Origin of the sequence: Pseudarthrobacter sp. J1738, assembly GCF_050490315.1 — a bacterium.
In the GTDB taxonomy this organism is placed as follows: Bacteria; Actinomycetota; Actinomycetes; order Actinomycetales; family Micrococcaceae; genus JBNPEO01.
On the sequence record NZ_JBNPEO010000004.1, the window covers coordinates 22,199 to 79,067 of the forward strand.

Sequence of the window (56,869 nt, forward strand, 5' to 3'; positions counted from 1 at the left end):
TGGGGGAAGCACCAGGTGTTCTTTTCCCCCCCCCCCCCCCCCTCTCCCCCCCCCCCCCCCCCCCCCCCCCCCCACGCCCCGTGATCCGCAGCGTCCGGCAGAGGCAATATTGGACAGTATCGCCGGGCTTGCCGGCGTGTACTGTGATGCTTTCCCGGAGCACCATATCGAAGCCATGGGGCTGATTGTCCCTGGCTTAGTGGACGCCGAAGCGGGCATAGGAATTTACTCGGCTAATTTGGGCTGGCGGGATTTCCCTTTTGGTCAAGAAGCTGAAGCCCGCTTGGGTGTCCCGGTCGCTTTTGGCCATGACGTGGGAACTGCAGGTTACGCGGAACTTGAGTTCGGTGGCGCCAAGGACCACCGTGACGTGGTCATTTTGGTGGTTGGAACCGGTATTGCAGCCGCAGTTTTTGCTGCCGGCGAGCCCGTGAGCGCTGGCGGCTTCGCAGGTGAACTCGGCCATGCTTTGGTGCCGAACCCTGACGGTGCCGGAACGGTGATCTTGGAATCAGTAGGTAGCGCTGGCGGAATTGCCCGCCGTTACGAAGGCTATTCTGGCCGCGCCGTCTCAGGGGCTCGCGAAGTCAGCTCCCTAGCCATGGACGGGGACCCGCTCGCGATTCGGGTATGGAGTCAGGCAGTAGATGCTTTGGCGTTCAGCATTTCGCAATGTGTCTCGATTATGGGCACAGAAGCAGTAGTTATTGGTGGCGGGCTCGCAGAAGCTGGAGATGCCCTGTTGGAGCCGCTGCGCGTGCGAGTAGACGAACTTCTTAGCTTCCACCGCCGCCCGCAGATTCTGCCCGCAGTATTAGGCCAGGACGCTGGGATCCTAGGTTCTGCTCTGCGCGCCCGCGAACTCCTTGCCCGCCGCGCAGAGGGAAAACTGGAACAGGAAACGCTCGCGGAAGAAGAGGTTTCCCCATGAGTGCAAGCGTGAGCATCAAGGGCGGTGCCGGTGATTCAAGCGCAGCTGCCAAGCGTGAACCACGCGTTGTGACGGTAACGCCCAACCCCGCCGTGGATACCACTTATCAAGTTGCAGCCATTGTTCGGGGGGCCAGTCACCGCGTTCCGGGGCCGCTGGTGCATGCAGGCGGTAAAGGCCTGAACGTGGCCCGCGTGGCCCATCAACTTGGCTTCCCAGTTCTTGCGATTGCCCCAGTTGGCGGAATCGCTGGTGCAGAGTTTTCAGAAGAGCTCAGCGCCAGTACGGTCCCACATCAGCTCATTCCGGTGGCAGCATCCACACGTCGAAGTATCGCCTTGGTCGATGCGAATGATGGCGAGACCAGCATTTTTAATGAGGCCGGTAATCCCCTGACTGTGGACGAATGGCAAAAGCTAGCCGCCGCCGTCGTAGATTCCCTTAGCGACGAAATTCACCCGGCTGGAGTCCTTGTAGGCTCGGGAAGTCTTCCCTCCGGGGCGCCAGCTGACTTCTACCCGGCACTTGTTGCCTTGGGGCACAATGCCGGAGTACCGGTGATTGTAGATACCTCAGGGCCAGGTATTCTCGCCGCAGCCCGGGCTGGTGCGGACCTACTGAAACCAAATCACCACGAACTCATCGAAGCGATGGGTCTCGAGGACCTTCCCTCGGCCGCGTGGGAACTCATCAAACTAGGCGCACGGATGGTGTTAGTCAGTGCAGGGGCAGAAGGAATGATGGCCTTCAGCGCTGAACACCCTGGAAAGTACTGGACGGCACGTTTGCCAGAGCCGCTCAGTGGTAATCCCACGGGGGCGGGCGATGCCGCAGTCTCAGCGACCGCCGTCGCGCTCGCCCAAGGAGTACGTGATCCGGCCGAAATTCTTCGCCGCGCCACCAGCTGGTCTGCTGCGGCAGTGCTGATGCCCGGCGCTGGTGAGATCTCAGCACGCTTCAGAGAGCTTGAAAAACTTTTGATCCTGACCGAAAAGGAATCGCAATGACTTTAGTAAACACTCGCGAACTGATGGACCAGGCTGCCGCCGCGGGAGTCGGTCAGGGCGCATTCAACGTGATCCACCTCGAAACTATTGAGGGACTTGTTTCTGGCGCCGAGCAGGCCGGACTTCCAGTGATTTTGCAAATTTCGGAGAACTGCGCCAAATACCACGGTGGTATAGAACCGCTTGCTGCTGCCACCCTAGCAATCGCTCGCCAATCCACCGCGCCGGTAGCAGTTCACCTAGACCATGCCGAGGATGAGCAGCTGGCGCTGCAGGCAGTGGACTTGGGATTCGGCTCCATCATGTACGACGGCGCCCACCTGGAATATTCAGAAAATGTTGCAGCCACGCAGCGTGTAGTTAAGTACGCCCATGCGGCGGGTGTGTACGTGGAAGCTGAACTTGGCAAAGTGGGCGGAAAAGACGGTGCCCACGCCCCGGGCGTTTTAACTGACCCGGATGAAGCAGTCAGCTTTGTTGCTGCCACCGGCGTTGATGCTCTTGCCGTGGCTGTAGGTTCCTCCCACGCCATGACCGAGCGGAGTGCTGCGCTGAACCTGGAGCGCATTGCTGCCTTAAAGGCAGCCCTTGACGTGCCCTTGGTGCTGCATGGATCATCAGGTGTCTCAGATGCAAACATCGTTGCGGCCATTGCCGCTGGAATGACTAAGATCAATGTGTCCACACACTTCAACGGGTTTTTCACCAGGGCAGTCCGTGAATATTTGGATGCCAACCCCACAGTGGTGGATTCACGAAAGTACTTGAGCGCCGGCCGCAGGGCATTGGTGCCTGAAGTTGCACGCTTGCTTGCACTCTTCGCCGGCCACGCCGGGTAAAGTCGGGTCACCGCTACTATGGCGGCCCCTTGAAAGGACACGATGAACCGCACTGAACGGCTGACAGCCATCTTGGATCTACTCGCGGAGAGCGGGCAGATCGAGGTGGAAGACATTGTCACGCAGTTGGCTGTTTCACCTGCCACCGCGCGTCGTGATCTTGACAGCCTGGCCAAGCAGCGGTTGCTGCAGCGCACGCGTGGTGGTGCCACCACCGGGTCAGTGTCCTATGACCTGCCTGGCAGGTACAACCGCGACGATCATGCCGTGCTGAAACACCAGATTGCTATGGCTGCTTCTGCTCTGATCGAACCAGGCTCCGTGATTGGCCTCAGTGGTGGCACCACCAGCACAGCATTGGCTCAAGTCATTGCCACGCGGGACGATCTCAACGCGCCTGCCAACCGGCCCACACTGACCGTGGTCACTAACGCCATTAACATTGCCGCGCAGCTGGCAGTGAGGCCAAATATCAAGATTATGGTCACTGGTGGAATTTTGAACCCCCGCTCCTATGAGCTGGTGGGCCCATATACGGACACCATTATGCAAAAGGTCGCTTTGGACATCGCGTTTATTGGCGTCAACGGGATCGATCCCGAGCTTGGCCCCACCATCAACGATGAAGGCGAAGCGATGGTCAATACCGAGATGGCCCGACGCGCTGGAAGTTCATACGTTTTGGCCGATTCTTCAAAGATTGGCCAGCGTGCTTTTGCCACGATGGGCGGTTACCAGCTGCGGAACCTCATCACTGATTCTGGCATCAGCGCCGATTCACGTGCAGCCTTTGAAGCACAAGGGATTCGCGTCATCGTTGCGGACAGCGTCGGATAGCTCAAAACAGCATGGGTGGAGCGTTGAGCACCGTTGCGGTTTCTTCGCGGTTGACCCACTGGGTAAAGGGACGGTCTAGCTTGTACTTTCCGTCAGCGCGGTGAAGCGTCCGAATTTCGGCATTCTCTGGGTTGTTCAGCGATTCAAAGTATTCAACCGACCAGTGAAACCAGCGCATACAAAACAAGCGCATGGTTAATCCGTGTGTGACAAACAGTGCGTTGGGGGCGTAGTTCTCTTTGGACCAGTGCCGGTACAGGGTTTCCATAAACGAGGAAATGCGGTCGTACACGTCGGAGCCGGATTCTCCTTCGCGGAAGCGGTAGAAGAAGTGTCCGTAGGCGTTGCGAAGTTCTTTTTGGTCTGCAATATCCCCGGCGATCTGGAAATTAGCCCAGTCTTGTTCGCGCAGCCTGGGCTCTTCAATCACTCGCTCCGCCAAAGAACCGAGGTTGAGGGCTTCCAGTGTTTGGTAGGCACGCAAGTAGGGCGAGACGTAAACACAGACTGGCTGCCCATCTAATTGACGCCGGATTTTCTCGCCGGCTTCTTTGGCTTGTTGTACGCCTAGCTCGGTCAGTGGGATGCGGTAATCCGGCACCCTGTTATAGATGGTGGTGTCCACATTGGCCGCCGATTGACCGTGACGGACCATAATGATTTGCTGTGGAGCGCTCATAGTCCCCAAGCATATCCACGTGGACGGGCAACTCAGAGTTGGTTCACAGGAAAGTTGGAGCATCACCATGGGTTATTCACGGCAAGATAGTGAAATGCTTACCCCTGCGCGCAAAAGACTGCGGCTTGAAATCCTGATTGTGCTTGGGCTTTCGTTGGGGCAATCAGCGGTCTATTCGGTAGTGCAGTTGGCTGACAAGATGAGCCAAGGCCCGCTGAGTCAGTCGACGTCTACACTCAATGCCTCGAGGAATAACCGCGAGTTCTTTGACGCTCTATACCAACTTTTGGACATTGGTTTCTCGCTGGTGCCGGTGTTGTTGGTGATCTACTTTTTAGCAGGGGAGGGGCCGGGTGCCTTAGCTCGGCTTGGGCTAAAGCGAGGTTCTCTGGGCTCGCTGGTCAAAGACGTATTGACTGGTCTGGTCTTGGCCGCGGTGTTGGGTGCCGGAACTCTGGCACTGTACGCCGCTGGCCGAGCAGCTGGAATTACGACGGCGATTATCCCCTCCGCCTTGGACGCTCACTGGTGGACGGTGCCGGTTTTGATCCTCTCCGCGGTGCGCCACTCAATTCTCGAAGAAGTTATTGTAGTGGGCTATTTGTTGGCCCGCTGGGAGAAATTGGGCTGGCGGGTTCCGGCAGCCATCATTGTTAGCTCGCTGTTGCGCGGTAGCTACCACCTGTATCAAGGGTTCGGACCGTTTATTGGCAACGTGGTGATGGGTTTGCTCTTCGCGTGGTTGTACTCGCGTCAGCGCAGATTGGTTCCGCTCTTGGTGGCGCACGCGCTCCTGGATATTGCTGCCTTTGTAGGTTTCAGCCTCTTTGGCAAAGCAATCGGCCTAGGCTAACGCGGAACGCTAACTCAGGCCGATCGATTTTATGCTTGCAGAAGTGTGAAGCCTAGATGGTGACAGCTCCGTTGGGAGTGTTGAAGGTGACGGACATAATGCCAGGTGTGCCGTGCGGTGCTACCCACTCAACGGCTACATCTTCTAGAGGCTGTTCTACTGGCTCACCCAACCATTCGGTAACGCGCTCAGCTGAGCCCGCGATAGTCAGTTTGGACATCGCGATTTCGCTGTTGTAGACGTTGGAAGGGTGCAGTTGCGGGTCACCCTCCCACTTGAGCATGTAGGGGACCTGCGGGTCTGCAATCAGACCGAGGATGCCAATCTGGTGCCACATCAATTCGCGGCCGTCAGGGAATTTGCGGTTGCCCGGGACTGCTGCTCTGCCAAGTCGCTGTTCAAAGGGGGAGAGGTCCTCGACTTCCACACACCATCCCATCCAGCCACCGCCGGCAGCGGAACGGGCGCGCACAGCTTGTCCAAACGGGGCTTTGTCCGAAGCGGGGTGGTCTAGGACCTCCACCACTTCAAGATAGGTGTGCCCAGAGAGGGGAATGATCATGTTACGAGTACCGAAGCGGGGATGCACTCCGCCACGGACTGCATCTACACCTAAGGCGGCGGAGATTCGTTCGGTAGTGGCCGTGAGGCCGTCGGTTTCACAAGCGTAAGAGACGTGATCCATGCGCATGCCATTCATCTTGGCACTTTGTGATGGAGGTCTCAGCTAAGGCTCACCTAAGCGTTATGGGATGTCCCTACATTCTGTGTGGTCGCAGTCATCTTCGTCATATTTGTCACACGCACTGGAGACTGCAGCTCGCGGGGCCTACTCTATAAAAAGGTCATGAGTGCCAGCGCTAAACCCCGGTTTGCTGGCCGGCAACCCTCTTCTAGCGGTGGGGTGCCCCGGGTGAAGACCAGGTTTCGCGGCAACGGGTCGCGGAGCAAGCGCGGTCCGTTCGCCTCAGTCTCGGCTAGAGGTCTCGGTCCTTAACCTGAGGAACGAACATGTCGAATTCATGGTCCTTTGAAACCCGTCAGATCCATGTTGGTCAGGAACCAGATGTCGCTACCGGCGCCCGGGCACTGCCGATTTATCAGACAACTTCTTTTGTTTTTCCTAGTGCCGAGAGTGCAGCCAATCGTTTCTCGTTGAGCGAGCTAGCCCCCATCTACACCCGCATTGGTAACCCCACGCAGGATGCGGTTGAGCAGCGAATCGCTAGCTTGGAAGGCGGCATTGGGGCGCTCCTTCTGAGCTCGGGCCAGGCTGCTGCAACTTTGGCAATCCTCAACGTTGCCGAGGCTGGCGATCACATTGTGGCGAGCCCCAGCCTCTACGGCGGAACGTACAATTTGCTGGCGCACACACTCAAAAAGTTCGGTGTGGAGGCCACCTTTGTGAAGGACCCGGACAATCTTGACCAGTGGCGTGCGGCTGTCAAACCGAACACCAAATTATTCTTCGGTGAGGTAGTTTCTAACCCGCGCCAAGATGTACTGGACCTTGAAGGTATCTCCGCTTTGGCACATGAGATCGGCGTTCCGCTGATTGTGGACAACACTCTGGCCACCCCCTACCTGATTCGTCCCATCGAATGGGGAGCAGACGTCGTCGTTCATTCGGCAACCAAATATTTGGGTGGCCACGGCAGCGCAATTGCTGGTGTGATTGTGGATTCGGGAAAGTTTGATTTCGCTGCTTATCCGGACCGTTTCCCTAATTTCAACACCCCAGACCCCAGCTACAACGGGCTGGTTTATGCACGGGATCTTGGCAAGGATGGCGCCCTCGGGGCCAACCTATCCTTCATCCTTAAAGCTCGAGTTCAACTCTTGCGGGACCTCGGCGCAGCAGTGTCACCATTCAACGCATTCCTCATTGCTCAGGGACTTGAAACGCTGAGCTTGCGCGTGGAACGCCACGTGGAGAACGCGGTCAAAACGGCCCAATGGCTTGAGGCTCGCGACGATGTAGTCTCTGTGGCTTACGCCGGTCTCGAGTCCAGCCCGTGGTTTGCCCGCGGTCGCAAATACGGCCCTCGTGGAACAGGTGCAGTGGTCTCGTTCGAATTGCCCGGTGGTGTTGAGGCTGGAAAGCGATTTGTGGACGCTTTAGAACTGCACTCGCATGTTGCCAACATCGGCGACGTCCGCTCCTTGGTGATTCATCCCGCCTCCACCACTCACAGCCAGCTCACACCGGAACAGCAAGCGGTTGCCGGTGTAACACCCGGTCTGGTCCGACTCTCCGTGGGAATCGAGCACATCGATGACATTCTTGCCGACCTCGACGCCGGCTTCCGCGCTGCCAAAGGCAACTAGCCAAGAACGGAGGTTGCCTTCAATGACTCTTATTGCTCCGGCTCCCGAACGTACGGCTCCCTTGCCTCCCCGCGACGGCTTTGTGGCTCGGCACAGTGTTGGTGCGATTGAACTCGAAGCTGGAGGTTACCTTCCTGAGGTCACACTGGCTTACGAAACATGGGGCGCGCTCAACGCTGACGCCTCCAATGCTGTTCTGATCGAGCACGCACTGACCGGGAGCACTCATGTTGCCCGTGGTGAGAGCAACGAATCAGGTTGGTGGGATGACCTGGTTGGTCCAGGGGCGCCGGTGGACACTAACAAGTATTTTGTGGTGGCCATCAACGTCCTGGGTGGTTGTTACGGAACCACTGGGCCGTCATCGGTGGCCGATGATGGTGCTCCTTGGGGTTCTCGGTTCCCCTTTGTCACGCTGCGAGACGCAGCAGTGGTTGAAGCGCGGTTAGCCGATGCCCTCGGGATTCGCCGCTGGCATACAGTCGCTGGTGGGTCTATGGGCGGGGCACGGGCGCTGGAGTGGGCAACAAGTTTCCCGGAGCGCGTGGAGCGTTGTGTGGTTATTGCCTGCGGCGCTGCAAGCACCGCGGAGCAGATCGCCTTTGCGCAGGCGCAAACCTTGGCAATTCGTCAGGATCCAGCGTTCGACGACGGCAATTACTATGCGGGACCCGCGCCTGAAGCTGGGCTCGCTTTGGCCCGCCGAATTGCGCACATCACCTACCGTTCGGAATCCGAACTCGAGTTCCGTTTTGGCCGCAAGCCGCAAGTGAATGAGGAGCCCTTGCGCGCCGCTTGCGTAGCTGATCGAGGACGCTACCAGGTGGAAAGCTACCTTGACCACCAAGGCAACAAGCTGGTGCAGCGCTTTGATGCCAATAGCTATATTGTTCTGACCGAAGCGTTGATGAGTCACGACGTCACGCGGGGGAGGGGTACCCTCAAGGCAGCCCTGGGCGAGGTTTCGAGTGCCTTTTTTGTTGCAGCAGTGGACTCTGATCGTTTGTATTTTCCGCGTCAGTCAGCAGAGCTGGCCGAAGCCTTGCCACACAAAGTGGAGGTACACACCATCAAAGCTGAAATTGGGCACGACGGATTCTTGACGCACATTGCCCAACTATCTGAACCGTTGCGGAAGTTCTTGGCCTAAGAGCCCAAACGCGCCTTAACCTCGCATAATCTCCGCGCGCTGAGCCATGTAATCCTCCATGGCAATTTTGCCGTCACTGAATTGGGCATCCAGTTCAGCTAAGCGGCGTGCCCGGAATCCACCGGCTGATGCGGTCCCAGCCTCATTCGGTGTGCTCGCCACGGGCGGCTGGTTGTTTACCGGCTGGCCATAAGACTGTTGGCCGTACGAATCCTGGTCTGGCAGTGGGCTCATATACCCCTGGTTGTAGCTTTGCTGCGTGCCTTGCCCATTGGGGCTAGTGGGGTGTGGAGGCCGATTGGTGTTGGGGAAGCTCGGCGGCAAATTCTGCGGCCGCTGAGCGCCCTGACTCTTGCGGATGGTGCGCATCACTAAAGGCACCACCCACGAAAGAATGATGACCCAAAAAATCCAACTCACGTGGCTCCCCTTAGTGACCTGACAATATCAGTGGCTTGACAGCATCGTGTGGCCATAAATTTGGTTGAGCTTCAAGGCTACGCCAAGCTCGGAGGGCACTGTGGAAGGTCCTAGTCTGTCTCGACGGCTGGTTCTCCACAGCCCAGCGGAGCGCCGCTGCCAAACACCGGTGCAAATACCGGCCGCTTGGCTGAGATCCCGTCACCTGAAGACTGGTGCCGGAGCCTGCGGACAACCCACGGCATGAAGTGTTGGCGTGCCCACACCAAGTCGTTGGTGCGAGCGGTTCGCCAGCTCTGAGCTGGAAGTGGCTTGGGGGAAAGTGGCTCGAGGCTGTGTTCTATGTTGAGCGAATCAAGCACCATGGCAGCAATGGTGTGGTGCCCTAAGGGGGAGAAATGCAGCCGGTCTTCTGCCCACATTTGAGGGTCCGCAAGTTGGCGCAAAGACCACATGTCAGCAACAACGGCGTCGTGACGATGAGCCACGGTCCGCAAGTTCTCGTTGTAGATGGCAACTTTGCCGCGGAGCCGGCCAAGTACTGTGGAGCCGGTGTCGGGGCCGTTAAACAAAATGACCGTTGCGCCGTTCATGGTAAGGATCTGAACTGCTGAGTCGAGCTTTTCGGCCAGTACGTCCGGGTCTCCGCCAGGGCGCAGTAGATCGTTCCCGCCTGCGGAGATGGAAACTAGGTCCGGTTTAAGGGCTAATGCGGGCGCAAGCTGTTGGTCAACAATTTGCTGAAGGAGCCGGCCGCGAATAGCCAAGTTGGCGTACGCAAAGTCTTCCTGATCTCGGCTTAACTCTTCCGCCACACGGTCGGCCCACCCACGGAAACCACCGGGAACTCCAGGCTCAGGGTCGCCAATGCCTTCGGTAAAGGAATCACCCAGGGCTACGTAGCGGCTCCATGGGTGACGTACTTCGGGTTTAGTGGTGGGCGGTTGTTGGGTGTTGGCGTCAGTCACATGCTCAATCCTGCCCCTTGGACGCATGGCTACGCTACCGTAGCTTTCATTCTGGGCGGTGAAAGTTAGGTCTAGAACTAGTTTCATTGAAGCTTCAAGTGTTGCCATGTAGGATGTTATGTATGACTGAGAGCCACAACTTTCCCGAAGCCACCGTCGTCTGGTCTGTCCCCGAAGAAGAGCGCTCTGGCCGCCCGCTGCTCCTGATGCTCCATGGCTACGGTGCCAATGAGGCGGACCTAGCGGGTTTGGCAGACATGCTGCCGGAAGAATTTGTGGTGGCGTCCCTCCGCGCGCCGCTCAGCGTCGGCGGCGGTTACAGTTGGTTCCCGCTCACCGCATCCATCGACTATTCCCTCGATGCAGTGAAGGCCGGAACGGACTACGTCTTCGAGTGGCTGGATCAGGTCAAGGGACAATTCAGCTCAGTGACGCTGCTTGGTTTCTCCATGGGAATGGCCATGGCAACCTCACTCTTACGTCACCGGCCCGCTGACTTTGCCGCCGTCGTCGGACTGTCTGGATTCACGGTTGAAGCGAGCGGGGACCCCTACTTTAAGGATGACGAACTCAACGGTACTGTGCCGTTGTTCTGGGGTCGGGACCAGCAAGATCCAGTGATCGGTGCTGAGCGGATCGAGAGCACCATGGCTTGGGTTCGGAAGCATGTGAAGCTGACCAAGGTGCTTTATTCAGGAATGTGGCACGGTATCAACCAACAAGAAATTGGTCACGTTGGCGAATTTTTGACGCACGAGGTTTTGACCACAAGATAGACCGCCACAAACGCGGTCAAAGCGGCACCTAAGATCGAGCGACGATTCGCACCGTGGCGCCGTTGACCGTCACAGTGTCGCCATCGTGTAATTGACGGCCACGACGGTCTTCGATCTCGCCGTTGACCTTTACCAAGCCGTTCTTGATCACCTCAGCGGCTTCGACACCATCCTCTGCGAGATTGGCAAGCTTGAGTAATTGCCCCAGACGAATCATGTCGTCACGGATTTCTACGGATTCAATCTCAGCGGAACTCATAGGATCAATCATGCCTGACGTAGGCTGGTCACGATGACTTCACGAACCCAGATACCGGTTACTTTAGGCCTGCCGCTTGCCATTGTGGCTGGCCTTGCGGTGCCCGTGCAGGGACGCATTAATGGTGCCTTGGGCCAGCGGCTTCACGATGGCTTGGCCGCAGCGGTGGTGTCCTTTACTACAGGGCTGATCGTTATGATCGTGGTTTCCCTAGTGGAACCTTCCGCGAAAGCTGGTGCAAAGCGCATCATTCCAGCGCTGAAAGCCCGCTCCTTCCCACCCCTATACGCGATGGCTGGTGCTATCGGTGGCTTTTTTGTAGTCTCGCAGTCCTTTACCGTGGGGCTGATTGGAATTGCGCTGTTTACTGTTGCAGTGGTGACCGGACAATCGCTGAGCGGATTGATCGTTGACCGGTTGGGCATTGGGCCAGCCGGGCGCAGATCCATCACCGTGATGCGTGTACTGGGCACCCTGCTGATGATCGCATCGGTGATATTTGCCGTCTCGCCTAGGTTAGGTTCCAACCACGGCGTGGGTGCGCTGGTTCTACCAATGCTTTTTGCCTTGTCCGCCGGATTTTTGATGAGCTTCCAACAGGCCATGAACGGTACGGCGACATTGCACTACGGCACTCCGCTGGCCGCAACTCTGGTGAACTTTATTGCCGGGACAGTGGTCTTGTGGATTATCTGGGGCGTCAAGGTAGCAGTGAGCGGTGTAGGCGCAGGACTGCCCTCTGAATGGTGGTACTACCTTGGTGGCCCCATGGGCTGCATCTTTATCGCGCTCAGCGCCACACTGGTACGTAGTATCGGAGTGCTGCTCACCGGACTAGGAATGATCGCTGGACAGCTCATTGGATCCCTGTTCCTTGACCTCACTTTCCCCAGCCCCGGAACCGTGATCACCCTAGCCACGGTTGCTGGCACCATATTGACTCTCATTGCCATGGTGGTGGCTACCTTGCCGTGGCCCCGGGGTGCTCTCTCCAAGAGGTTGTGATGGCAAAAACACTTTTCGTTGGCAGCTACACCGAAAATGCTCAAGGAGCGGGTGTTACATCATGGGCCGTGGACGCCGCCGGCCACCTAATTGAACAGCGCGCGGCTTCCACCGGTGTCCGGAACCCTTCCTACCTGGTGTGGCAGCAAGAGCGTTTGTTCGCCGTGGAAGAGCTCGAAGAGGGGGCTGTAGTTGAGTTAGATCCGATCACTCTCGAGGTCATCACCAGAGTCTCGAGCGGCGGCAGTTCTCCCTGTCATCTGGCGCCGTGTACCTGGAACGCCGGTGTAGAGGGCGAGTTGCCGGCGCAGGGCTTGATCGTCAGCAATTATTCCTCCGGGACGGTTGCCCTGTTGAATATCACAGAGGCTCTCACCGGCCCGCTGGATACCGTGGTGCAACACGGCGGTGGCCCGGTGCGGGATAGGCAAGAGGGCCCGCATGCTCATTCGAGCCAGCAAACACCGTGGGGGAGTGTGCTCGTGGCTGACCTGGGCCGGGATTCTATTGACGAGTACACCCTTCACAATTCGCGGCTGATCCATTCCGGGTCCATCACTTTGCCACCTGGGACGGGCCCACGGCACATGCGTCTGCTTGGAAATACGCTGCTGGTAGTGGGAGAACTGGACGCCATGATTCACGTCCTTGACCACAACGGCCTCAGTTGGCACTGGCGTGGGGCCAGCCAGCTGTTTGACGTAGAGAACCAAACGCTCGCCATGACGGATGGTCTATACCCTTCTGAGATCCTGAGCCTCCCGCATGTAAGCCGGGCGCTTGTGGCCGTTCGCGGACGCAACAGTATTGCCGTCGTCGAGGTTCCCGAAAGGCCTGTGATGCCGTTCCTAACGGCGGAGGTTTCCACGGCGGGCGACTGGCCTAGGCACATGGCGCTCGCAGGCCCCGGAGCGAGTGTGCTGTATGTGGCCAATGAACGTAGCCACAACATTGAACTGTTCGTGATGAATGAGGCCGGAGACCTCACCGTGGAGCCAGTGCAGAGCATTGCGGTGGGATCACCGAGTTGCGTGCTGCCGGTAGGCTAGATGAGTGCGTCCTTTTGGGACGCTGACAAGCAATTACACCCAGCGGACCGCACCCAGCGGCCCCGTTCACATTGGAGTTCCCATGGCAGCAAAATCCACTCTGGACCAGGTCATTTCCCTCGCTAAACGGCGCGGATTCGTCTTTCAGGCCGGTGAAATTTACGGTGGATCACGCTCCGCATGGGACTACGGCCCCTTGGGCGCTGAACTCAAAGAGAACATCAAACGCCAGTGGTGGCAGTCCATGGTCCGCGGACGCGAAGACGTTGTGGGCTTGGACTCCTCGGTAATTTTGCCCCGCCAGGTCTGGGAAGCTTCAGGCCACGTAGAGGTGTTCTCTGATCCTCTGGTTGAGTGCTTGTCTTGCCACAAGCGTTACCGGGCAGACCACCTCGAAGAAGAGTACGAGGAAAAGAAGGGCCGTCCTGCAGAAAACGGTCTCAAGGACATTGCGTGCGCTAACTGTGGAACCCGCGGTGAATGGACCGAGCCGCAAGAATTCTCCGGTTTGCTCAAAACCTACCTGGGCCCCGTTGCCAACGAAGAGGGCCTGATGTACCTGCGCCCCGAAACGGCGCAGGGCATTTTTGTGAACTTTGCCAACGTGTTGACCACTTCGCGCAAAAAGCCGCCGTTCGGTATTGGCCAGATCGGCAAGTCCTTCCGCAACGAAATCACGCCCGGAAACTTCATCTTCCGCACGCGCGAATTCGAACAGATGGAAATGGAATTCTTTGTTGAGCCTGGCACCGATGAAGAGTGGCACCAGTACTGGATGAAAGAGCGTATGTCCTGGTACACCTCCTTGGGTATCAAGCCGGAAAACCTGCGCTTTTTTGAACACCCCAAGGAAAAGCTCAGCCACTACTCCAAGGGCACCACTGACATCGAATACCGCTTCGGATTCCAGGGTTCCGAGTGGGGGGAGCTCGAGGGTGTTGCAAACCGCACCGACTTTGACCTCTCCACACACGCCAAGGCTTCCGGTACGGATCTGAGCTACTTCAACCAGGCAACCAACGAGCGTTACACGCCGTATGTGATTGAGCCTGCCGCTGGCTTGACCCGTTCCTTTATGGCGTTTTTGCTGGATGCTTACACCGAGGACGAGGCACCTAACTCCAAGGGCGGTGTAGACAAACGCACCGTGCTGAAGCTGGATCCGCGTTTGGCTCCGATCAAGGCTGCAGTGTTGCCGTTGAGCCGCAATGAAGACTTGTCTCCCAAGGCTAAGGACCTCGCCGCTCAGCTGCGCAAGACCTGGAACATCGACTTTGACGACGCCGGTGCCATTGGCCGCCGCTACCGCCGCCAGGACGAGGTGGGCACCCCGTTCTGCATCACCGTGGACTTTGAAACCCTCGAAGACCAGGCAGTGACCATCCGTGAGCGTGACACCATGAGCCAAGAGCGTGTTGCCTTGGACAAGGTGGAGGGCTACCTTGCGGCTCGGCTGATCGGCGCGTAGTTCATGGCTATTGAATACCGCCCTTGGCGCGAGAACGACGATCTTGCCCTGCTGGAACTGTGGGGCGGGCCAGAAACCGAACAAGCTCGCCAGTTCCGTTCTGCCTTGGCGCCGTCCAACACCAGCACTGAGGCTGATCAGTGGCGGGTTTGTATTGTGGCCGAGGACGTTATTGACGGCGTAGGCATCCCAGTTGCCGCCGGTGTGGTGTATCAAAGTTCGCTTCACCCCGAGCGGCTGTGGACCTACATCGAGGTAGCCAAGGACCACCGCGGAAACGGAATTGCTTCAACACTTTTGGTGATGCTGCGCCGCGAGGCGGAGCGATCGCCAAGTGGTGTGAGCAAGCTGCGTTCAAAAGTGGAACCGGGAACACCCGGTGCCGCGTTCGCAGCTTCTGCGGGCCTGAGCCCTATCCAGCGAAGCCGCCTTGTGGTGGTGGCGCCGGGCAGCCTGAAGTTGCCGGTCTTTGACAACACCCCTGAAGGCACTTCGCCCGGTGGCGAGGATGCTGGTAGCGACGTGGTGATGGATCTGGCCACAGGCTCGGTTGAACTCAGTGACGTGGTGGGCCGTTACTACACGGCCGTCCACCATTGGGATAACCCGGGCACGCTCAGCATTGGCCAGGTCCAAAAATTGTTCCTGGACGATCTCACTGGCGCTCACGGAGCAGTGGTGTTGCGGGCCAAGCCAGAATCGGCCTTTGGCACCGGTGTTGCGCCGAGCCGCAAGGGCCGAATTCGTGCCTTTGTGATCAGCTATGCAGCCCCCGTTGCCGGGGCCGACGACGGTGCTGACGCCCGCTCGGGTGCCGACTACCCGACTGACGTCTTTTTGGGCCATGAGCCGGGGCTCGAAGCCAGCGACGCAGCTGAAGCTGTGCGTGACCTGCTCTCCCTGATTGCGTACCAGCACCCCGTGGTTCTGGAACTGGACGATTCGATGACAGCCCTGACTGCCGCCGTCGAACCTCTTTTGGAAAGCGGTGGTGCACGCCTCGCTGGTGCCGAAACGCTCGTAGTGAGCGATTCCTAGGCCGCACGCGCAGCTCGGGGAATTGGATAGTTATGGGTCACAGTCATGGGCACCTTTCCGCTTCTGGAGAGGGCAAAGCTTCGGCTGTGCTCTCTCCAGAGGTGGCCACCACCCGACGGCGCGCCCGATGGATCTTGAGTTCCATCTTGGTGCCCTTGGGTCTTCTCACGGTGCTGGCGATGGTGATGTTATGGCCCAGTAATAGTCGCCAAGATTTATCGCTCAGTTCGCCTTATGCCGCCGCGCCTGGTGTGAGCTTTGATACCGGGACCATTGTTGAAGCGCAAGAATCGGGCTGTAACCCTTCAAATGCCAGTTCCCCAACAGCGGGCTCTGGGGAACAGGCCGCTGGTAGTTCGTGCCTGTGGGCCATCACTCGCCCTGATCATGGCGGCTCCAACGTCAAAGTAGCTATCAACCCGGACGTAGCTAAGTCCCACGCCGTCCAGGCCGGAGACTCCATTCGTTACCTGAACCTCAGCGGTGTTCAGGGAGCTGTTCAGGGAGACACTCAGAGTGGTGGCGAAGGCGCATCGGCCCAGTCCAGTGCTCCGCTGTACGTGTTTGTGGAGTTTGTGCGCACCGTGCCGATCACCATTTTGGCGGTTGTATATGCGGCAGTAGTGATTCTTGTGGCGCGCTGGCGGGGACTACGGGCGCTTATCGGTTTAGCTGGCGCCTATGTGGTTCTCACAGCCTTCATTTTGCCAGGTCTTGTTGAGGGCAAACCTCCGCTTTTGCTGGCCCTCGTTGGTTCCACGGTGATTATGATCGGGGTCCTCTACTTTGCCCATGGGTTCTCCGCCAGAACGTCCACGGCGCTGCTAGGAACCATGTTTGGTTTGGTGATCACCGCTTTGCTTGCCGCGTGGGCTACTGATGCAGCAAACCTGGTGGGTGTGGGCAACCACGATGCCGCAACCCTAGTGAATATCTCGCCCAACATTTCCATTTCGGGGATTATCTTATGTGGGCTCATCATCTCGGGCTTGGGGGTGCTTAACGATGTCACCATCACTCAGTCTTCTGCGGTGTGGGAGTTGCACGAACTGGCCCCACACACCTCGGCACGCCAGCTGTTCTCTGCGGCGATGCGGATCGGCCGCGACCACATCGCCTCCACGGTGTACACCATCGCATTTGCCTACGCAGGGGCGGCTCTGCCTGTTTTGATGATTGTGATGCTCTACGACCGTCCGCTCGTTGAAACACTCACTAGCGCAGAACTATCCGAAGAAGTGATCCGAACCCTTGTGGGATCAATCGGGCTCGTTTTGGCCATCCCTGTCACCACCGCGATTGCGGTTCTGGTGGTCAAAGCCACTGGTCTTCGCGGCTCCAAACGGCGCAGCCCTGGGCGCCGGTCAGCGGCCGCCGGGAACACGCCGTCGTACGATTTGCCCTGATTTGAGAGAATTGTCAGGTGACTATTGCAGCAACCCCTCCCTCCCGCAAGCTTGAACTACCCCCACTCAAGCTTGGACCCATCACCGTTGACACACCCGTGGTCCTCGCGCCGATGGCCGGTATCACTAACACCGCTTTTCGCAGGCTGTGCCGCGAATACGGCGGTGGTCTTTACGTTGCAGAGATGGTGACCTCACGGGCGCTGGTTGAACGCACCCCGGAATCCTTACGGATCATTTCGCACGACGACGACGAAGACGTCCGTTCCGTACAGCTGTACGGTGTGGACCCGGTCACCGTAGGTCAAGCAGTGCGGATGCTCGTTGAAGAGGACCGTGCGGATCATATTGATTTGAATTTTGGTTGCCCCGTTCCCAAGGTCACTCGCCGTGGTGGCGGCGCCGCCCTGCCGTGGAAGATAGATCTGTTCACCTCCATTGTTCAGACAGCCGTGCGTGAAGCCTCCGCCGGCAACGTCCCGCTAACCATCAAAATGCGCAAGGGCATCGACGACGATCACCTCACGTACTTGGAAGCCGGTCGGATCGCTCGCGACGCCGGTGTGGCAGCAGTTGCGCTTCACGGCCGTACAGCTTCGCAGTACTACTCGGGCAAAGCAGACTGGTCAGCCATTGCACGCTTGCGCGAAGCGCTCCCAGACGTTCCGGTTCTAGGAAATGGTGACATCTGGTCAGCCGAAGATGCTGAGCGAATGGTGCGCGAAACCGGTGTTGACGGTGTGGTGATTGGCCGCGGCTGCCAAGGCCGCCCGTGGCTCTTTGGCGATTTGATGGCCGCATTTGAGGGTAGCGAAACCCGTCACCGTCCGGGACTGCGCGAGGTCGCAGCAAGTGTGTACCGCCACGCTGAGCTGCTGATTGACACCTTCGAGGACGAGGGCAAGGCGCTGCGCGACATTCGCAAACACATGGCCTGGTACTTCAAGGGATATGTGGTGGGCGGTGAACTGCGCGCCAAACTGGCTACAGTACCCACTCTGGAAGTATTGCGGGAACTCCTTGATCAGCTGGACTTAGATTCCCCCTACCCAGGTGTGGATGCCGAAGGCCCACGTGGTCGGGCGGGAAGCCCTAAAAAGACGTCTCTGCCCTATGGCTGGTTGGACAACCGGAGTATGGACGAGGCACAAACCCACGAGATTGCCGCTGCAGAGTTGGACGTTTCAGGCGGCTAATTTTTGTTCTTAGCCACGGCTAGTGGATGGTTGGGCACTGTGGCCGGGCGAGTTCATCACGCTGACTACACTGGAAGGGTGACTGGCACTAACGAATCTCCCCGAACCGCAGGCCATGGACCCGTTGTGGTGCCAGGCTACACGCCAGCTGATTCGGAACGTTGGGTAGCTGAACCGGGCAAAAACAACTACCGCTCTGACTTTGAACGGGACCGCGCCCGGGTGCTGCATTCATCAGCCCTGCGACGTCTCGGCGCCAAAACTCAGGTGGTGGCCCCGGACACTGATGACTTTGTCCGCACCCGGCTCACTCACAGTTTGGAAGTGGCTCAGGTAGGCCGCGAATTGGGCCGCGCATTGGGCTGTGACCCTGACGTGGTGGACACAGCGTGCCTCGCTCACGATCTGGGCCACCCGCCCTTTGGCCACAACGGTGAGTCAGCGCTTAATGATGCTGCGCACGCAATTGGTGGATTTGAAGGAAACGCGCAGACGCTGCGCCTATTGACCCGGCTCGAACCCAAAGTTCTGGCCGTGGACGGCAGCCCTGCTGGATTGAACCTGACCCGCGCGAGTCTGGATGCCTCATGCAAGTATCCGTGGGCCGTTGCCGACGCACCGATGATCGACGGACGGCGGACCGGTAAGTTCGGCGCCTATGTTGATGACTTGCCCATCTTCGAATGGTTGCGCCAAGGTGCCCCTGCTGGCCAATCATGTGTTGAAGCACAAGTGATGGATTTGGCCGATGACATCTCATACTCAGTCCATGACGTGGAAGACGCCATTGTGGCCGGACATTTCCAACTCGGGTGGATGAATAACCCGGATCACCGTGCTCGTGTGGTGGGCTACACCCGCCAGTGGTACCTACCCCATGCAGAACCTGCCGCAGTTGATGCAGCGTTAGCGCGTCTGGAAGCTGGTAAACCGTGGGTCCGTGAAGCCGACGGCAGCCGAAAGTCCATGGCGGCGCTCAAGGACATGACCAGCCAGCTCATTGGCCGGTTCTGCCAGAGCGCGCTTGCAGCAACCCGAGCGGTTTACGGCCCGGAGAACCTGACCCGATACTCCGCACAGCTGATTGTTCCGGAAGAAACAGTCACTGAAATCGCAGTGATGAAGGGGCTGGCCACCACCTTTGTGATGACTACTGACCACCGGCAACCGATCTACGAACGCCAGCGCGAAGTGCTTCACGCGCTTGTCACGGCACTCAACGCCACCGGCGACCGTCACCTTGAACCGATGTTCGCCGCTGACTGGAGAGCCGCCGCCGATGATGCGGCCCGCTTGCGAGTAGTCATAGACCAAGTAGCGTCACTGACCGATGGTTCCGCATTGGCCATGTATGAGCGCTTGGTGGGGAGCCTGCCGTCACTGTGGTGATCGTTGTACAACACTGCCGTTTTGCGAATACAGTACGGGGCTCAAAGAGCTCCGAGATGAGGATGAGACTGTGGCTGGCCTAATCAAACGAGAAGACATTGATGAGGTCCGTCAACGCACCGATATCAAAGAGGTTGTTGACGGTTACGTCACCCTCAAGGGCGCCGGAATTGGGTCCTACAAAGGCTTGTGTCCCTTCCATGATGAGCGCTCGCCGTCGTTCCATATCCGCCCGCAAGTGGGTACGTATCACTGTTTTGGTTGTGGGGAGAGCGGCGACGTTATCTCTTTTGTTCAGAAGATGGACCACACCTCGTTCAGCGAGACGGTAGAAAAGCTTGCGGCCAGGATTGGCTTTGAACTCCACTACGAGGACGGCGGAAGTGGCCCGCGCCGGGAAGACGTGGGCAAGCGCCAGCGACTGCTCGACGCGCACAAAATCGCTGCAGAATTCTTCCGGGATCAATTGCTGACCGTAGAAGGTGCAGAGGGGCGCAAATTCCTCCAGGGCCGTGGTTTCTCGCGTGAGGCCGCGGATCAGTTTGGGGTGGGGTATGCGCCACAGGGCTGGGACGGGCTGCTCAAACACCTCCGCGGCCGGGGATTTACGGACGCTGAATTGAAGCTTACGGGGATGTTCTCCACGGGCGGGAACAGCAGCCAGGAACGTCTTTATGACCGCTTCCGGGGACGGCTTATGTGGCCAATCCGGGACATCGCAGGGGACACCATCGGATTCGGTGCCCGCAAACTTTACGAAACTGACCAAGGCCCCAAGTACCTCAACACCCCGGAGACCTCGCTCTACAAAAAATCCCAGGTTTTGTACGGGATCGACCTCGCAAAACGCTCCATTTCCAAGGAACGCCAACTTGTGGTGGTGGAAGGTTATACGGATGTAATGGCCTGTCATTTGGCCGGTGTGCAGACTGCGGTGGCCACGTGCGGTACCGCCTTTGGCGCTGACCACATCAAGGTGGCCCGGCGCTTATTGTCCGACGACGGCACTGGCGGTGAAGTGATCTTCACCTTTGACGGGGACGCCGCCGGTCAAAAAGCAGCCTTACGGGCCTTCGAAGAAGACCAACGTTTTGTGGCTCAAACTTATGTTGCCGTTGAACCAACAGGGGCTGATCCTTGCGATCTGCGCCAACAACGTGGGGATTCTGCTGTCCGTGAGCTGATTGCGAGCCGCCGGCCTCTGTTTGAGTTTGCCATTCGAGTCTCACTGAAGCGTCATGACCTCAACACGGTTGAAGGGCGCGTAGCCGCCTTGCGGGAAGCTGCACCAGTGCTTGCGCAGATTCGTGACGCTGCCATCCGGCCCGGCTATGTGCGGGAGCTCGCAGGTTGGCTGGGAATGCCCGTGGAGGACGTCAGCCGTGCCGTGGGCGGTGCAGCCAAACGTGGCGCCGCTTCTGGCCAGAGCGTGTCTCGGTCAAGCGGTTCTCTGTCAAGTGGTTCTGCGTCAAGTGGTTCTGACGGGGCGGATATAGTCTCTGGCGGTCTGGGTGTGGCGCGTCCAGACCCTCGGGATCCAGTCGCCGCTATGGAACGGCAGGCTCTTGAAGTGGCGTTGCAACAACCGGCTGTGCTGGATGAGAGCTCGTGGGAGATGTTTTCTCAGGCACGATTCTCTGCCCCGGCATACTTGGCTGTGCACGAAGCCATCCGTGCGGTGGGAATCGGCCGAGCTGTAGATCCTGTGGCGTGGGTGGAAGCCGTGCGCCAAGAGGTGCCTGAACCGTTGCGTGCCTTGGTTTCGGAGCTGGCTGTGGCCCTCATCCCGGCCAGTAGTGAGCAAGCACTGACCAAGTATTGCCAAGACATTTTGGCAAGATTATTTGAACTGCAGATCACACGGGTCAAAGCAGAGAAAATGGGGGAGTTGCAGCGATTGGACTCTACAAGCGATCCCGCTAAGTTCCAGCAGCTCAACCGTGAGTTGATGGAACTGGAGATGCGTCGCCGAGCGTTGCGGGCTGATAACTAGCCTTGAGCGATTGGCACTGGGCGATTGGCATGGTCGATTTAGTATCTGGGGCCGAAACTTGCTAAGCTTGTACACGCTTCATTCCTCCTTAGCTCAATTGGCAGAGCATTCGACTGTTAATCGAAGGGTTGCTGGTTCAAGTCCAGCAGGAGGAGCCATTGATCCCCGTTTCGGACTCCGGAACGGGGATTTTTTGTGCCCTAGAGCACCTTTAGGAAGCGCGAAGGTGGCCCCAACGCGGCCGATTTCGCATCCGGGTGAAACCTTTGCTAATGTCGTAGTCGCTTCATTCCTCCTTAGCTCAATTGGCAGAGCATTCGACTGTTAATCGAAGGGTTGCTGGTTCAAGTCCAGCAGGAGGAGCGCTGGCCGTAGATGCCAAACAAAAGCCCGCAGCAGTTCACACTGCTGCGGGCTTTTGTTTTGCCTCGTGAACCCCTGAAGCCTGAGAGGGTTATAGAGGACCGTTGAAGAGCCTCAGTACCTCATTGAGGAGCTCAGCGCTTCCACGGGCCGGGATTGACGCGGTACAAGGCAGCGGCTCCGATGAGAGCGCCGAAGATGATTCCCAACGCACCCGCTCCGACGTACCTGCCAATGAAGTATCCGGCGATCGCGCCGGCAACAGCGCCCACAAAGAGTCCGCGGCCGTTGCGGTGAGGTTTTTTGCTGGGTCTGTTTTTGTTTTCCATAAGGCTCTCGGATCGCTAGTGGATGGAAGCTCTAGTGGATGGAAGGTACGGTCCGAGGCCGGACCACCAGCCAGAAGGCTGCGATGGCCACGCCCAGACACGCAGCTTGAACAAATCCCATCGGGGCAGCCGAATTGGTGCCCAGGAGTCCCACAACGGGGGAGATGACTCCAGCCATCAGAAAGGTGCTGGCGCCCAGCAATGAGGCTGCTGTTCCGGCTCGCGCACCGTGGTTGGCCAAGGCCAGAACTTGAATACAGGGAAAGGTGAATCCTGTGCACAGGATGTAGAACCACAGGGGGATCATCACTCCCCACAGTCCGGCACCGAGCAAGGCGAGGAACGCGATCAGTAGGCTCATCAACAGCATGCCGGCGGTGGAGAAGGCCATAATCCACTGGGGTGGTACTCGCTTGATCAGCCGCGAACTGGTCTGCACACCAATCACGATTCCAATTGAGTTGATGCCAAATAGCAGACCATACTGTTGCGGGCTAAATTCGAAGACACCTTGGAACAAAAATGGTGAAGCGGATAGATAGGTGAACAGGCCAGCGAAGTTCATTCCACCCACGATCAGCAGCCCCACAAATATCCTGTCTTTAAACAGTGCCGCGTAGCGTTGCATCGCTGACTCGCCGTGCAAGCCGCGCTTCTCGGCTGGCAGTGTTTCAACCACTAGGAAAATCGCGGCAACCATCACGACGGCGGCGTACCCGGCCAGGACGTAGAAGATCCCTGGCCAGCTCATTACCAAAAGAAGTTGCGAGCCGATCACCGGGGCCAGAATGGGCGCCAAACCGTTCACGAGCGCCATGCGGGAAAACATCCGCACCATGGCGTAGCCGGAGAACAAGTCTCGGACCATGGCCATGGCCACCACGCCGCCACCGGCAGCGCCGATGCCCATCAGTACTCGGAAAATGCCAAGCATGGTGATATCGGTGGAGAGCGCAGCTCCAAGGGACGCCAAAATGTGCAACCCTGTCGCCATGATCAGCGGTCCTCGGCGCCCCACTTTGTCGCTGAAGGGGCCAACAATTAGCTGTCCTAAAGCGAAGCCCACAGTAGTACCAGTCAGCGTTAGTTGTACTTGCGCGGCCGTAACGCCCAGATCGCTCTCGAGCGCCGGGAATGCAGGCAGATATAGATCAATGGTGAAGGGCCCTAAAGCAGTCAAGGCACCTAGTAGGAGGATATAGAGGAGTTTTTGTCTTCGGCTGAGCGCGTCGCCGGGTTGCGTAGGGGGGTTCACCGTGGAAGTCACAGATCAATCCTAGTTGCGAGCATTGGTATTTATTCAGGCCGCCGGACAGTCTTCAATTTCCGTTGACAAGAAGCCAAAGGCTACTCAATGGTAATTTTGTTCAGTGGTGGGATCGGTTGTGCCCAAAAGGGTGACTGATTCTGCGCCGGGCAGCCAAATCCCTTGGTTGCTTTGAAATGAAGAGCGAAGCCAAAGCGAGGCGATACAAATGAGTGCCCGTCACAGCAGCAACTCCGCGCAGGGAATCCGTATATCGGCGATCCCGCAGGTTGTCCGGTCTGTAGTTCAGTTGGCTCCACGCCAACTGGGTGACGAGATTGAACTGGCTAAGACTGAACTCAAGGGTAAAGGCAAAAAGCTGGGATCGGCCGGGGTATTCATCGGCGTGGCTCTGGTTTTTGCGTGCCTGTTAGTGATCGCTTTGGTAGTGGCCGCAATTCTTGGCCTCGCTACCATCATGCCCCCGTGGTTGGCTGCACTCATCGTTGCGGCGGCATTCATTGTGATTGCCGGCATTGGGGCACTTGTTGGTGTCAGTAAATTCAAGCGCATCCTTCCTCTTGTCCCACAAGATGCCATCCGTGGACTCAAGCATGACCTAGGGATTGCCAAAGAAGGCTCGCAGTTTGATGCAGCGATCTTGGACCCGGAGTCTGAGCAGGCTAAAGCGGCTAAGAAGGCCAGCGAAGAAGCTAAGGCCAAAGCTAAAGAAGAGAAAGCTGCTGCAAAAGAAGCTGCCCACCCTGGCGAAGCAGACCAACCGCACGCTTCCCAGCGTGAACTGATGAATCGCCTGGACCTGCGCCGTAAACACCTCACTGCGCTGCGTGATGACTTGAATCGTCAGATGGACCCCAAGGCCCAGGTGCGTCATTTTGTAGCCAACGCTAAAGAGCGTGTTAATGGTGCCCGCGCTTCCGCCCGGGAGCAGTTTTCACGTCTAGTAGACGCCGTTCCAGAATCGGAACAGGAAAAACTGCGCGCGCGTTGGAAGCCCATAGCTGTGGCAATCGCGGCAAGTGCCGCCGTCGTTGTTTTGCTGCGAAAGCTAAATCAACGCTAATCCCAAACGCTATCCACAGTGCGGAAGTGCTGAGTGTTATCAACGGGAACTAAACACGAACACCACGGTGGAACTCTTGGAGAGGGGGAGCATGCGGTTTATTGGTGCTGGTACACGTCCTGGCGTGGAGCAAGTAGACCATAACCGTGTGCTCACTGTCCCCAACCTCCTGACGGTTCTGCGCTTTTTAGGTGTTCCGTTATTTGTCTGGCTGGTTCTTGGGCAAAAAGAATATGGGCTGGCGGTTTGGGTACTGGCCATTATGGGGAGCACTGATTGGATCGACGGGTACGTAGCCCGGCGCTTTGACCAGACCTCCAAACTGGGACGAATCCTAGACCCGGCGGCTGATCGCTTAGCCCTGATTTCTGTGGCCGTGACCTTGGTGCTGGCCGGTGTTGTGCAGTGGTGGTATTTGGCTGCTTTGTTGGTCCCGGACGTTATTTTGGCGTCAGCCTCATTCCTGTATTTCCGGAACCATCCGGACCTGCCAGTCAGCGTGATTGGCAAAGTGCGGACCGCTTTATTGCTGTTGGGAACGCCGCTGCTGGTGCTTTCGAAGCTCCCGATTCCCGGGTCCACGGTTTACTTTGTGGTGGCGTGGATTCTTCTCGCCTTGGGGTTGCTGGGGCACTGGATTGCTGCGGTTAATTACTTTCGCGCAATTGTTGCCAAGGGACGGCCGGTTCGTGCGGCTCGTACTGCTGGAGGCCACGGAGGCCAAAGCACTGGTAGTCAAACCACTAACGACGGCGGTGCCGCCCAATGATGTGGGTCGCGGTCCTTTTGGCGATCTTAGGCGCATTCTGTCTGGCGATCGGCGCTCAACGCCAGGGCAGCGCCGTCAAGGCGGATACCGGCGGGCTCTCTCTGGGATCGGCCGGGTTCCTTCGTCTCCTCCGGAACCCGCGATGGCTTTTTGGGCTGCTGTTGTTGGGTCTGGGAACTGCGATGAATGCAATTGCCCTCGTTTCGGCACCATTGACGGTTATCCAGCCGATTGGCGCTATTGCGCTGGTGATCACCACGGTGGTCAACGCAAAGGACCAAGGAATTAAGCTCAACCGAGCAACCGTGGTGGCGATTTCTTCTTGCGTCGCGGGGTCGGCGTTTTTTGTGCTGCTTGCTGTGAATGCCACTGAAGAAAATCATCATGTGGCACCGAGCGAAGAACTGACCATTGTGTTGTTACTGGCCCTAGCAGTGGGTGTGTTCGGTTCCCTGGCCCTGATGTTCAAACACCGGATGAGCGCCTTTGTGTACATCCTTGGGGCAGGTGTTCTCTTCGGTTTTGTGGCAGTGTTGACCCGCATCATTGGCAAGCACTTGCTTGATCCCAATGGCCAGTTTTTGCTCAACGTTCCGATCTATTCCTTGGTTGCCATTGCCGCGGCCGGAGCGCTGGGCTCGTGGTTTGTTCAGAGCGCCTACTCGGGTGGACCACCGGATCTGGTGATCGCTGGCTTGACCGTGATTGACCCCATTGTTGGTATTGCACTTGGCATCACCATCTTGGGAGAGCTTCGTCCCGATGTCCACGCCGTGCTGGCGATTGCCATGGCTGGGGCCGCTTCCCTTGCTATCGTGGGAGTGATCGCCCTTTCCCGTCACCACCCAGAGGTGACCAAGCGCAAGAAAGATGCCAAGAAGGCTGCTGCGAAGGCGGCTTAAGGCACCAACTACAGGAGTTATCCACGTGACGCTGCCCGACAACCAGAAGCCACTTACGATTCTGATTGCCGCGGAAACTTATCCTCCGCATCTGAACGGCGCCGCCCAGTTCGGCTACCGCTTGGCAAAAGGAATGACCGCCCGCGGGCATAACGTTCATGTTCTGGCTTGTAGCTACAAAGCAGGCAAGAGCTTTACCGAGTTCCGTGAGGAAGGCACCGTCCATCGGCTCCACTCCCACGGTGTTTTCACTCACGAGTACTTCCGCATCTGCCTCCCTTGGGAAATCAAGAAGGAAATCTCCTTGCTGTTCGACCGCGTCCAGCCAGATGTGGTGCACGTACAGAGCCACTACATGGTGGGCGAACACGTCCTTTACGAGGCAGTGAAGCGCGGTATCCGGGTGGTGGCAACGAACCACTTTATGCCGGAGAACCTGAACCCCTTCTTGCCGTTCCCGCAGTGGTTCAAGGACATTGTGGGCAAGGTTTCGTGGAAGGACATGGGCAAGGTGATGGGCAAGGCCGACGTGGTCACCACCCCCACACCGTTGGCTGCAAAGGCCATGCACCAGCACGCGTTTTTGCGTGAAGTGTTGCCGTTGTCCAACGGTATTGACTCGGCCGCCTACGAGCTGGCTCCGGGCGAAGTGATTGAGCCGCATGAGTTCCCCACGGTGCTCTTTGCAGGCCGGTTGGCCGAGGAGAAGCACATTGACGTATTAATTAAGGCCGTGGCTAAAACCCCGCCAGCGCTGAACGTGCACCTTGAAATTGTTGGCGGCGGAGAGCAACGTCCGGCACTCGAGGCCCTCGTAGCCGAGCTGGGCCTTCAAGACCGCGTTCGGTTCCTGGGCTTGGCCAGCGACGAAGATCTCCGCGAGGCATACATCAAGGCCGACCTGTTCTGCATGCCGGGTACGGCAGAACTGCAGTCCTTGGTGACCTTGGAGGCGATGTCGGCCTCAACCCCGGTGGTGCTGGCCAACGCCATGGCGTTGCCGCACTTGGCGAACGACGGCGTTAACGGTTACCTTTTCACCCCCGGCGACTCGGATGACTTGGCCTCGAAGATCACTAAGGTCTTCGAGCAGTCAGATGAAGACATCAAAGCCATGGGTGCTGCCAGCCGCAAGATGGTGGAGCCGCACAGCATCGAAGGCACGCTGCAAACCTTCGAGGATCTGTACCGCGGAGCAACCTTCAGAGACAAACAAGTCTGAAGTCACAGCCTGAGCCTTTGCTCGTGAGCGCTGCTGGTTTCACAAGCACAGTGTGGTTCGGGCTAGACTATCGGGAGTGTTTTGCCGCCTCTGGCGGCCACTTGGGGCCATAGCTCAGCTGGTTAGAGCGCGGGACTCATAATCCTAAGGTCCTCGGTTCAAGTCCGAGTGGCCCTACAACATAGGAACCCCCTCGAATCTCTGGATTCGAGGGGGTTCCTAAGTTTAACGCTGGCCGCATACTTTACTTTTGCCTGCCCGCTTGATGGTGCACTTGCCGAAACATGGGAGTGGAACATTAGACGGGGTGCTGAGAGTAGCGGCGTCGATCCTCATTGAAGGAAGAGGGAAATTGGAGTAGGTTACTGATCAGTAACATCGCGTGTTTTTAGCGCAACCTTTTGACAGCCCCAATGGAGGAGCTCCCATGGCCAAAGCAGAGATCGACATCAACAACCTCCCGTATGCTGACGGCGACTTCTACGGATTTGAGCAGTTGCTCACGGACAAGGAACGGAACCGCTTGGCCGAAGTGCGCGAATTCCTGAACAAGGAAATCAAGCCCATCGCTGTGGACTGCTGGAACCGCGGAGAATTCCCTCACGAGATCATCCCTAAAATCGCTGAGATGGATCTGATGAGCCCGGTTCGTCGTCAGGGATACTCAAACGTCTTCGCCGGTATGGTGCACGCAGAGTTCACCCGTGCAGACGCATCCCTTGCCACCTTTATGGGCGTTCACGACGGCCTGTTCACTGGTTCCATCGAAGCCCTCGCGTCCAAGGAACAGCAAGAGGAGTGGCTGCCTGATATCTACGCGTTGAAGAAGATCGGCGCCTTTGGTCTCACAGAACCTCTCGGTGGATCGGACGTCGCAGGTGGAACACGTACCACCGCTACACGCGATGGCGACAACTGGATCCTCAACGGTGCCAAGCGCTGGATTGGCAACGCCACGTTCTCCGATTGGGTTGTTATCTACGCTCGCGATGTCGCTGACAACCAGGTCAAGGCGTTCCTCGTTGATACCAAACTTCCCGGCTACAAAGCCACCAAGATCGAAAACAAGATCTCCCTGCGCACTGTCCAGAACGCCGATATCGTCCTTGATAACGTTGTGGTCCCGGATAGCTTTAAGCTGGCTGGCGGCAACAGCTTCCGCGACACCAACAAGGTCCTCAAAGTCACTCGTCTGGCTGTCGCTTGGCAGGCCGTTGGCCTTCAAATGGCGGCGTTCGACGTCGCACGTCGCTACGCCGTTGAACGTGAGCAATTTGGCCGCCCACTCGCATCCTTCCAGCTGGTTCAGGATCAGCTGGTCAAGATTCTGGGCAACACCGTCAGCTCCACCGGAATGATGGTTCGCCTAGCTCAACTCGAAGATGCGGGCCAAGCCAAAGACGAGCAGTCCGCTCTGGCTAAGGCCTTCACCACGGCACGTATGCGCGAAAGCGTTGCCATGGGCCGCAGCCTCTTGGGTGGCAACGGCATAGTCACCGACTACGAGATGGCCAAGATCTTCGCCGACGCAGAGGCCGTCTACTCCTACGAGGGAACCTACGAGATCAACACCCTCGTAACAGGGCGCGCCATCACCGGCGTATCCGCCATTGTTTAAGAGATTCGCCTAAAGGTTTAGCGAGAGCGTCTTAACTCTTCAGCGCCTCTTGGTGTTGTGGCCCGGGCCTAGCCCAAGGGCAGCAACACTGAGGGGCGCTGATCCACAATAAAAGACATGGGGTCCTGATAAACGTCGTCTTGGCGTACACCCCAATGAACGCACAGAGTCAGAGCGCAATGCCCTGTATTTACCGTGCCGATCAGCTGCCCTTTTGAAACTGCTGAACCCACGGCAAGGCTGCTCTCCACCGGTTCAAAGCTACTGCGCAAGCCGCCCCCGTGATCAATGGTGATGACCGGGCGGTCCACCACCGTCCCACGGAAAGTCACAACGCCAGCCTCAGGGGCGTAAACGGAATCTTGCTCTGCCCGCAGATCAACACCGCGATGTCCGGCCATCCACGGTTTGGGGGGTGGATCGAAGGCGCGTAGGACTTTGCTCTGCGGCTTCGCCGGCGCTGGCCGCAAAGGGAACTCCCAATGCCCCCGGGCAGCAATAGGGCCACCAGCCGTAGGACTATCACGACTAGGACTAAGCGCAATCGCCGTCGTTCTCTGATTCTCAACATTTATATGTTCCGAACTTGGGGCTGCACTGGCGGCAGGTGACGCCAAGAGAACAAGACTCAGAACAGTGGTGACTAACTGCTTCATCTCTCCACTGTGGGCTTTTGATGTCCGTTGTGGGGAAGCGGGAAAGGCTATGTGGATAACTTCGCCAAATTGGCCACTTGTTGAGCAATGGTTCCGCACTGAGAAGGCTAGAAAGCCAATAATTTTAGCGTCAGGAGACCTCGTGCCCCTGTAGTACAATTGTGAGTGCAGTTTGCCATGCCTTGAAGCATCCAAAAACTCCCCGGAATTTTCTCTGGGGTTTTGTGTGCCCAGAGGCAGTCAGGCTGACTACGCGTATCCGTGCTTTTCCTCCGGCTAATCCTAGCGGCAGGGAATCGTTGAGCTTGCGGTCTGAGGAAACTTGGATGAGCGCAACGATGGATACCAGGAACGTTTCCCGCCGTGGGAAGCGTTGAATAACCGTCAACTATGGCAGGGTAAGAGGTCCTCGAAGGCCTCTCATGATTCATGACCTGCCGGAAGGAGCGTCGGCATGCCCGTCGTAACTATGCGCCAGCTGCTTGACAGCGGCGTCCACTTTGGACACCAGACCCGTCGTTGGAACCCGAAGATGAAGCGATTCATCTTCACGGAGCGCAACGGCATCTACATCATCGACTTGCAGCAGTCGCTGTCCTACATCGACCGCGCTTACGAGTTCGTTAAGGCCACTGTTGCCCACGGCGGAACCGTATTGTTCGTTGGTACCAAGAAGCAGGCTCAGGAAGCAATTGCTGAGCAGGCAACTCGCGTTGGCCAGCCGTACGTGAACCAGCGTTGGCTCGGCGGTATGCTGACCAACTTCCAGACCGTTTCCAAGCGCATCCAGCGTATGAAGGAACTCGAAGAGATCAACTTCGACGACGTTGCTTCTTCGGGTCACACCAAGAAGGAGCTCTTGCTCCTCAAGCGTGAACTCACCAAGCTTGAGACCAACCTCGGCGGTATCCGCAACTTGACCAAGGCTCCGTCCTTGCTCTGGGTTGTAGACACCAAGAAGGAACACCTCGCTGTTGACGAAGCCAAGAAGCTGAACATCCCCGTTGTTGCCATCTTGGACACCAACTGCGATCCCGACGAAGTTGATTTCCCGATCCCGGGTAACGACGACGCCATCCGCTCCGTGAACTTGTTGACCCGCGTTGTTGCCGATGCTGTTGCCGAGGGTTTGATTGCTCGCAACAACCGCGCAACCGGTAACACCGAGACTGCAGAAGAGCCCCTCGCTGAGTGGGAGCGCGAGCTCCTCGAAGGTAAGGCTGAAGAAGCAAAGGCTGAAGAAGCCCCCGCTGCTGACGCTGCTGCCGAGGCTCCTGCCGCTGACGCTGCTGAAGCTGACAAGTAAATCTCGATTTTCCCGCACTTCGGTGTGGGTCGACTAACAGGGTGGCTGCTCGGTTCCCGGGCTGCCGCCCTGTTAGTGGCGTAAACCACCAAATCTCTAGACACAGGAGTTCCCATGGCGAACTACACTGCTGCTGACATCAAGGCCCTGCGCGAGCGCACGGGTGCCGGAATGATGGACGTCAAGAAGGCTCTTGACGAGGCAAATGGCGATGCTGAAAAGGCAATCGAACTCATCCGCATCAAGGGTCTGAAGGGCGCTACCAAGCGCGAAGGCCGCTCCACCGCTGAAGGCCTCGTTGCCGCAAAGGTAGTGGGCAACGTTGGTGTGATGGTTGAAGTTAACTGCGAGACCGACTTCGTTGCGAAGTCTGACAAGTTCATCGCCGTTGCAAACACCGTTCTCACCACCGCCATCGAGTCTGGCGCTGCTGACCTGGAAACCCTTTTGGCCACCGAGGTTGACGGCAAGCCGTTGTCCGAACTGGTTATCGAAGAGGGCGCAATCTTGGGCGAGAAGGTTGTTGTTCGCCGTCTTGCACGCGTTGAAGGCGCAATCGTTGACGCTTACCTGCACAAGACTTCCAAGGACCTTCCGGCCCAGGTTGGCGTTTTGTTCGCAGTTGAAGGCGAAGGCGAAGCTGCTGCGGCCGTGGCCCACGATGTTGCTGTTCACGTTGCAGCAATGGCTCCGAACTACTTGACCCGCGAGGACGTTCCTGCCGAATTGGTAGAGTCCGAGCGCCGTATTGCCGAAGAGACCGCAAAGGCCGAAGGCAAGCCGGAAGCTGCAATGTCCAAGATTGTTGAAGGCCGCGTCACGGGCTTCTACAAGGGCGAAGTTTTGGTTGACCAGGCATTTGCCAAGGACGCCAAAAAGACTGTTGCAAAGGTCCTTGAAGAGGCAGGTGTTACAGCTAAGGCTGTTGCCCGCTTCCGCGTAGGCGCCTAGTAAGTCTTCGAAAGGGGTGGTCACTTCGGTGGCCGCCCCTTTTGCATGCGCTGATGCGCGCGCAATAGCAAGTCCGCGATACCCTAGCCAAGAGTTCATCAATGGGAAGGCACCATGGAATCCGTTCAGAACACCGCAAACGTCACAACAACTGACGACGCCGAAACTTCAGTTTCGCAGCCGAGCTCCACGGATGCCGCGCCTGCGCGCCGTCGTGTTTTGCTTAAGCTTTCCGGCGAAGTATTCGGCGGCGGCAAACTAGGTGTTGACCCGGACACGGTTCGTGGAATCGCCCGCCAGATCGCTGACGCAGTGAAAACTGTTGAAGTGGCGATTGTGGTTGGTGGCGGTAACTTCTTCCGCGGTGCCGAACTTTCGCAGAGTGGTATGGACCGTTCTCGTGCTGACTACATGGGTATGCTCGGGACTGTTATGAACTGCCTAGCTCTCCAGGACTTCTTGGAGCAAGCCGGTGTTGAAACTCGAGTTCAGAGTGCCATCACCATGGGTCAGGTCGCTGAGGCTTACATCCCGCGCCGGGCCATTCGCCACATGGAAAAAGGCCGTGTAGTGATCTTTGGTGCTGGGGCAGGTTTGCCGTATTTCTCCACGGACACCGTCGCTGCACAGCGCGCACTTGAAGTCCACGCCGATGAGGTTTTGATGGCCAAGAGCGGCGTTGACGGCGTTTACACCGCCGATCCTAAAAAGGATCCCACCGCGCAGAAGCTCGAGGAGCTCAGCTACGACGACGCACTTCGTCAGGACATTCGCGTGATGGACCAGACGGCCATGACCATGTGCAAGGACAACAAATTGAACATGGTGGTCTTTGGTATGGAAGGCGAAGGAAACGTCACTCGAGCCATCTTGGGTGGCAAGCTGGGCACCAAGGTTCACCCCTAGCTCCGGCTAGGATAGTTGCAGGACCATCCCGCCCTGGCGGACTGAACACCAAAGCCGCACTGCGAGAGTGCGGAAGCAACGTATTGCACAGGAGATGCCGTGATAGAAGAGACTTTGCTTGAAGCTGGCGAAAAGATGGATAAAGCCATCGAGGTCGCTAAAGACGATTTTGCTGCCGTCCGTACCGGACGCGCCAACCCGGCCCTCTACAACCGAGTTTTGGTTGACTACTACGGCTCGCCGACTCCGCTCCAGCAGCTCGCATCGTTTGCCGTGCCGGATGCGCGCACCATTTTGATCACCCCGTTCGACAAGACGGCGCTGCGGGACATCGAGCGTGCGCTGAGCGACTCCGAGGTTGGCGCCAACCCGTCTAACGACGGCAACGTCATCCGTGTCACGATTCCGGACCTCACCCAGGAACGCCGCAAGGAGTACGTCAAGATCGTCAAGGGTAAGGGCGAGGACGCAAAGGTCTCCGTTCGTTCCGTGCGCCGTAAGGCCAAGGAAACCTTGGACAAGCTCGTGAAAGACGGGGACGCTGGCGAAGACGAGGGCAACCGTGCTGAGAAGGAACTGGATGCCTTGACCAAGGCTCACGTTGATGCAATCGACGAGCTTATTAAGCGCAAGGAAGCCGAGCTACTCGAAGTCTAATGGTTCAGCCACAACCGGCTGCGGTCCGTTTGAAGAGACCCCGCAGGAATCCTACGCCGAAGGCCGGCCGGAACTTACCGGCCGCCATCGGTGTGGGGCTAGGGTTGCTTTTCGCCGTTATCGGCGGACTCTTAGTGCTACCTCTGGGCTTCGTTATTTTGGTGACGGCCTTTGCCCTCTTTGGTGTCTGGGAAGTAACGCGTGCCCTGACTGCGCACGGTACTGCTGTTCCTCTGGTGCCGGTGATAGTTGGCACCTCGGCCATGCCGCTTTCCGCCTATTTTGGTGGCCTCGAGGCCATGTTGTTCACCTTGTTGGCCTCGTGTGTGGCGGTACTCGTCTGGCGGACCCTTGATGAGCCCGCAGGTTCGGCACGCAGTATATTTGCGGGCGTATTCACCTTGGTGTGGGTTCCGTTCTTTATCAGCTTTGCCATACTGCCGCTGCACACCGGAATTGGAGCTGCGCCACTAGGCCTGTGGCCAGACTGGCATATTCCGCAAGGGGTCTTCCAACTGCTGACCATGCTCCTGCTGGTGGTTTCCAACGACACCTTTGGTTACTTGGTAGGCGCCTCCTTGGGCAAACACCCAATGGCTCCAAAAATTAGCCCCAAGAAGTCCTGGGAAGGTTTTGCGGGCTCGGCTGCAGGTGCCATGGTTGTGGCCATCTTGATGTGTGTGTTGTTTTTGCACCAGCCCTGGTGGATTGGTGTTGTCCTCGCAATCGGTATGGTGGCAGCGGCCACCGCCGGTGATCTAGCCGAGTCCATGGTTAAACGTGAACTGGGGATCAAGGACATGAGTAGTATTTTGCCCGGGCACGGCGGTGTGATGGACCGTTTGGACTCCATCCTCTTTGCCGCACCGGTCTCATTCATCCTGTTTAGGGTCCTTGCAGGAGCCTAAGAGTTAGCGACGGTCCGGGCAGGACCCCAAAGCACGGAGTGAAGGAAGCACAGTGACCGCGAAGCCCAAGGGAAAAATTCCCGCCACGTTTGAACTCGTGGACCGTAAGGACTACGGCTACAACACCAAACAGGTTGACGCCTTTATGGCCAATGCGCGGAACTTTTTTGAAGCACCTGAGCTGGCAACCAAACCTGTGAACAGTGGTGACGTTCGCGCTGTGGCGTTTGATCCAATTAAGGGTGGATACAACGCCGTCCAAGTTGATGACGCTCTGGACGTGTTGGAAGATGCTCTGGCCCGCAAAGAACGGGATGAATTGGTTGCTGCCGAGGGCGAAGAGGCTTGGCTGCAGCGCATCGGCAAAATGTCCGCCACGCTTCGTGGACGGCTTCACCGTCCGGCCAGTGAGCGGTTCCGTTCACCTAGCAAAAACAACGTTCGTGGCTACCGCAAAGCCGACGTCGATGCCCTGTGCGAGGACCTTATTGGGTACCTAGAAAAAGACAAACCGTTGAGCGTCGATAACGTCCGGCGCGCAGTTTTCCGCTCGGCCCAAGGTACTGAGTCTTATGAAGAAGCCCAAGTGGATGCCTTTTTGGACCGCGCCGTTGAACTCATGGCGGCTATCGACTAGTCAGTGAGGGGGCGTTGACTCCCCAAGGCGCGATCGCTGACGTCTGCTCGCTCAGGGACATGCAGCCGTGCCATCATCCGAGCCGTTTCGGTGGGGACTCGTTGGGGACTCAACAGGGAAATCGTGATCATCACAGCGAAGGCCGCAGGCACAGTCCACGCCGCCGGCTGCGCTATCCAGCCTGGTGTGGCACCTGAACCCAGCAGTGTTGAAGCAACGATTGATCCACCGCACAACACGGCACCAGCAATCATGCCGACTACGGCGCCAATGTCGCTCAGGCGGCGCCACCAGATGCCGAGCAAGAGGACTGGGCAAATCGTGGATGCGGTAAATGCGAAAACTAGCCCAACGCTTCCGGCCAGTGCAGGGCTTTGTGTTGGTGCGGCTATCGCCAGCGGGACCAAAGCCGAGCACACGGCGGCAACCCGGAATCCCTTCACACTACCGCCGAGGACGTCTTGACTGATCACACCGGCCAAGGAGATCACCAGCCCCGAAGTGGTGGACAAGAAGGCCGCGAAGGCGCCAGCCACCACGAGAGCGCTAAGCATTTCCCCTAAAGGCCCCGGGATCAGCATGGAGGGCAAAGTCAGGGCGATGGCATCGGCCTGACCGGCCGCCGGGAGTGAACCGGGAACCAGCCGAGCGAGGTACCCAACGGTGGTGGGGAGCAAATAAAAGACTGACAACAATGCCAAAACGATCATGGTGGTTTTTCGTGCTGATTTACCGTCCGGGTTCGTGTAGAAGCGGACCAAAACGTGCGGCAGCCCCAGAGTTCCAAACAACAAGGCAATCAACAAAGACACTGTCTGGTACAGCCCCGTAGGGGCGGCTCCGGTGGGATTAACGACGTCGTTCATCTTCACTGCCGCAGCGCCGCCGCCCACAGCTAGAAGCATAAAAATTACTGGCACCGCCAGCGCCGTGAGTTTGAGCCAGTACTGGAAGGCTTGAACAAAGGTTATGGAACGCATCCCACCAGCGGTGACAGTGACAATCACAACGGCGACTACCGCAACCGCTCCAATCCACGACGGCAGCCCAGTGGTGATGCTAATTGTCAGTGCTGCTCCATGTAGCTGCGGGACAATGTAGAGCCAGCCCACCACCACCACAAGAGCACTCGTGACCCGGCGGACAGTGCGGGAGGCTAGCCGGGCTTCGGTGAAATCCGGAACCGTGTAGGCACCCGAGCGGCGCAAGGGGGCTGCAACAAAAAGCAAAAGCATCAAGTACCCGGCCGTGTAACCCACTGGGTACCAAAGGGCATCGGTTCCACTGAGTAGCACTAGCCCGGCAACACCCAAAAAGCTGGCCGCGGAAAGATATTCACCACCAATGGCTGACGCATTCCACCAAGGACGCACGGTCCGTGAGGCAACATAGAAGTCGCTGGTTGTCCGGGAAATACGCAAGCCGTAAAAGCCGATCAAGGCGGTGCTGAGGGACACTGCGATGAGCGCGCCGAAGCCAATAGCGGGGTTCACGGGAGCGTTCCTTGCGTCACTTGGATACTCATTTTCCGCCAACGAGTTCGCGGTAGCGTTCCTCGTTGCGTGTAGATGCGCGCACAAAAAGAAACGCACTAAGACTGATCACCGGGTAGGCGCCGGCGCCGAGCAGTATCCAAGGAAACGGGATGCCAAAAATCCGTAGTTCGCCGATGCCCGGAACCCACAACAAAATAGCGCCAAAGCACATCAAGATCAGGATAAATCCGGCTGCAACCACCAGAGCCAGACGCAGTTGAGACCTGATGAGCGAGGCAACATACAGTTCCGTGACGTCCCTGCCGAGCTGCTGGCTGGTGGCGTGGCCTTGAGTATGCGCCGCTAGGGGAGTGCCGGTGACCCGAACGCGGCTCACAGCTGATCCATCAGGCGGGCCTGGGACGGGTTTGATCTAAACGGCCGCGGAGACTCGGCGCTAAGCGGCGACTAATCGGCAACTCCGCGCCAGCAACTGTCACAGTGGGGTGTGGGTTGCCCCACGTGATGCGGGAGACGTGATCCAGCGCCACGAGGTAAGAGCGGTGGATCCGAACAAACCCGCCATCAGCCCATTGTTGTTCAAGCTCGCTGAGCGGGATCCTGATCAGATAACTTGAATCTGGAGTGTGCAGTCGCGCGTAGTCTCCCTGGGCTTGGACATAACTGACGTCCTCGCGCCGAATCATTTTGGAAACTCCGCCCTGGTCCACCGTGATGATCTCTGGTTTGGACGGCCCGTCCTTGAGAAGTTCGTGAATACGAGTCACCGAACGTGCCAAGCGCTCGCGACGGACGGGCTTAAGAAGGTAATCGATCGCGGCGAGCTCGAACGCTTCAAGCGCACAAACCTCATCGGCTGTAACAAATACTAAAGCCGGAGGGTTGAGACTAGTGGCTAAAACTTTGGCTACGTCCAGGCCGGTCACAGCAGGCATGTGGATGTCCAAAAACACCGCTTGGATGTCACCTTGCTTGAGCTGTTCAAGAGCTTCGGCTCCTGTAGATGCTCGTCGAATGGCTCCGATACGTTCGTCTTTGCCCAGCAGAAATGCCAGCTCCTCAACCGCGGGGAGCTCGTCATCAACGACTAGAACTGTGAGCATGGTTACTAGGCTAATGCCTAGGTCTCATGCAGGGGCTGTGACTTTGGCACCCGCATGGTAATTAGTGTGCCTTCGCCAGGGGCAGTATCAATCTCCAAACCGTGGGCGTCCCCATAGACCTGCCGCAAGCGGACATCAACGTTGCGCAGGCCCACGCTGTCTGAATCACTGAGCCCAGCCAGGACGCGCCGCAACTTCCCGGGGTCCATACCCACGCCGTCGTCCTCCACTGTTACCTCAGCAGAAGTGCCCAAGTCACGGGCAGAGATTCGAATAGTACCTACCCCGGCTTTTGACTCAAGCCCGTGCCGCACAGCGTTTTCCACCAGTGGTTGTAATGACAAAAACGGGACAATGGTGCTCAGAACCTCGGGCGCAATTTGCAAGGAGATTTGTAGACGTTCGCCAAACCTAGCCCGCTCCAAAAGCAGGTAGCTGTCAATGCTGCGCAATTCTTCGGCCAAGGTTGTGAACTCTCCGTGGCGGCGGAAGGAGTACCGAGTGAAGTCAGCAAATTCCACCACTAGGTCCCGCGCCCGTTCTGGGTCGGTGTTGATAAATGACGCGATGGCATTGAGCGAGTTGTAGATAAAGTGTGGGCTGATCTGGGCTCGCAGTGCTTTTACTTCAGCCTCCATCAGTAATGTCCGCGACTGATCCAGCTCAGCGAGCTCTACTTGGGTAGCCACCCAACCGGCTACCTCGGAAGTAGCGCGAACCAAACCGGCACTGGCTGCCGGTGCCATCGCCGCGACGGCACCAACCACCCTGCTGCCAGCGTAAATCGGTGCAACAATCACCGCTCTCAACACTGCCTCAGGCTTGTCAGGCTGTGAACCGTTCGATCCTGGCAGCGGCGCAAATCCACCCCGGTGAACGGCAGCGGTGCCGCTGGCCATCGAAGGGGAAGCTAGCCGCACCAGCTCTGGAGCATAGGCATGCCCCGGCCCGTCCCAAGCGATCACCCCTTGGGTGTCGAGGATCGCGAAGGCGTCGCAAGCGAGCAAGGTCCTCAAATGGCGCGCCGCCTTGGCTGCACCTGCCGGTTGGAGCCCAGTACGCAAATGCTGCCCGGCCATGGAAGCGATATGGAGTGTGCGATACGTGGCTCGTTCAGCATCAGTCCCAAGTTCACGGAAGGATCGCAAAATCTGCACGCCCACTGCCACCACGGCAGCTACGGCAAGCATTACAAGTGCCACGGCAACGGCGGCGGGCAAAAGCGATTCGGGCATGGGCCAAGCATAGTCAGCACCAACAAGCTGACTGCGGGTAGTTCTTCAGTGGAAGAGCTGTGGGCCTGCCGTTTAGCGCACGGTGGTGACCGTTCGTCGCGCCATAACTTGTGACGGTGGCATTGCGGGGGAGGAGTCGTCAATAGTGAACTAAGTCACAATGCTCGACGTGGGTGGTGGCTGAGAATTGTTGGCTGTTTGAAACAGTCCTACTAGGAGGAACTATGGGCAACGACGCCCGTCAGAGCGAAGCGCAGGAGGGGCCGGACTTCGAAGCATTGCAGGCCTCACCACGCTTCCAAGAACTTCGCAAACGTCATCGGAGCTTTGTGTTTCCCATGGCTGTCTTTTTCTTGTTGTGGTATTTCGCATATGTGCTCTTGGCTGACTATGCAGTGGACTTTATGTCCACCAAAGTCTGGGGCAATATCAACATCGGCCTCATTTTGGGATTTTTGCAATTCCTCACCACGTTCGGTATTACCGCCTGGTACGTGAGCTATTCCAATAAGAAATTGGACCCGCTGGCAACGGAATTGCGCAACGAAATCGAGGACAGCAAGAAGTCCATCAATGCGCTGAACACGGCGCCTTCCGCGGAGGATGATGCCAAGTGATGCCCATGGTTAATGTCTCTGACCTTAAAGACACCACAGCCTTGAATATTGGAATTTTTGCCCTGTTTGTAGCGATCACCTTGGTGATTGTGCTGCGGGCGAGCAAAAACAACAAAACAGCCGCTGACTACTATGCCGCCGGTAGGTCATTCACCGGCTCGCAAAACGGTACAGCTATCGCCGGCGATTACCTTTCGGCTGCCTCATTTCTGGGTATCACTGGAGCCATTGCCATCAACGGCTATGACGGTTTCCTGTACTCGATAGGTTTCCTGGTTGCATGGCTTGTGGCGCTGCTTCTCGTGGCAGAACTTTTGCGCAATACCGGCAAATTCACCATGGCGGATGTTTTGTCTTTCAGACTTAAACAACGCCCAGTGCGGATTGCCGCGGCCATCTCAACGCTCGCTGTGTGCTTCTTCTATTTGCTGGCCCAAATGGCAGGCGCGGGAAGCTTGATCTCATTGCTGCTAGGCATCAGTGATTGGGGAGGCCAGGCGTTGGTCATCACGATCGTTGGCATTTTGATGATTGTGTACGTACTCATCGGTGGAATGAAGGGGACCACGTGGGTCCAGATCATCAAGGCTATTTTGCTGATTGCCGGCGCCGCTGTTATGACCGTCTGGGTGCTTTCGATTTACGGCTTCAACCTTTCAAACCTCCTGGGTGCAGCGGTAGATACGGCCAAGAACCCAGCCGTCCTCAACCCGGGCCTTCAGTACGGTAAAACAGGAACCACCAAGCTGGACTTCATCTCGCTTGGGTTGGCCTTGGTTCTGGGAACCGCTGCCTTGCCGCACGTTTTGATGCGTTTCTACACGGTGCCAACTGCTAAAGAAGCACGCAAATCGGTGGTCTGGGCCATTTGGCTCATCGGCATCTTCTACATCTTCACCTTGGTGTTGGGCTATGGCGCCGGCGCCCTGGTGGGTGCAGACACCATCAAGGCTGCGCCGGGTGGAGTGAATTCGGCAGCGCCATTGCTTGCCTTCTTCCTTGGTGGCCCCCTCTTGCTGGGCTTTATTTCCGCGGTAGCTTTCGCAACGATTCTTGCAGTCGTTGCGGGGTTGACCATTACGGCGGCGGCCTCCTTTGCCCATGACATCTACGCGAGCGTATTTGCTAAGGGAAATGTCGACGCCGGCACGGAAGTTAAGGTGGCGCGCCGCACCGTAGTAGTGATTGGCCTTCTAGCCATCCTCGGTGGCATTTTTGCTAACGGACAAAATGTTGCGTTCCTTGTGGCGTTGGCTTTTGCCGTGGCAGCTTCGGCGAACTTGCCCACCATTGTGTATTCCTTGTTCTGGAAGAAGTTCACCACTCAAGGTGCGCTGTGGAGTATGTATGGGGGACTGGGATCGGCCATCATTCTGATCGCGTTAAGCCCTGTGGTTTCTGGCAGTAAAACGTCGATGATCCCGGGAGCACACTTTGCGATTTTCCCGCTCAGTAATCCCGGCATCATTTCGATTCCCTTGGCTTTCTTTTTGGGCTGGTTGGGAACGATTTTGGACAAACGCCGCGAAGACGCCAAAAAGCAGGCCGAGATGGAGGTTCGTTCTCTCAGTGGAGCTGGGGCAGAGAAAGCAACCGATCACTAGTTTCGGTGCTTAGGCTCCCGAAGGCCCGCCACTTGCTCACAAACGTGGGAGGCAAGTGGTGGGCCTTTTGCTGTGTTCAGTTGCCAGTCTCTTCACGCTCCAAGAGTGGGAGCATCCTAAAGGGAATCAGTTCTCCCATGGCGATTGCGGTGTCAGTGCGCTCAACACCCTCGCAAGCGAGGACTTTACCGTTGACGCGGAACAGATCTTCTGCATCTTTAGCAACTACTCGAAGGAAAAGATCCGCAGATCCGCTCAGCGGGTAAGCCTCGAGGATTTCTGGGATGCTGCCTAAACTCTCTGCCAGTGAGGGCAGCTTTCGTTGCTGGACGTGAACTGACATAAAAGCTGAGAGTGTGTAACCCAAAGCGGCTGGATTGATCCGGCGCTCAAAGTTCAAAAACACCTTGTTTTTCTCGAGCTGGCTCATTCGAGCCTGGACGGTATTGCGGGAAATGCCGGTCACTTGGGCCAAAGCAACTACGGTTCGGCGCGGATCTTCGGCGAGGGCTGCGAGCAACTTTGCATCGGTCCCATCTAGAGAGTACATAATGCGCAGAATAGCACTGTTGCTTCCCTCGGGTCTGAGCATTTTGCTCAAGCTGTTCGCGGGTGGTTGTACTCATTGCAACTTGTGAGTAGGGTCACATTAACCGTGGGCAATGGCGCCCACGGGGTTAAGACTGAACGGCTCGCGGCAGGGGCAATCCTCTTGTCGGATACTGTTCCTTCACGCCGGGAAGGTCGCTGGCAAAAGTGTTAAGCAACGACTCACAAACATTCGTTCAGCTCATTTCAGCCGAGGGCACACGCACCCCAAGCGCCGAGTGGGATCCGTGGCTGAGCGACGTTGATGAAGCTACGCTCGTAGGTCTCTACGAAGACATGGTGGTTATCCGTCGGATCGATAATGAAGCAACAGCGCTTCAACGCCAAGGCGAACTCGCGTTGTGGCCGCCGCTCTTAGGTCAAGAAGCATCTCAGATCGGCTCAGGCCGGGCGCTTCGACACGATGACTTTGTCTTTTCCAGCTACCGCGAGAACGGTGTGGCCTATTGCCGCGGTGTGGACTTCACGGACATCCTGCGAGTGTGGCGAGGCAACGCCTCGGCCGGTTGGGATCCCTTCACTATCAACATGGCCACCCCACAAATCATCATCGGCGCCCAGACACTCCATGGCGTTGGTTACGCCATGGGAGTCCAGTTCGACGGCGCCAGTACGGCAGTGGTGACCTACTTCGGCGACGGTGCTACGAGTGAGGGCGACGTCAATGAAGCCATGGTGTTCGCAGCGAGTTTTCAGGCACCCGTGGTTTTCTTTTGCCAAAATAATCACTGGGCCATCTCAGAGCCGGTAACTCTCCAAAGCCACGTGCAGATCGCAGACCGTGCGGCAGGCTTTGGTATTCCGGCCATCCGGGTAGACGGCAACGATGTCCTCGCTGTTTTGGCGGCATCACGAAGCGCCTTGGAGCGAGCCAGGACCGGTGGCGGCCCCACTTTTATTGAAGCCGTCACCTACCGTATGGGACCACACACCACCGCTGATGACCCCACCAGGTACCGGGACGCCAACGAACTCGAAGACTGGCGTGCCAAGGATCCGATTCTGCGCCTTGAACGCCACCTCGATTCGCTCGGCGTCCTGAGTGATGAAGTGAAAGCCCACGTGAAAAACAAGGAAGACTCTGTAGCTGCTGCCCTCCGGGCCGGCATCGTCTCCATGGAAGAGCCTCGAGCTGAGCAGATCTTCGAACACGTCTACGCCGAGCCTCACTCCTTCTTGGAGCGCCAACAGGACCATTACCAGCGGTACTTGCAGATGATGGGTTCCGACAACTCAGCAGGAGCCTTGTGATGACCTCGATGACGTTTTCCCGTGCCATAAACTCCGGCCTGCGCCGTGCCATGGATGCTGACCCCAAAGTTGTCCTGATGGGGGAGGATATTGGCGCTTTGGGTGGGGTGTTCCGCATTACGGATGGTTTGCAAAAGGACTTTGGTGCCCACCGAGTCATTGACACACCTTTGGCGGAATCTGCCATCATCGGCACCTCCGTGGGGTTGGCCTACCGCGGTTACCGGCCCGTGTGTGAGATTCAGTTTGATGGCTTTATCTACCCGGCCTTTGATCAAATTGTTAGCCAAGTGGCCAAGCTCCATTACAGGACTCAAGGTGCCGTCAAGATGCCCTTGACCATCCGGGTGCCTTTTGGTGGTGGGATTGGTTCACCTGAACACCACTCCGAATCGCCGGAAGCGTACTTCACCCACACTTCAGGTCTTCGCGTGATCTCAGTATCCAACCCGCAAGATGCGTACACGATGATCCAACAGGCCATTGCCTGTGACGACCCGGTGCTTTATTTCGAACCAAAGCGCAGGTATCACGACAAGGGCGAGGTGGAGGAATCCACCACTGAAGCGGTGCTACCCATGGGGAGTGCCGCCGTCGTACATGCTGGTGCGGATGTCACGTTGGTGGCCTATGGACCACTGGTCAAGACCGCGCGGGACGCAGCGGTTGCCGCGTCTGACGAAGGTATTTCTGTAGAAGTGATTGATTTGCGCTCCCTAGCGCCAATCGACTTCGCCACCTTGGAAGCGTCGGTACGCAAGACCGGTCGCTTGGTGATCGCTCACGAAGCTGCGCAATCAGGTGGACTCGGCGCGGAGATCGCTGCCAGCATCACTGAACGTTGCTTCTACTTCCTTGAGGCGGCCCCAATACGCGTGACGGGCTTTGATATCCCGTACCCCTATTCGAAGTTGGAACTGCATCACTTGCCGGATTTAGACAGGATCCTAGACGGCGTGGACCGGGCCCTGGGCCGGCACAACTCTTTGAGCGGATTGGAAGCGTGAGAACAACAATGAGGCGCGAATTTAGGCTCCCAGATCTGGGCGAAGGCCTCACCGAGTCAGAGATACTCTCGTGGCACGTTGCCCCGGGGGACACTGTGGAGTTGAACCAAATCATCGCCGAGGTAGAAACAGCTAAGGCCGTGGTGGAATTACCGTCGCCTTTCGCCGGAGTGGTGCTTGAACTGCATGAACCAGCCGGAACAGTGGTTGAAGTTGGTAAACCGATCGTTTCCTTTGACGTTCCCGACGACGGCGCCGCCCCGGACCCCAGTAATGGAACCGGCGGCGCTGCAATCAGTGAAGGCGCTCTGGAAGGGGAGCCCAAGCGGGAACCAAACTTGGTGGGTTACGGTGCCGTGGTCGATCGCGGGGGCCGGCCGAGCCGCCGTGCCCGGGCAGGTGTTCCAGCAACAGTTACTACGGCAGTAACCACGCATGTAGCAGTAACGGCATCACCCGAACGGCCGCGCTCTACACCGCCGGTGCGAAAACTGGCCAAAGATCTGGGCTTGGACCTCACTCAGCTCACTGGCACTGGACCTAGTGGTTTGATCACCCGCACCGATGTCCAACAGTGCAGTGCCCGATCTGAGGGAAGCGCCGATTCTGCGGGGGAGCGGGAGACGCGCACGCCCATCAAAGGGGTCCGCAAGCACACGGCTGCAGCCATGGTTTCTAGCGCTTTTACTGCGCCGCACGCCACCGAGTTCCTGACCATTGATGTCACTGCCACGATGGAACTCTTGGCACGGCTCAAGGCCAGCAAACAATACGCGCAGGTCCGCATCACGCCGCTCACGATCGTTGCTAGGGCCCTGCTCGTGGCGCTCAAAGCAAACCCCAGCCTCAACTCTCAGTGGGACGAAGCGGCTCAAGAAATTGTGCAGTTCAACTACGTCAACCTAGGCATAGCCGCTGCTACACCCCGTGGACTGACAGTGCCGAACATTAAGGACGCCCAAGACCTGACGTTTTTGGCTCTGGCTGAAGAGCTTGGCGAACTAACCCAAACCGCGCGGGCGGGCAAAACTTCCCCGCTGAACTTGAGTGGCGGAACCATCTCCATTACCAATATTGGTGTGTTTGGGATTGACGCTGGCACGCCGATTCTGAATCCCGGTGAAGCGGCAATCCTTGCCATGGGTTCGGTGCGTAAGCTCCCGTGGGAGTACCAGGGCGAAGTAGCACTGCGCGAGGTGATGACACTGAGCCTGTCTTTTGATCACCGGCTTGTTGACGGGGAGCAAGGTTCGCGGTTCTTGGCTGACGTCGGCGCTTTGCTCAAGGATCCAGCGCTCGCACTAACGATGGGCTAGGCGCCGGCGGTCAGTGCGGCAAGGGCCAGCTCTTCCAAAATTCCAGCGGCTGTTTTGCGGGCGACGCTGGTTCCTTGCCCTCTGAGCGAATGCGGCGTGGAGTTGATGAGTCCAAAAGTGGCATGGGCGCGTAGGCGTAGCTCGGCCACCGAGTCACTCGAGTGGATCGCGCCTAATTGCTCCACCCACAGCTCTACATATTGCCGCTGCAGGGAACGGACTTCGGAGCGGCATTGTGGGCTGACGTTGTCCAGGTCCCGGTCTTGAACCCGGATCACGTCAACGTTGCTCAGTGCAAAATCCACGTGAAAGTGGACCAGCTCTGTCAAGGTCGCTCGGGGATCCACGGAGCGGGCTGCCACCAATGAACCGCCAGACAATAGGCCGCGGCTTACCGTCAACAACACCTCGTCCAGTACGGATTGTTTGCCGGGGAAGTGTCGGTAAACCGCTGGGCCGCTGATACCTACGGCGGCGCCCAAATCCTCGAGCGAAACCCTGCTGTACCCCTTGGACGCAAAGAGGTTTGCGGCGGCAGCAAGGAGGGCTCGGCGTCGCTCTTCTTTGGCCAAGCTCCGCTGGGTTTGCCGTGCGATTGCCGAGTCCTCACCGTCACTTGACGAGGTTAATTCTGGCTGGTTTTGAGTGTTCACGTGATCCTTTGTCAGTGTGGTGGACATCACGGTTATTAGAGACTAACGTAAAACTCAGTTATCCGGTACTAACCAAAATGACAGCGGATTGTGCCGCATCAAAGCACCTAGGAAGCAGGTCAATGGAGACCCTCGCCACCACGCTGGATCGCGAATCCGCGCCGTTCCTCGTTAATGAGCAAGCCCAAAAAGCGCTCGTAACCGAACTCCGTCACAAGCTGGAAACCACCGCACTAGGGGGCCCAGAAGCATCACGTGAGCGGCACATTGCCCGTGGCAAACTTTTGCCTCGCGAGCGTATCAATCGCCTGCTCGACGACGGCAGCCCGTTCCTGGAGATCGCACCTTTGGCAGCAAACCGCATGTATAACGACGACAGCCCGGGCGCTGGTGTGATCGCCGGGATCGGTTTGGTTCATTCACGCCACGTGATGATCATTTCCAATGACGCCACAGTCAAGGGCGGAACCTACTATCCGCTAACCGTCAAAAAGCATCTGAGAGCCCAGGAAATTGCTCTCGAGAACAAGCTTCCCTGCATTTATTTAGTAGATTCCGGCGGAGCGTTTCTTCCTAAACAGGACGAGGTTTTCCCGGACAAAGAACACTTTGGCCGCATCTTTTTCAACCAGGCCAAAATGTCTGCCGCCAAGATTCCACAAATAGCCTCGGTAATGGGCTCGTGCACGGCCGGTGGCGCCTACGTGCCAGCGATGAGCGATGAGACGGTGATTGTCCGCAACCAGGGCACCATTTTTTTGGGTGGCCCTCCGCTCGTTAAAGCAGCTATCGGCGAGATCGTTACGGCCGAGGAGCTTGGCGGCGGTGATGTGCACTCACGAATTTCCGGTGTCACTGACCATCTGGCAGAGAACGATGAACATGCACTCCAGATTGTCCGGGACATCGTGTCCACACTGCCGCAACAGCCTGCACCGGCGTGGGAAGTCACTGAGAGCACTGAACCAACGGTCGACCCGGAGGAGATTTACGGTGCCGTCCCGGTTGATGTGAACGCCCCCTATGACGTCCATGAGGTCATTGCGCGCTTGGTAGATGAAAGCCAGTTCCACGAATTCAAAAAGAACTACGGAACCACTTTGGTGACTGGCTTTGCCAAAATTCACGGTCACCCGGTAGGCATCGTGGCTAACAACGGTGTCCTGTTCAGCGAATCCTCACTCAAGGGCGCCCACTTTATTGAACTCTGCGATCAGCGAGGCATCCCCCTGCTGTTTCTGCAAAACCTAGCCGGTTTTATGGTCGGCAAAGACTACGAACACGGCGGCATTGCCAAAAACGGGGCCAAAATGGTCACCGCCGTGGCCACCGCTCGCGTACCCAAATTGACAGTTGTGATTGGCGGTTCCTTCGGGGCAGGAAACTATTCCATGTGCGGGCGCGCTTACTCGCCCCGATTCTTGTGGATGTGGCCCGCCGCTCGCATCTCGGTGATGGGCGGCAACCAAGCATCGGGAGTGTTGGCCACCGTCAAACGCGAGCAGATGGAATCCCGCGGCCAAGAATGGTCTAGCGAGGAAGAGGAAGCATTCCGGGCGCCCATCCGCGAACAGTATGAGGACCAAGGCAGCCCGTACTATTCAACCGCCCGCCTCTGGGACGACGGCGTCATTGACCCTGCGGAGACCCGCACCGTTGTGGGACTCGCCCTTGATGTTGTTTCCCGTACACCACTGCCGGAGACCTCCTTCGGCCTCTTCCGGATGTGAGCCGTCGATGCAGGAATCACCTTTGAAATCCCAAAACACTGCGGCTCTGTTCAACACTGTGTTGGTGGCGAACCGTGGCGAAATCGCCTGTCGGGTTATTCGTACCCTGCGCACTATGGGTATCACCTCAGTTGCTGTCTACAGCGACGCCGACGCCGGTGCACGCCACGTGCGCGAAGCTGATACGGCCGTACGGATTGGCCCCGCAGCGGCCTCCGCAAGTTACCTCAACACCGATGCGATCATCGCTGCGTGCCGCAGTACGGGAGCGCAAGCCGTACATCCTGGCTACGGTTTCTTGAGTGAAAACGTTGAGTTTGCCAGTGCTCTGGAGGCTGCGGGCATTATGTTCATTGGCCCCGGTGTGGAGTCGCTCAACGTTATGGGTGACAAGATCCGCTCTAAAAACCATGTCAGTGGATACGGTGTGCCAGTGGTTCCCGGCATCGCCGCACCGGGACTCAGCGATGCGCAGTTGATCGAAGCGGCTTCTAGCGTCGGATTCCCGTTGTTGATCAAACCTTCCGCCGGAGGTGGTGGAAAGGGAATGCACGCGGTGCAACGTGCAGAGGACCTTGCAAGTACCCTCCTGACGGCGCGACGTGTAGCTGCTTCAGCATTTGGTGACGACACTTTGTTTTTAGAGCGCCTTGTCTTGACCCCGCGGCACATCGAAGTGCAAATTTTGGCGGATAACTACGGCAACGTGATTCATCTCGGGGAGCGTGAATGTTCCCTACAACGTCGCCACCAAAAGGTGATTGAAGAAGCGCCTTCGCCCATGCTTGAAAGCCTTCCTCGCGGTGAAGAGATCCGCGCCAAGCTGGGTGAGGCGGCCTGTAACGCAGCTCGGAGCGTGAACTATTCGGGGGCTGGAACCGTGGAGTTCTTGGTATCAGATGCTGCCCCGGACGAGTTCTTTTTTATGGAAATGAACACACGCCTGCAAGTAGAGCACCCTGTAACAGAGATGATCACCGGGCTGGATCTGGTTCAGTGGCAAGTGAAAATTGCTGCCGGCGAGCACTTGACCATCAAACAAGAGGACATTCAGCTCAACGGACACTCGGTGGAAGCTCGTGTTTACGCTGAAGTGCCTGAACGGAACTTTATGCCCTCAACGGGCACGGTTCAGCTCCTGAACGAGGACGCCAGCGCACCACCAGGAACACTGCTTCGTATGGACTCGGCCCTACTCAACGGTTTGGAAATCTCCGCCGACTATGACCCCATGGTGGCAAAAGTCATCAGCTGGGCACCAGACCGGCAAGCCTCACTTGATGCCTTGGACGCAGGGCTCTCTCACTACCTAGCCTTGGGCATAGATACAAATGTTGAGTACTTGCGATTACTGATCAACGATCCCGATGTGCGGGCTGGCAAGCTCGACACCGGGCTGATCGAGCGCAAGATGCCAGACTTCGCTTTCCGTCATGTGGGGGAGGCGGAGGTAATAGTCGCCGCACTGATGAGCTGGGTTCACAGCACTAGGAAAAACCAGGGTTCTACAGGCCGGATGTCGACGGGTAGCCCGTCAGTGACCACTGGCACCCCATGGAACCGGCTGGACGGTTGGCGCATGGGGGCCCGCGCACCATGGAGGCTGCACGTATTGCTCCCAGACGGGCAGCTGGCTGAAGTTTCAGTGACCTCAAAGGATTCACAAACCCTCAGCGTGAGCGTGGATGACGAGCAGGCTCAAGAGTGCAGCATCCCTGAAATCGTTGGTCAGCGCGTCCGTTTGACTATCAGTTCGGCTACTCACGAGTGGGCATTTGCTACGGACGCGGCCACATATTCACAGCAGAACCAGCGAATCTACCTCGGCTCCGAAGGCTGGCAAGGCCACCTCGATATCCTCGGCCGTGAGGCCTACCTGCATCAACGATTGGCAAGCATCGAACGTGAATCGGGCACTGCAGATCCAGAAGTCCACTCACCGATGCCGGGCACTGTGGTTAGCGTCGCCGTCGTCAGCGGGCAGGAAGTGCAAGCCGGGCAGCCGCTGGTCAGCGTAGAAGCAATGAAGATGGAGCACCAACTTCTTGCCGCCGTGGACGGGATAGTCCATCTGTCCGTCAAGACCGGAGAAATCGTTAAGGCTGATCAAGTATTGGCAACCATTCATCCCATCACCGACAACGACGTCACCACCAAGGAGTAAAACGTGAATAGCTTTGGACTCAGCGAGGACTATCAAGACCTCAGCGACTCCGTACGGGATTTCGCCAACGAAGTAGTTGCCCCTGTTTCACAAAAACACGATGAAGAACACAGCTTCCCCTATGAAGTGGTTGCAGGCATGGCAGAAATGGGCCTGTTTGGGTTGCCGTTCCCCGAAGAGCATGGCGGAATGGGCGGGGACTACTTCGCACTAGCCCTAGCGCTGGAACAACTAGGCCGAGTGGACCAATCGGTGGCCATCACCCTTGAAGCTGGTGTCTCCTTGGGAGCCATGCCCATCTACCGCTTTGGCAATGACGCCCAAAAGAAAGAGTGGTTGCCGCTCTTGGCCTCGGGCAAAGCGCTCGCAGGCTTTGGCCTGACCGAACCTGAAGCGGGCTCGGATGCTGGAGGAACCAAAACCACGGCTAAACGCGAAAACGGCCAGTGGGTGGTTAACGGCAATAAAGAGTTCATCACTAACTCCGGTACCGACATCACCAAACTAGTTACAGTCACCGCAGTCACCGGGCAAAGCGAACGGCCCGATGGCAGCATCAAAAAAGAAATTTCCACCATTCTGGTACCCACCAACACTCCCGGCTTTAAGGCGGAAAAGGCCTACAACAAGGTGGGCTGGAATGCCTCGGACACCCACCCGCTGACCTTGGCTGACGTTCGTGTTCCCGAGGAAAACTTGCTCGGAGTTGAAGGGCGAGGCTACGCCAACTTCCTATCCATTTTGGATGAGGGTCGCATCGCGATCGCTGCGCTCGCCGTAGGCGCTGCTCAAGGCTGCGTAGACCAGTCAGTGAAGTACGCGCTGGAACGCCAAGCCTTTGGTAACAACATTGGTAAGTACCAAGGCATCCAGTTCAAGATTGCCCGGATGGAAGCACGCGCCCACACAGCACGTTTGGCCTACTATGACGCCGCCGCCCGGATGCTGGCTGGCAAACCCTTTAAGACTCAGGCAGCCATCGCCAAAATGGTGGCGGGTGAAGCCGCAATGGACAACGCCCGTGATGCCACACAAGTCTTCGGCGGGTATGGTTTCATCAACGAATTCACTGTGGCCCGCCACTACCGCGACTCCAAAATTCTTGAAGTCGGCGAGGGAACCACAGAAGTGCAGTTGATGCTCATTGCCCGGGATCTAGGCCTCTAAGGTTTTAGGTTTTGTTTCCGTCTGCGCGCAAGCGGAATTGGCGGTGGAATATGCTGCTCGCCGGCACTGAAAGGATCAATGATGATTAACAAGGTTGTAGCGAACGCCGCTACGGCGGTGGCGGATGTCCATGAAGGCGCCTCACTCGCCGTCGGCGGTTTTGGTTTGTGTGGAATCCCCGTGGCCCTGATCGCTGCCCTGCATGATCAGGGAACCGGCTCGCTTGAAACGGTCAGCAATAATTGCGGCGTCGACGACTGGGGGCTGGGCATTCTGCTGCGCGACGGCCGGATCCGTAGAACTATCAGCTCCTATGTGGGCGAAAACAAGGAATTTGCGCGCCAATACCTGGCCGGTGAGCTTGAGGTAGTGCTCACACCGCAGGGAACTTTGGCGGAGAAGCTTCGTGCCGGCGGTGCCGGGATCCCAGCGTTCTACACAACCGCTGGTGTGGGCACCCAAGTGTCCGACGGCGGACTGCCACAGAAGTACGATACGGACGGAGACGTTGTGATCGCCTCCGCGCCGAAAGAAGTGCGAAACTTCGGCGGTGCAGATTACGTACTGGAAGAGTCTTTGACTCCAGACTTCGCGCTGGTCCACGCCTGGAAGGGCGACCGGCACGGAAACTTGGTGTTCCACGCGACGGCCATGAACTTTAATCCTCTGTGCGCCATGGCTGGAAAGATCACCATCGCTGAAGTTGAAGAACTTGTGGAACCGGGCGAGCTGGACCCCGAACACGTTCACATTCCGGGCATTTTTGTTCAACGGGTAGTCCACGTTCCTGCGGGATCGGAAAACAGTGAAAAGCGCATTGAAAAGCGCACCGTTTCGGCAGCAAAGGAAGGTAACTAGGCATGGCCTTGGACAGAAACCAGCTTGCGGCGCGAGTGGCCAAAGAATTGCACAACGGCCAATACGTCAACCTTGGTATTGGTATGCCCACTCTGATCCCAAACTACATTCCTGAAGGGGTGGAAGTAGTTCTTCACTCGGAAAACGGAATCCTGGGCACCGGCCCTTACCCCACCGATGACGCTGTGGATCCTGACCTAATCAACGCCGGCAAAGAAACCGTCACTGTCAACAAGGGTGCTGCGTTCTTTGACTCTTCGCTCTCCTTTGGAATGGTGCGCGGCGGTCACGTGGACGTTGCAGTGCTCGGGGCAATGGAGGTTGCTGAGAATGGCGATCTTGCCAACTGGATGATCCCCGGCAAGATGGTCAAGGGTATGGGGGGTGCCATGGATCTAGTTTTTGGAGCTAAGCGGCTTATCGTCATGATGGAGCACGTGGATAAGGCGGGGAACCCTAAGATCCTCAAACGCTGCACTCTGCCGCTGACCGGCAAGGGGTGTGTGGACAGAATTATCACGGACCTTGCGGTTATTGATGTCACTGAGGACGGGTTGGTCTTGCGCGAGACGGCTCCGGGAGTTTCCGCCGAGGAAGTGATCGCCGCTACCGGCGCTGAACTGCGTGTGGAAATGCATGACTTGGACAACGTATGAGTGAACAGGAACACGATCAAGCCCCCAGCATGGACATGATCGAACAGCGTGGACTCTACTTCGAGGAGCTCCAAGAGGGCGTGATCTACGCGCACCGCCCTGGCAGGACTATTACCGAGACGGACAACGTTCTGTTCACCACCATGACCATGAACACGCAAGCTCTCCACTTGGATGCTGCATGGAGCGCTGGGCAACCTTTCGGACAGCGCTTGGTGAATTCGATGTTTACCCTCGCAACACTCGTGGGACAGTCCGTTCCCCAACTGACGCAAGGGACCATCATCGCCCAGCTGGGGCTCACCGACGTGAAGTTCCCACATCCGCTTTTCCACGGCGACACCTTGTACACCCAGACGGTGATCACTTCTAAGCGGCTTTCCTCGTCTAGACCGGGCCAAGGCGTTGTGACGATGGAACACACCGGTACCAATCAAGACGGGAAAGTTGTGGCCAAAGCTACCCGTTCGTGCCTGATGTGGACCCAAGAAGCCCACGCGGCTCAGCAAAAAGGAAGCCTTACATCGTGACGTTCACTATGGGACCAAGTCTCTTGTTCTGCCCCGCAGACCGGGCTGACCGCTACAACAAAGCAGCCGAACGGGCAGACGCTGTCATCTTGGACCTTGAAGATGCAGTGGCAGCAGGGGATAAAGAGGCTGCGCGTGCCGAGCTGCTTGCTCATGTTCGCAGTGGCGCCCCCTTAGAAGCCGAGCGAACCATAGTGCGCGTCAACCCTTGTGGCACTGAGGAATTCGCCAAAGACCTTAGCGTCCTCGCGGGCACTCCTTACCGGACCATCATGGTGGCCAAGGCAGAAGACCCAGCTCAGATCGCTGAGCTGAAGGATTTTAGAGTGATTGCGTTGTGCGAGACGGCCTCCGGAATCATCAATGCTCCGGCTATCGCGGCACTTCCCCACGTGGTTGCTTTAATGTGGGGAGCCGAAGACCTTGTGGCGTCACTCGGCGGGACCTCAAGCCGAAAAGCGGACGGCAGCTACCGCCATGTGGCACAGCATGCGCGCTCACAGGTACTTTTGGCCGCTGGCGCCTACGGCAAATCAGCTATTGATGCTGTGTATGTGAACATCGCTGATCTGGCCGGATTGGCCGCTGAATCCGAGGATGCAGTTGCCTCAGGGTTCTTCGCCAAGGCGTGTATCCACCCAAGTCAAGCTGGCACCATCCGCAACGCCTATGCACCATCGGCGGACTCTATTGCTGAGGCTAGAGCACTTCTAGCCGCAGCCGCAGAAGCAGGGAGCGGTGTGTTCCAGTACCAAGGCAAAATGATTGACGAGCCCATCCTCAAACACGCTCAGGCCACGCTCTTGCGCGCAGGGGAACTGTAGCAGCCGAGATTGCGGGCATACGGTCCGGTGTTTGACGTGCATTGCGAGATACTGGATTAATGATGCGGCGCAAGATTGTGATTCTCGGTTCCACCGGTTCCATTGGTACTCAAGCAATAGGCGTGGTGGATGGTGCACCACACTTGTTTGAAGTTGTGGCGCTCAGTGCTGGGCAGGGAAACCTGGAGCTTCTGGCCTCTCAGGCAGTGCATACACGCGCCCAAGCGGTAGGTACATCCGCCCAGGACGCGAGTGAACTCGCTGCGCTGATTAGCGCAACGGCTGCCAAAGCAGGGATCACCGGATATAAGCCACAGTTGTTCGCCGGGGCTGACGCTTCCACGCAGATCGCACAGATCCCGTCAGATGTAGTGCTTAACGGCATCACAGGATCCATCGGTTTGGTTCCCACTCTCGCGGCGCTCCGCTCAGGGGCCACCTTGGCGCTGGCCAATAAAGAATCACTGATTGTAGGTGGCTCACTAGTCAAGGACGCGGCGGCTCCAGGTCAATTGGTGCCAGTTGATTCGGAGCACTCGGCCATTGCACAGTGTCTGCGGTCCGGGCAGTTCGCTGAAGTGGACAAACTTATTTTGACAGCATCCGGTGGGCCCTTCAGAGGGTTCAGCCGTGAACAGTTGCACAACGTTAGCCCTACCCAAGCTCTTGCGCACCCCACGTGGGACATGGGCCCCATGGTCACCACTAACTCCGCAAGCCTGGTCAACAAAGGACTGGAAGTGATTGAAGCGCACTTGCTCTTCGACATTCCGCTGGACCGCATTGATGTGGTGGTCCACCCACAATCTGTGGTGCATTCCATGGTTCAGTTTGTAGACGGTTCCACCATTGCTCAAGCATCACCGCCGGACATGCGGCTCCCCATTGCTTTGGGCCTGGGCTGGCCAGATCGTGTGCCAAAAGCCGCTTCCGCCTGTGATTGGAGCCAAGCAGTCAGTTGGCACTTCGAACCACTCGATGTTGTTGCATTTCCCGCCGTTGACCTTGCTAAGGACGCAGCAAAGCAGGGGAGCACCTTCCCTGCTGTGTACAACGCTGCCAACGAGGAAGCCGTCTACGCGTTCCACGCCGGCAAGATTCGTTTTACTGACATTGTGGACACCATTGAAGCCGTGTTGAGCGAACACTCAGGCTCCTCCCAGCTCAGTGTCGAGTCGGTGCTGGAAGCTGAAGGTTGGGCCCGCGCCCGGGCCAATCAGATTTTGGACAGCTCCTCTGATCCAAGTGACTCCCACAATGCAGGTGCTAAGTGACAGCCGTAGTTCTTTTTATCGTTGGTGTACTCATCGTCGCCATAGGCATAGCCCTATCTATCGCCTTGCATGAAGTGGGGCACTTGTTGCCCGCCAAACTCTTTAACGTCCGGGTCACCAAATACATGATCGGCTTTGGGCCAACTCTCTGGTCTAAGCGCAAGGGCGAGACTGAATACGGATTCAAGGCGGTCCCGCTCGGTGGCTTTGTATCCATGGTGGGTATGTACCCGCCCAACGTGAGCGATGGAAGCGTGCGGCCTTCAAGTACCGGTATGTTCCAGACGCTAGCGTCAGAGGCGCGCTCGGTAGCGCATGAGGAAGTGCGCCCAGAGGACCACAACCGCGTCTTTTACAAACTTCCGGTATGGAAAAAAATCATCATCATGCTCGGCGGGCCAGCCATGAACCTGCTGATCGGATTGGTGCTCACGGCAGTGCTATTGATGGGATTTGGCACGGCACAGGCGACCACCACCATCTCTGACGTGTCCAAATGCCAGGTGAAATCTGGTGAGACCGTAGACCCCAATTCGTCGGCCTGTGTTCCTACACCTGCCGCCGCGGCCGGACTTCTCCCCGGAGACACCATCAAAACCTTTGACGGCAAAGCTGTCACTGGCTGGGATGAACTGACGTCATGGATTCGAGCCTCTGCCGGGCGCAGTGTGCAGATCTCGGTCCTGCGAAATGGTCAGGAAGTCAACACCACGGTCACCCCAGTTCTCTCGGCGCGCCCCGTTGTAGGCTCCGATGGCCAAGCACAAAAGAACGCTGACGGCACCACCAAAACTGCCGAAGTTGGCTTCCTCGGTATTGGCCCCACACAAGCGATGGTGCCCCAAGGGCCCGAAGCAGTACTACCAGCGGCCGGCCAACAGATTAGCCAAGTCGCCGGCGTCGTATTTAATCTCCCAGCCCGAGTAGTAGGCGTGGCAAAGGCCGCGTTCAGCTCGGAACCGCGCGACCCTAACGGCCCCATCAGTGTGGTGGGGGTGGGCCGAGTTGCCGGTGAGATCTCTGCGATGGAAACCATCCCCGTGTCTACGCGTCTGGCAGCGCTGATCGGTATCCTCGCGGGGCTGAACTTTGCGCTCGCCGTCTTCAACCTCGTGCCGCTTTTGCCGCTCGACGGCGGTCACGTTGCGGGAGCGCTTTATGAAGGTGCTCGCCGGCAGATCGCGCGGTGGTTCGGCAAACGGGATCCGGGGCCATTCGATATTGCCAAGTTGTTGCCACTGACCTATGTGGTGGCTATCGCCTTGATGGCAATGAGTGCCCTGCTGATCTATGCCGACATCGTTAAGCCGGTAAACATCTTTTAGACGGCTCAGAAGCGACAGCTGACCGCGACGGCAATAATCAGTCAAATATGGATGATTTCTAGATAATCATCCTAAAAAGATGGATTATTTAGAAATCAGTCTTCTATGATTGATCCATGTTCGTGATGACGGTGGACCAGCGGGGGAGCGGAAAGGACATCGACCGTGTGCCTGAAGTCCTAGTGCAGCTCAAAAACGTTCCGGCGCTCTTGCCCTTTGAACGCACCGCTGGCGACGAGATCCAAGCGGTGTTCCAAAACGCAAGTGCCGTCGTCGAGGTTTCCCTTGAACTATTGCGTACTGGT

General features: G+C 57.5%; 56 protein-coding genes, 3 tRNA genes and 1 riboswitch (1 of these 60 only partly in view). Of the genes, 45 read left to right on the forward strand and 14 right to left on the reverse strand.

Going from position 1 to position 56,869, the window contains the following annotated elements; genetic code table 11:
* Positions 1-109: 109 nt before the first annotated feature.
* From ACQR35_RS07855 to ACQR35_RS07870, 4 genes are read left to right on the forward strand one after another with little or no spacing between them, the layout of a single operon-like run.
* A complete protein-coding gene (locus tag ACQR35_RS07855) occupies positions 110-931 on the forward strand; it encodes an ROK family protein (RefSeq protein ID WP_430269725.1) in 822 nt (273 codons plus the stop codon).
* Positions 928-1,938 (forward strand): 1-phosphofructokinase family hexose kinase, encoded by a 1,011-nt coding sequence (locus tag ACQR35_RS07860; protein ID WP_430269726.1) that lies wholly within the window; start codon positions 928-930, stop codon positions 1,936-1,938. The genes ACQR35_RS07855 and ACQR35_RS07860 overlap by 4 nt, the downstream gene beginning before the upstream one ends.
* On the forward strand, positions 1,935-2,777 hold the full coding sequence (locus ACQR35_RS07865; protein ID WP_430269727.1) for a class II fructose-bisphosphate aldolase: 843 nt from the start codon (positions 1,935-1,937) through the stop codon (positions 2,775-2,777). The genes ACQR35_RS07860 and ACQR35_RS07865 overlap by 4 nt, the downstream gene beginning before the upstream one ends.
* A 42-nt stretch (positions 2,778-2,819) precedes the next feature.
* Positions 2,820-3,614: a DeoR/GlpR family DNA-binding transcription regulator gene (locus ACQR35_RS07870; protein WP_430268479.1), complete on the forward strand. Its 795-nt coding sequence runs from the start codon at positions 2,820-2,822 to the stop codon at positions 3,612-3,614.
* A gap of 1 nt (position 3,615) precedes the next feature.
* Here ACQR35_RS07870 and ACQR35_RS07875 read toward each other — a convergent pair whose 3' ends face one another.
* Complete coding sequence (locus ACQR35_RS07875; RefSeq protein ID WP_430268478.1) at positions 3,616-4,293, reverse strand: histidine phosphatase family protein; 678 nt, start codon at positions 4,291-4,293, stop codon at positions 3,616-3,618.
* 94 nt (positions 4,294-4,387) lie between these two features.
* Here ACQR35_RS07875 and ACQR35_RS07880 point away from each other — a divergent pair, with 94 nt between their 5' ends.
* Complete coding sequence (locus ACQR35_RS07880) at positions 4,388-5,146, forward strand: CPBP family intramembrane glutamic endopeptidase (RefSeq protein ID WP_430269728.1); 759 nt, start codon at positions 4,388-4,390, stop codon at positions 5,144-5,146.
* Positions 5,147-5,198: 52 nt separating this feature from the next.
* Here the strand turns inward: ACQR35_RS07880 and ACQR35_RS07885 are convergent, their stop codons facing one another.
* On the reverse strand, positions 5,199-5,837 hold the full coding sequence (locus ACQR35_RS07885) for a VOC family protein (protein ID WP_430268495.1): 639 nt from the start codon (positions 5,835-5,837) through the stop codon (positions 5,199-5,201).
* A gap of 152 nt (positions 5,838-5,989) precedes the next feature.
* Positions 5,990-6,106: riboswitch (SAM riboswitch) on the forward strand.
* Positions 6,107-6,157: 51 nt separating this feature from the next.
* Between ACQR35_RS07885 and ACQR35_RS07890 the strand changes: the two genes are divergently transcribed.
* The gene (locus ACQR35_RS07890; protein ID WP_430268476.1) at positions 6,158-7,474 is read left to right on the forward strand and encodes a bifunctional o-acetylhomoserine/o-acetylserine sulfhydrylase; all 1,317 of its coding nucleotides are present in this window, start codon (positions 6,158-6,160) and stop codon (positions 7,472-7,474) included.
* Between the two features lie 22 nt (positions 7,475-7,496).
* Positions 7,497-8,624, forward strand: a complete 1,128-nt coding sequence (gene metX / locus ACQR35_RS07895; RefSeq protein WP_430268475.1) for a homoserine O-acetyltransferase MetX — start codon at positions 7,497-7,499, stop codon at positions 8,622-8,624.
* Between the two features lie 15 nt (positions 8,625-8,639).
* Here the strand turns inward: metX and ACQR35_RS07900 are convergent, their stop codons facing one another.
* On the reverse strand, positions 8,640-9,044 hold the full coding sequence (locus ACQR35_RS07900; RefSeq protein WP_430268474.1) for a hypothetical protein: 405 nt from the start codon (positions 9,042-9,044) through the stop codon (positions 8,640-8,642).
* Positions 9,045-9,154: 110 nt separating this feature from the next.
* Positions 9,155-10,012 carry an SGNH/GDSL hydrolase family protein gene (locus tag ACQR35_RS07905; protein ID WP_430269729.1) on the reverse strand — a complete coding sequence of 286 codons (858 nt, stop codon included), beginning with the start codon at positions 10,010-10,012 and terminating at the stop codon, positions 9,155-9,157.
* Between the two features lie 122 nt (positions 10,013-10,134).
* Between ACQR35_RS07905 and ACQR35_RS07910 the strand changes: the two genes are divergently transcribed.
* Positions 10,135-10,788 (forward strand): alpha/beta hydrolase, encoded by a 654-nt coding sequence (locus tag ACQR35_RS07910; protein ID WP_430268472.1) that lies wholly within the window; start codon positions 10,135-10,137, stop codon positions 10,786-10,788.
* A 28-nt stretch (positions 10,789-10,816) separates the two neighbouring features.
* On the opposite strand, the gene ACQR35_RS07915 is transcribed toward ACQR35_RS07910, so the two are convergent.
* Complete coding sequence (locus ACQR35_RS07915; RefSeq protein ID WP_430268494.1) at positions 10,817-11,047, reverse strand: RNA-binding S4 domain-containing protein; 231 nt, start codon at positions 11,045-11,047, stop codon at positions 10,817-10,819.
* A gap of 33 nt (positions 11,048-11,080) precedes the next feature.
* Between ACQR35_RS07915 and ACQR35_RS07920 the strand changes: the two genes are divergently transcribed.
* The 10 genes from ACQR35_RS07920 to ACQR35_RS07965 all read left to right on the forward strand — a co-directional run bounded on the left by ACQR35_RS07920 (position 11,081) and on the right by ACQR35_RS07965 (position 21,954).
* On the forward strand, positions 11,081-12,052 hold the full coding sequence (locus ACQR35_RS07920; protein WP_430268471.1) for a DMT family transporter: 972 nt from the start codon (positions 11,081-11,083) through the stop codon (positions 12,050-12,052).
* Positions 12,052-13,101, forward strand: a complete 1,050-nt coding sequence (locus tag ACQR35_RS07925) for a lactonase family protein (protein WP_430268470.1) — start codon at positions 12,052-12,054, stop codon at positions 13,099-13,101. Before ACQR35_RS07920 ends, ACQR35_RS07925 begins: the two co-directional genes overlap by 1 nt.
* An 82-nt stretch (positions 13,102-13,183) precedes the next feature.
* Complete coding sequence (locus ACQR35_RS07930; RefSeq protein WP_430268469.1) at positions 13,184-14,569, forward strand: glycine--tRNA ligase; 1,386 nt, start codon at positions 13,184-13,186, stop codon at positions 14,567-14,569.
* 3 nt (positions 14,570-14,572) lie between these two features.
* Positions 14,573-15,607, forward strand: a complete 1,035-nt coding sequence (locus ACQR35_RS07935; RefSeq protein ID WP_430268468.1) for a GNAT family N-acetyltransferase — start codon at positions 14,573-14,575, stop codon at positions 15,605-15,607.
* 32 nt (positions 15,608-15,639) lie between these two features.
* On the forward strand, positions 15,640-17,013 hold the full coding sequence (locus ACQR35_RS07940; RefSeq protein ID WP_430268467.1) for a YibE/F family protein: 1,374 nt from the start codon (positions 15,640-15,642) through the stop codon (positions 17,011-17,013).
* A gap of 17 nt (positions 17,014-17,030) precedes the next feature.
* Positions 17,031-18,209 carry a tRNA dihydrouridine synthase DusB gene (gene dusB / locus ACQR35_RS07945; protein ID WP_430268466.1) on the forward strand — a complete coding sequence of 393 codons (1,179 nt, stop codon included), beginning with the start codon at positions 17,031-17,033 and terminating at the stop codon, positions 18,207-18,209.
* A 78-nt stretch (positions 18,210-18,287) separates the two neighbouring features.
* Positions 18,288-19,598: a deoxyguanosinetriphosphate triphosphohydrolase gene (locus ACQR35_RS07950; RefSeq protein ID WP_430269730.1), complete on the forward strand. Its 1,311-nt coding sequence runs from the start codon at positions 18,288-18,290 to the stop codon at positions 19,596-19,598.
* A gap of 70 nt (positions 19,599-19,668) precedes the next feature.
* A complete protein-coding gene (gene dnaG / locus ACQR35_RS07955) occupies positions 19,669-21,591 on the forward strand; it encodes a DNA primase (RefSeq protein WP_430269731.1) in 1,923 nt (640 codons plus the stop codon).
* Between the two features lie 82 nt (positions 21,592-21,673).
* Positions 21,674-21,749: transfer RNA gene (locus ACQR35_RS07960), tRNA-Asn, on the forward strand.
* Positions 21,750-21,881: 132 nt separating this feature from the next.
* Positions 21,882-21,954: transfer RNA gene (locus tag ACQR35_RS07965), tRNA-Asn, on the forward strand.
* Positions 21,955-22,088: 134 nt separating this feature from the next.
* Here the strand turns inward: ACQR35_RS07965 and ACQR35_RS07970 are convergent.
* Both ACQR35_RS07970 and ACQR35_RS07975 read right to left on the reverse strand, forming a co-directional pair.
* The gene (locus ACQR35_RS07970; protein ID WP_430269732.1) at positions 22,089-22,283 is read right to left on the reverse strand and encodes a hypothetical protein; all 195 of its coding nucleotides are present in this window, start codon (positions 22,281-22,283) and stop codon (positions 22,089-22,091) included.
* A 31-nt stretch (positions 22,284-22,314) separates the two neighbouring features.
* Positions 22,315-23,550, reverse strand: coding sequence for a multidrug effflux MFS transporter (locus ACQR35_RS07975; RefSeq protein ID WP_430269733.1), 1,236 nt, complete (start codon positions 23,548-23,550; stop codon positions 22,315-22,317).
* Positions 23,551-23,758: 208 nt separating this feature from the next.
* Between ACQR35_RS07975 and ACQR35_RS07980 the strand changes: the two genes are divergently transcribed.
* From ACQR35_RS07980 to ACQR35_RS08005, 6 genes are all read left to right on the forward strand, one after another.
* Positions 23,759-24,613 (forward strand): phage holin family protein, encoded by an 855-nt coding sequence (locus tag ACQR35_RS07980; protein ID WP_430269734.1) that lies wholly within the window; start codon positions 23,759-23,761, stop codon positions 24,611-24,613.
* A 91-nt stretch (positions 24,614-24,704) separates the two neighbouring features.
* Positions 24,705-25,382, forward strand: a complete 678-nt coding sequence (locus ACQR35_RS07985) for a CDP-alcohol phosphatidyltransferase family protein (protein WP_430269735.1) — start codon at positions 24,705-24,707, stop codon at positions 25,380-25,382.
* Positions 25,379-26,284 carry a DMT family transporter gene (locus ACQR35_RS07990; RefSeq protein WP_430269736.1) on the forward strand — a complete coding sequence of 302 codons (906 nt, stop codon included), beginning with the start codon at positions 25,379-25,381 and terminating at the stop codon, positions 26,282-26,284. Before ACQR35_RS07985 ends, ACQR35_RS07990 begins: the two co-directional genes overlap by 4 nt.
* 25 nt (positions 26,285-26,309) lie before the next feature.
* A complete protein-coding gene (locus ACQR35_RS07995; RefSeq protein WP_430268458.1) occupies positions 26,310-27,506 on the forward strand; it encodes a glycosyltransferase in 1,197 nt (398 codons plus the stop codon).
* 103 nt (positions 27,507-27,609) lie between these two features.
* Positions 27,610-27,683: transfer RNA gene (locus ACQR35_RS08000), tRNA-Ile, on the forward strand.
* Positions 27,684-27,933: 250 nt separating this feature from the next.
* A complete protein-coding gene (locus tag ACQR35_RS08005) occupies positions 27,934-29,124 on the forward strand; it encodes an acyl-CoA dehydrogenase family protein (RefSeq protein WP_430269737.1) in 1,191 nt (396 codons plus the stop codon).
* Positions 29,125-29,192: 68 nt separating this feature from the next.
* Here ACQR35_RS08005 and ACQR35_RS08010 read toward each other — a convergent pair whose 3' ends face one another.
* Positions 29,193-29,525 (reverse strand): M23 family metallopeptidase, encoded by a 333-nt coding sequence (locus tag ACQR35_RS08010; RefSeq protein WP_430268456.1) that lies wholly within the window; start codon positions 29,523-29,525, stop codon positions 29,193-29,195.
* 709 nt (positions 29,526-30,234) lie between these two features.
* Between ACQR35_RS08010 and rpsB the strand changes: the two genes are divergently transcribed.
* The 6 genes from rpsB (at position 30,235) to ACQR35_RS08040 (ending at position 35,145) form a co-directional block, all read left to right on the forward strand.
* A complete protein-coding gene (gene rpsB / locus ACQR35_RS08015) occupies positions 30,235-31,086 on the forward strand; it encodes a 30S ribosomal protein S2 (protein WP_430268455.1) in 852 nt (283 codons plus the stop codon).
* A 114-nt stretch (positions 31,087-31,200) separates the two neighbouring features.
* Positions 31,201-32,037: a translation elongation factor Ts gene (gene tsf, locus ACQR35_RS08020; RefSeq protein ID WP_430268454.1), complete on the forward strand. Its 837-nt coding sequence runs from the start codon at positions 31,201-31,203 to the stop codon at positions 32,035-32,037.
* 114 nt (positions 32,038-32,151) lie between these two features.
* Positions 32,152-32,943, forward strand: a complete 792-nt coding sequence (gene pyrH, locus ACQR35_RS08025) for a UMP kinase (protein ID WP_430268453.1) — start codon at positions 32,152-32,154, stop codon at positions 32,941-32,943.
* A 99-nt stretch (positions 32,944-33,042) separates the two neighbouring features.
* Positions 33,043-33,600: a ribosome recycling factor gene (gene frr / locus ACQR35_RS08030; protein WP_430268452.1), complete on the forward strand. Its 558-nt coding sequence runs from the start codon at positions 33,043-33,045 to the stop codon at positions 33,598-33,600.
* Positions 33,600-34,508 carry a phosphatidate cytidylyltransferase gene (locus ACQR35_RS08035; RefSeq protein WP_430268451.1) on the forward strand — a complete coding sequence of 303 codons (909 nt, stop codon included), beginning with the start codon at positions 33,600-33,602 and terminating at the stop codon, positions 34,506-34,508. Before frr ends, ACQR35_RS08035 begins: the two co-directional genes overlap by 1 nt.
* Positions 34,509-34,560: 52 nt before the next feature.
* Positions 34,561-35,145 (forward strand): DivIVA domain-containing protein, encoded by a 585-nt coding sequence (locus tag ACQR35_RS08040; protein ID WP_430269738.1) that lies wholly within the window; start codon positions 34,561-34,563, stop codon positions 35,143-35,145.
* Here ACQR35_RS08040 and ACQR35_RS08045 read toward each other — a convergent pair.
* Genes ACQR35_RS08045 through ACQR35_RS08060 form a run of 4 tightly spaced genes read right to left on the reverse strand, consistent with a single transcriptional unit; the run spans position 35,142 to position 38,979 of the window.
* Positions 35,142-36,638, reverse strand: a complete 1,497-nt coding sequence (locus ACQR35_RS08045) for a cation acetate symporter (protein ID WP_430268449.1) — start codon at positions 36,636-36,638, stop codon at positions 35,142-35,144. The genes ACQR35_RS08040 and ACQR35_RS08045 overlap by 4 nt on opposite strands.
* A 28-nt stretch (positions 36,639-36,666) precedes the next feature.
* Entirely contained in the window at positions 36,667-37,017 is a 351-nt protein-coding gene (locus ACQR35_RS08050; RefSeq protein ID WP_430269739.1) for a hypothetical protein, read from the reverse strand.
* 10 nt (positions 37,018-37,027) lie between these two features.
* Positions 37,028-37,744, reverse strand: coding sequence for a LytR/AlgR family response regulator transcription factor (locus tag ACQR35_RS08055; protein WP_430268447.1), 717 nt, complete (start codon positions 37,742-37,744; stop codon positions 37,028-37,030).
* 17 nt (positions 37,745-37,761) lie between these two features.
* On the reverse strand, positions 37,762-38,979 hold the full coding sequence (locus tag ACQR35_RS08060) for a sensor histidine kinase (RefSeq protein ID WP_430269740.1): 1,218 nt from the start codon (positions 38,977-38,979) through the stop codon (positions 37,762-37,764).
* A 224-nt stretch (positions 38,980-39,203) separates the two neighbouring features.
* Between ACQR35_RS08060 and ACQR35_RS08065 the strand changes: the two genes are divergently transcribed.
* Complete coding sequence (locus tag ACQR35_RS08065; protein WP_430268445.1) at positions 39,204-39,596, forward strand: DUF485 domain-containing protein; 393 nt, start codon at positions 39,204-39,206, stop codon at positions 39,594-39,596.
* Positions 39,596-41,200 carry a solute symporter family protein gene (locus ACQR35_RS08070; RefSeq protein WP_430269741.1) on the forward strand — a complete coding sequence of 535 codons (1,605 nt, stop codon included), beginning with the start codon at positions 39,596-39,598 and terminating at the stop codon, positions 41,198-41,200. Before ACQR35_RS08065 ends, ACQR35_RS08070 begins: the two co-directional genes overlap by 1 nt.
* Positions 41,201-41,276: 76 nt before the next feature.
* On the opposite strand, the gene ACQR35_RS08075 is transcribed toward ACQR35_RS08070, so the two are convergent.
* The gene (locus ACQR35_RS08075) at positions 41,277-41,750 is read right to left on the reverse strand and encodes an Lrp/AsnC family transcriptional regulator (RefSeq protein WP_430269742.1); all 474 of its coding nucleotides are present in this window, start codon (positions 41,748-41,750) and stop codon (positions 41,277-41,279) included.
* A 206-nt stretch (positions 41,751-41,956) separates the two neighbouring features.
* Here ACQR35_RS08075 and pdhA point away from each other — a divergent pair, with 206 nt between their 5' ends.
* Genes pdhA through ACQR35_RS08090 form a run of 3 tightly spaced genes read left to right on the forward strand, consistent with a single transcriptional unit; the run spans position 41,957 to position 45,383 of the window.
* The gene (pdhA, locus tag ACQR35_RS08080; RefSeq protein WP_430269743.1) at positions 41,957-43,060 is read left to right on the forward strand and encodes a pyruvate dehydrogenase (acetyl-transferring) E1 component subunit alpha; all 1,104 of its coding nucleotides are present in this window, start codon (positions 41,957-41,959) and stop codon (positions 43,058-43,060) included.
* Positions 43,060-44,067 carry an alpha-ketoacid dehydrogenase subunit beta gene (locus ACQR35_RS08085; RefSeq protein ID WP_430269744.1) on the forward strand — a complete coding sequence of 336 codons (1,008 nt, stop codon included), beginning with the start codon at positions 43,060-43,062 and terminating at the stop codon, positions 44,065-44,067. Before pdhA ends, ACQR35_RS08085 begins: the two co-directional genes overlap by 1 nt.
* 8 nt (positions 44,068-44,075) lie before the next feature.
* Entirely contained in the window at positions 44,076-45,383 is a 1,308-nt protein-coding gene (locus ACQR35_RS08090) for a dihydrolipoamide acetyltransferase family protein (RefSeq protein ID WP_430269745.1), read from the forward strand.
* Here ACQR35_RS08090 and ACQR35_RS08095 read toward each other — a convergent pair.
* Positions 45,380-46,036 (reverse strand): SACE_7040 family transcriptional regulator, encoded by a 657-nt coding sequence (locus ACQR35_RS08095; protein WP_430268440.1) that lies wholly within the window; start codon positions 46,034-46,036, stop codon positions 45,380-45,382. The genes ACQR35_RS08090 and ACQR35_RS08095 overlap by 4 nt on opposite strands.
* Before the next feature lie 122 nt (positions 46,037-46,158).
* Between ACQR35_RS08095 and ACQR35_RS08100 the strand changes: the two genes are divergently transcribed.
* The 10 genes from ACQR35_RS08100 to ACQR35_RS08145 form a co-directional block, all read left to right on the forward strand.
* Entirely contained in the window at positions 46,159-47,766 is a 1,608-nt protein-coding gene (locus tag ACQR35_RS08100; protein ID WP_430269746.1) for a carboxyl transferase domain-containing protein, read from the forward strand.
* Between the two features lie 7 nt (positions 47,767-47,773).
* Complete coding sequence (locus ACQR35_RS08105) at positions 47,774-49,930, forward strand: acetyl/propionyl/methylcrotonyl-CoA carboxylase subunit alpha (RefSeq protein ID WP_430269747.1); 2,157 nt, start codon at positions 47,774-47,776, stop codon at positions 49,928-49,930.
* 3 nt (positions 49,931-49,933) lie between these two features.
* Entirely contained in the window at positions 49,934-51,097 is a 1,164-nt protein-coding gene (locus tag ACQR35_RS08110; RefSeq protein ID WP_430268437.1) for an acyl-CoA dehydrogenase family protein, read from the forward strand.
* A gap of 81 nt (positions 51,098-51,178) precedes the next feature.
* Complete coding sequence (locus ACQR35_RS08115; protein ID WP_430269748.1) at positions 51,179-51,955, forward strand: CoA transferase subunit A; 777 nt, start codon at positions 51,179-51,181, stop codon at positions 51,953-51,955.
* Positions 51,956-51,957: 2 nt separating this feature from the next.
* Positions 51,958-52,611, forward strand: a complete 654-nt coding sequence (locus ACQR35_RS08120; protein WP_430268436.1) for a CoA transferase subunit B — start codon at positions 51,958-51,960, stop codon at positions 52,609-52,611.
* Positions 52,608-53,141, forward strand: coding sequence for a MaoC family dehydratase (locus tag ACQR35_RS08125; protein ID WP_430268435.1), 534 nt, complete (start codon positions 52,608-52,610; stop codon positions 53,139-53,141). The genes ACQR35_RS08120 and ACQR35_RS08125 overlap by 4 nt, the downstream gene beginning before the upstream one ends.
* Positions 53,138-53,965, forward strand: coding sequence for an HpcH/HpaI aldolase/citrate lyase family protein (locus ACQR35_RS08130; protein WP_430268434.1), 828 nt, complete (start codon positions 53,138-53,140; stop codon positions 53,963-53,965). The genes ACQR35_RS08125 and ACQR35_RS08130 overlap by 4 nt, the downstream gene beginning before the upstream one ends.
* 59 nt (positions 53,966-54,024) lie before the next feature.
* Positions 54,025-55,239 carry a 1-deoxy-D-xylulose-5-phosphate reductoisomerase gene (gene dxr, locus ACQR35_RS08135; RefSeq protein WP_430269749.1) on the forward strand — a complete coding sequence of 405 codons (1,215 nt, stop codon included), beginning with the start codon at positions 54,025-54,027 and terminating at the stop codon, positions 55,237-55,239.
* Entirely contained in the window at positions 55,236-56,564 is a 1,329-nt protein-coding gene (locus ACQR35_RS08140) for a M50 family metallopeptidase (RefSeq protein ID WP_430269750.1), read from the forward strand. The genes dxr and ACQR35_RS08140 overlap by 4 nt, the downstream gene beginning before the upstream one ends.
* Positions 56,565-56,680: 116 nt before the next feature.
* Positions 56,681-56,869: the 5' portion of a MarR family transcriptional regulator gene (locus ACQR35_RS08145; RefSeq protein WP_430269751.1), read on the forward strand. 456 nt of this gene lie beyond the right edge of the window; only the first 189 of its 645 coding nucleotides appear in the window; its start codon is at positions 56,681-56,683; its stop codon lies beyond the right edge, outside the window.

Coding starts and splice junctions, on each gene's coding strand:
- ACQR35_RS07860 (WP_430269726.1), top strand. CDS start 928: ATGAGTGCAAGCGTGAGCATCAAGGGCGGTGCCGGTGATTCAAGCGCA.
- ACQR35_RS07865 (WP_430269727.1), top strand. CDS start 1,935: ATGACTTTAGTAAACACTCGCGAACTGATGGACCAGGCTGCCGCCGCG.
- ACQR35_RS07870 (WP_430268479.1), top strand. CDS start 2,820: ATGAACCGCACTGAACGGCTGACAGCCATCTTGGATCTACTCGCGGAG.
- ACQR35_RS07875 (WP_430268478.1), bottom strand. CDS start 4,293: ATGAGCGCTCCACAGCAAATCATTATGGTCCGTCACGGTCAATCGGCG.
- ACQR35_RS07880 (WP_430269728.1), top strand. CDS start 4,388: ATGCTTACCCCTGCGCGCAAAAGACTGCGGCTTGAAATCCTGATTGTG.
- ACQR35_RS07885 (WP_430268495.1), bottom strand. CDS start 5,837: ATGCGCATGGATCACGTCTCTTACGCTTGTGAAACCGACGGCCTCACG.
- ACQR35_RS07890 (WP_430268476.1), top strand. CDS start 6,158: ATGTCGAATTCATGGTCCTTTGAAACCCGTCAGATCCATGTTGGTCAG.
- metX (WP_430268475.1), top strand. CDS start 7,497: ATGACTCTTATTGCTCCGGCTCCCGAACGTACGGCTCCCTTGCCTCCC.
- ACQR35_RS07910 (WP_430268472.1), top strand. CDS start 10,135: ATGACTGAGAGCCACAACTTTCCCGAAGCCACCGTCGTCTGGTCTGTC.
- ACQR35_RS07915 (WP_430268494.1), bottom strand. CDS start 11,047: ATGAGTTCCGCTGAGATTGAATCCGTAGAAATCCGTGACGACATGATT.
- ACQR35_RS07920 (WP_430268471.1), top strand. CDS start 11,081: ATGACTTCACGAACCCAGATACCGGTTACTTTAGGCCTGCCGCTTGCC.
- ACQR35_RS07925 (WP_430268470.1), top strand. CDS start 12,052: ATGGCAAAAACACTTTTCGTTGGCAGCTACACCGAAAATGCTCAAGGA.
- ACQR35_RS07930 (WP_430268469.1), top strand. CDS start 13,184: ATGGCAGCAAAATCCACTCTGGACCAGGTCATTTCCCTCGCTAAACGG.
- ACQR35_RS07935 (WP_430268468.1), top strand. CDS start 14,573: ATGGCTATTGAATACCGCCCTTGGCGCGAGAACGACGATCTTGCCCTG.
- ACQR35_RS07940 (WP_430268467.1), top strand. CDS start 15,640: ATGGGTCACAGTCATGGGCACCTTTCCGCTTCTGGAGAGGGCAAAGCT.
- ACQR35_RS07970 (WP_430269732.1), bottom strand. CDS start 22,283: ATGGAAAACAAAAACAGACCCAGCAAAAAACCTCACCGCAACGGCCGC.
- ACQR35_RS07980 (WP_430269734.1), top strand. CDS start 23,759: ATGAGTGCCCGTCACAGCAGCAACTCCGCGCAGGGAATCCGTATATCG.
- ACQR35_RS07985 (WP_430269735.1), top strand. CDS start 24,705: ATGCGGTTTATTGGTGCTGGTACACGTCCTGGCGTGGAGCAAGTAGAC.
- ACQR35_RS07990 (WP_430269736.1), top strand. CDS start 25,379: ATGATGTGGGTCGCGGTCCTTTTGGCGATCTTAGGCGCATTCTGTCTG.
- ACQR35_RS08005 (WP_430269737.1), top strand. CDS start 27,934: ATGGCCAAAGCAGAGATCGACATCAACAACCTCCCGTATGCTGACGGC.
- ACQR35_RS08010 (WP_430268456.1), bottom strand. CDS start 29,525: ATGGCCGGACATCGCGGTGTTGATCTGCGGGCAGAGCAAGATTCCGTT.
- rpsB (WP_430268455.1), top strand. CDS start 30,235: ATGCCCGTCGTAACTATGCGCCAGCTGCTTGACAGCGGCGTCCACTTT.
- tsf (WP_430268454.1), top strand. CDS start 31,201: ATGGCGAACTACACTGCTGCTGACATCAAGGCCCTGCGCGAGCGCACG.
- pyrH (WP_430268453.1), top strand. CDS start 32,152: ATGGAATCCGTTCAGAACACCGCAAACGTCACAACAACTGACGACGCC.
- ACQR35_RS08035 (WP_430268451.1), top strand. CDS start 33,600: ATGGTTCAGCCACAACCGGCTGCGGTCCGTTTGAAGAGACCCCGCAGG.
- ACQR35_RS08055 (WP_430268447.1), bottom strand. CDS start 37,744: ATGCTCACAGTTCTAGTCGTTGATGACGAGCTCCCCGCGGTTGAGGAG.
- ACQR35_RS08060 (WP_430269740.1), bottom strand. CDS start 38,979: ATGCCCGAATCGCTTTTGCCCGCCGCCGTTGCCGTGGCACTTGTAATG.
- ACQR35_RS08065 (WP_430268445.1), top strand. CDS start 39,204: ATGGGCAACGACGCCCGTCAGAGCGAAGCGCAGGAGGGGCCGGACTTC.
- ACQR35_RS08070 (WP_430269741.1), top strand. CDS start 39,596: ATGCCCATGGTTAATGTCTCTGACCTTAAAGACACCACAGCCTTGAAT.
- ACQR35_RS08075 (WP_430269742.1), bottom strand. CDS start 41,750: ATGTACTCTCTAGATGGGACCGATGCAAAGTTGCTCGCAGCCCTCGCC.
- ACQR35_RS08085 (WP_430269744.1), top strand. CDS start 43,060: ATGACCTCGATGACGTTTTCCCGTGCCATAAACTCCGGCCTGCGCCGT.
- ACQR35_RS08090 (WP_430269745.1), top strand. CDS start 44,076: ATGAGGCGCGAATTTAGGCTCCCAGATCTGGGCGAAGGCCTCACCGAG.
- ACQR35_RS08100 (WP_430269746.1), top strand. CDS start 46,159: ATGGAGACCCTCGCCACCACGCTGGATCGCGAATCCGCGCCGTTCCTC.
- ACQR35_RS08105 (WP_430269747.1), top strand. CDS start 47,774: ATGCAGGAATCACCTTTGAAATCCCAAAACACTGCGGCTCTGTTCAAC.
- ACQR35_RS08115 (WP_430269748.1), top strand. CDS start 51,179: ATGATTAACAAGGTTGTAGCGAACGCCGCTACGGCGGTGGCGGATGTC.
- ACQR35_RS08120 (WP_430268436.1), top strand. CDS start 51,958: ATGGCCTTGGACAGAAACCAGCTTGCGGCGCGAGTGGCCAAAGAATTG.
- ACQR35_RS08125 (WP_430268435.1), top strand. CDS start 52,608: ATGAGTGAACAGGAACACGATCAAGCCCCCAGCATGGACATGATCGAA.
- dxr (WP_430269749.1), top strand. CDS start 54,025: ATGATGCGGCGCAAGATTGTGATTCTCGGTTCCACCGGTTCCATTGGT.